This window comes from Salinicola corii, assembly GCF_008298015.1.
Classification (GTDB): domain Bacteria; phylum Pseudomonadota; class Gammaproteobacteria; order Pseudomonadales; family Halomonadaceae; genus Salinicola; species Salinicola corii.
The window spans coordinates 164,715-219,405 of sequence record NZ_VTPX01000008.1 but is presented as its reverse complement, the minus strand read 5'-3'; the positions used below and the strand labels follow the sequence as shown (position 1 = coordinate 219,405).

The following is a 54,691-nucleotide window of genomic DNA, read 5'->3' as shown; positions in this document are numbered from 1 at the left end:
GATGGAATGAGTTGCCTGCATCAACATGATGGCAGCTCTCTCTTCGGCGCAGAGATGGTGATAGCAATGAGTCATGACAACACCTTAGCTAACAGTTCGGGTGTTGCACTTGGTTATCGAGACCGCCCACCCTAGACACCCAAATCCGTCAGACCGAGGCCATCATCGCCAAGCTGCAGCAGGTCAAACAGGGCCTTCTGCACGATCTGCTGACCCGAGGCATCGACGAAAGCGGCCAGCTTCGCCCGCCCTATGAGCAGGCGCCGGAATTGTATAAAGAGTCGCCTCTGGGGTGGATTCCGAAGGAGTGGGAGCCTGTGACTCTCAAAGAGGTTTATAAAGAGCCTTCAAAAAATGGGCTTTATAAGCCTGCGGCCTATCACGGAAGAGGCCCGCTTATGGTTCAAATGGGGAATATATTCTCAGGTGATTCGATTGATTATAAAGGGGCGTCGAAAGTAGACGTTTCAAGAATAGAATTAGAATCTTATGGCTTGTGTATAGGTGATCTTTTGTTTGCACGTAGGTCTCTGGTGATGGAAGGGGCTGGTAAAGTATGTTTTGTTGATATGGTTCCTAGTCCGGCAACGTTCGAATCTTCAATAATAAGAGTAAGAGTGCAGGAAGCCGAGTTAATTCCGGAGTTTGTTGCAATATTCCTGCAAAGCAATATTAGTTTTAAAGATAGAAGAAAATTCATAAGGCAAGTCGCGGTGTCAGGTGTTTCAAGTTCTGATGTCGGAGATTTTTCCTGTATCAAACCCGAGATTGACGAGCAAAGATTGATAGTGGAAAAGGTGCGTTCTATTCGGAAAAGAATTAAGGAAGAAAAGAGGCGAGTCAAAAAGCTCAAAAAACAAAAAGCCGGTCTGATGGACGATCTGCTCACCGGCCGGGTTCGCGTCAACGAGCTGATCGAACAACAGCAGCAGGCCAGCTAACCAGAACAAGGAGAGGCCGGATGTGGCCGGAGTGGCAACTGAGCGAACAGCCGTTGATCGCGCAGCTCGAGGCGATGGGCTGGACCTATATCAAGGGCAGCCTGGACGACCCGACGGCGACCGGTCGTGAGAGTTTTGCCGAGGTGGTGCAGCGCGAGGTGCTGCGCGAGCGGATTGGGGCGATCAACACCCGCGCGCTATCTGACGGCAGCCGCACCGAGTGGCTGGACGATGAGCGGATCAGTACGGCGGTGTCGGCGCTGACGCGCATCTCCGCGCCGGGGCTGATCGAGGCCAATCGGATGGCCACCGAGTTGCTCACCGAAGGCATCGTGGTCGATGGCTTGGCGGATTGGGATGGCGGCCGTTCGCGCTCGATCCGCTATATCGATTGGGACACCCCGGCCAACAACCAGTTTACGGTCGTCAACCAGTACAAGGTGAAGTGCCCGCCGGGGCATGACACCGCCAAGCAGCACATCGTCCCCGACCTGGTACTGCTGGTGAACGGCATCCCGCTGGTGGTGATCGAGTGCAAGAGCCCGAACCTGGCCGAGCCGATGGCAGAGGCCATCGATCAGTTGCGCCGCTACAGCGACCAGCGCTTTGCCAGCGGTGAGGCGGGCGACCACGAAGGTGCCCCGGCGCTGTTCAACACCAATCAGCTCTTGGTCGCCACCTGCTTCGATGACTGCCGGGTGGGCACCATCGGCGCGGGCGCCAGTCACTACCTGCCGTGGAAAACGGTGGCCAGTGCGGAGAATCCGCGTCAGCGGGAGTTGGACGTGGCCAAGGCGCTCGCTGTGACTGCGCTCTCGCCCCAGCAGCGCACCGTGGCGGGGATGCTGGCCCCTGTGACTCTGCTGGATATCGTGCGCCACTTCACGCTGTTCATGAGCAGCGGCGGGCAGACCCTCAAGCGGGTGTGCCGCTACCAGCAGTATCGCGGCGTGGTGAAGGCGGTCGACCGGCTCAAGCACGGCAAAACGCGAATCGAAGATGGCGAGCACGACCGGCGCGGCGGCATCATCTGGCACACCCAGGGCTCGGGCAAGTCGCTGACGATGATGTTTCTGGTGCGCCGCATGCGCACCGATCCGGCGCTGCGCCGCTTCAAGATCGTCATCGTCACCGACCGCACCGATCTGCAGAAGCAGCTCGCCGCCACCGCCGCCCTGAGCGGCGATCTGGTGCATGTGGCCAACAACGCCGCCACGCTGAAGAAGATTCTGCGTCAGGAAGGGCCGGGGCTGGTGTTCGCGATGATCCAGAAGTACCGCGACGCCGAGGGCAAGGCCAATGCCAGCGACTTCGAGCAGCTCAACACCAGCCAGGACATTCTGGTGATGGTGGATGAAGCCCACCGCACCCAAGCGGGCGATCTGCACGCCAACCTGCAGGCGGGCTTGCCCAACTGTGCGCGCATCGGCTTTACCGGCACGCCGATCATCATGGGCGAGAAGAAGCGCACCCACGATATTTTCGGCGAATTCATCGACAAGTACACCATCCGTGAATCCGAAGCGGATGGCGCCACGGTGCCAGTGCTTTACGAAGGGCGCACGGCCCAGGGTGCGGTGAAGGATGGCAGCAGCCTCGATGAGCTGTTCGAGGATTTCTTTGCCGAGCGCAGCGACGACGAACTGGAGGCGATCAAACGCAAGTACGCCACCAAAGGCAACGTGCTGGAGGCGACGAAGCTCATCGAAGAGAAGGCGCGGGACATGCTGCGCCACTACGTCACCCATATTCTGCCCAACGGCTTCAAGGCGCAGGTGGTGGGCTATAGCCGTCTGGCGGCGGTGCGCTACAAGGTGGCGTTCGAAAAGGCGCGGGACGAGCTATTGGAGGCCGCCGACCGGCTTAGCCCAGAGATAAAAGCGCTGGATGATGAGGCATTGGCGCGCAAGTCGCCCAAGCTGCAAGCATTGGTGCAGACATGGCGATACCGCGAACTGCTGGCGAAGCTTGAGTTCGCGACGATCGTCTCCGGTAGCAATAACGACGGCAGCGAGTGGCAGGAGCACACCGACCGCGCCCGTCAGGACGAAGCCATCGCGCGCTTCAAGAAACCCTTGCTACCGAAGGAAGGGCAGACGGCCAATACCGATCCGCTGGCGTTTCTGATCGTCAAATCGATGCTGCTGACCGGCTTCGATGCGCCCATCGAGGGCGTGATGTATCTCGACCGCTCGATCCGCGAAGCCGAGCTGTTGCAGACCATCGCTCGCGTCAACCGTACCGGCTTCGGCAAGTCGGTGGGTATCGTGGTGGACTATTTCGGCGTCGCCAATCACCTCAAGGCAGCGTTGGAGGCCTATAGCGACGAGGATGTCGATGGTGCGCTGCGCAGCCTGAAGGATGAGATTCCGGCGCTGCGCGACCGCCACCTGCGGGCGGTGGATGTATTGCGTTCGCGCGGTATCGAGAATCTGAACGATATCGAAACCTGCGTCCAGGCGCTGGATAGCGAGCGGGTGCGCCAGGAGTTCGGCGTTAAGGTGAAGGCTTTCATGCAGAGCCTCGACACCGTGCTGCCGCGCCCGGAGGCGCTGCCGTTCACCAAAGATGCCAAGGCACTGGCGATGATCTACGCCCAGGCGCGACGCCGTTACCGGGACAGCACGGTGCTGGGCAAGGATGTTGGCGCCAAGGTGCGCCGGCTGATCGACGAACATGTGATCTCGCTGGGCGTCGACCCGAAGATCGCGCCGGTAGCTCTGACCGATGCGCAGTTCGGCCAGCAACTTCATCAAGTGCGTGAGCAGGCGGCCCATTACGGCGTCGACAACGCCGAGGATGGCGAGAAAGCGAAGAAAGCCGTGGCGTCGGAAATGGAGCACGCCATTCGCAGCCACGTCACCGAAAAGCTGGACGAAGACCCGGTGTACTACGCCAAGTTGAGCGAGCGGCTCAAGGACATTCTGGAAGGCTTGGCCGGCCAGTGGGATGCCATGATTGCCGCCCTGCAGACGATCATCGATGAGGTCAATAGCGGCAGCACGCGCCACGAGGAAGGCCTGCCCGATGTGCCCGAGAGCTACCTGCCTTTTTACCGCATGCTGCGCGAGGCCAAATGCGGAGGGGCGCAGCCCGATCTCGCCACCCAGTCGGACCTGATCCAGCTCACCGAGCACCTGGTGGCGCACATCAGCCATGAAGTGAAAACGCCGAGCTTCTGGGAGCCGCACCGTCGGCCGATGCAGGAGGCCCTGGAGCAGGCGCTGTTTGAACTTATTTTGGACAGGGATCTGCTGGCGTTCGATCAGATCGAACCGCTGGTCGACAAGCTGCGCGACCTGGCTAAGGCCAATAGCTATAAGCTGGAGCAGTCATGACGCTCGAGGTGGATGACCTGACCATTACCGTGCGCGAAAGCCCGCGGCGCAAGACGCTGCGCTTGACCGTCGAGCGCGATCAGTCGCTGGTGCTGAGCGCACCGCCAGGCGTCGGGATGCCGACGCTGGAAGCCTTCGTGCGCCGCAAGCAGGCGTGGGTCTACCAGAAGCTGGCCGAAAAGGCGCTGATGCAGAAGCAGATCCGTCAGAAGAGCTACGTTCAGGGCGAAGGGTTTCTGTATCTCGGCCGTCATCATCGGCTGAATCTGGTCGATGAGCAGGAGGCCGCGCTCCAGTGGCACCACGGGCGCTTTCATCTGCGCCGGGACGCGCGGCCGGATGCCCGGCATCACTTCATCCGATGGTACAGCGAGCGCGGCAAACAGTGGCTCTGGCAGCGCGTGCGGATGTTTGCCGCGCGGCTGGAGGTCGAGCCCGCCGGTATCCGAGTGCAGGATCTGGGCTATCGCTGGGGCTCCTGCGGCAAGGGCGACATGCTCTATTTTCACTGGAAAACCATGCTGCTGCCCGCCCGCATCGCCGAGTACGTGGTGGTACACGAGTTGGTTCACCTGCACGAGCCCAACCACTCCGAGATGTTCTGGTCGCGGCTGGAGCGCGCCATGCCAGATTACGAGAGTCGAAAGCAGTGGCTGGCGGAGCACGGCATGGATGTCGAGGGGATATGAACGAAGAGGGCTAGCCGAAGCGAGAAGAATCGGCAGGTTAGTGAGATCCGATATCGATTTCCCGCAGCCAGATAGCGAAAAACCCCGGTGCACTCACCGAGGTCATAACGCCGACCGGGCACTCCCAGTCCACTTGTCTTGAATTCTCGGCATCGGCAGCCGATCAGTCAACGCCGTTGGTCGTCCTCCTCCGGCACTGCCCCATACCTTCCCGGTATGCACCACCACGTAACGGCATTGGGCAGGCGACCCGGCGTGGCGTTACCTTACGCCCAGCGGCGCCGCCACCCCGGCGTCCAGGCCGTTCGAACCCCCTGACTGAAGACGATACCCACCATGATGGCGACCCCGGATCTCGGCACTGACGCCGACGCGATCCCCACCCGTGAAGAGAAGGACCTGCTGGGCGTGATGCCCGTGCCCCGGAACGCCTATTACGGCATCCAGACCCAGCGCGCGGTGGAGAACTTCCACCTCAGCGGCGTGCCCCTGGCGCACTACCCCAAGCTGGTGATCGCGCTGGCCATGGTCAAGCAGGCCGCGGCGGAGGCCAATCACGAGCTGGGCTACCTGGACGCCACCCGGCTGGGGGCGATCCGCTACGGTTGTCAGGTGCTGATCGCGGGCGAGCACCACGATCAGTTCGTGGTTGACATGATCCAGGGCGGGGCGGGTACCTCGACCAACATGAACGCCAACGAGGTGATCGCCAACCTGGCACTCGAACATCTCGGCCATGCCAAGGGCGACTACGCGCACCTGCACCCCAACAACCACGTCAACATGGCGCAGTCGACCAACGACGCCTATCCGACGGCGATTCGCCTCGGCCTGCTGCTCGGCCACGATGACCTGCTGACCAGCCTGGCACGCCTGCGCGATGCGATGGCCGACAAGGGCACGGCCTTCGCCGACGTGCTCAAGATGGGCCGCACCCAGTTGCAGGACGCGGTGCCGATGACGCTGGGCCAGGAGTTCAACGCCTTCGCCACTACCCTGGGCGAGGATCTGGGTCACCTGGAGGCGCAGATTCCGCGCCTGCTGTGCGAGGTCAACCTGGGCGGCACCGCCATCGGCACCGGGATCAACTCCGACCCGCGCTACCAGCGTCTGGCGGTGGAGCGCCTCGGCGCCATCAGCGGCCAGCCGCTGGTACCGGCCCAGGATCTGATCGAGGCCACCTCCGACATGGGGGCGTTCGTGCTCTTCTCCGGCATGCTCAAGCGCCTGGCGGTGAAACTCTCCAAGATCTGCAACGACCTTCGCCTGCTCTCCAGCGGCCCGCGCGCCGGTTTCAACGAGATCAACCTGCCGCCGCGCCAGCCCGGCAGCTCGATCATGCCCGGCAAGGTCAACCCGGTGATCCCAGAGGCGGTCAACCAGGTGGCGTTCGAGGTGATCGGCAACGACCTGGCGCTGACCATGGCCGCCGAGGGCGGGCAGCTCCAGCTCAACGTGATGGAGCCGCTGATCGCCTACAAGCTGTTCGACTCCATCCGCCTGCTGACCCGCGCCATGCACATGCTGCGCGAACACTGCATCGATGGCATCACCGCCAACGAGGCGCACTGCCGCGAGATGGTGGAGCGCTCGATCGGGCTGGTCACCGCGCTCAACCCGCACATCGGCTATGACAACGCCACGCGCATCGCCAAGCAGGCGCTGGCGAGCGGACGCGGCGTGCTGGAGCTGGTGCTGGAGGAGAACCTGCTGGATGCCACCGAGCTCGCCGATATCCTGCGCCCGGAGAATATGATTGCGCCCAGGCTTGCGCCGCTGCGGATCTAACGTCGAAGCCCTTGGTCTTTGACGTAGACCGAGGCGGTGCCCCATGGCACCGCCTCCTTGTTGACTCAATCTAGCCAGACGACTTTTCAACGCGATCCGAATGGCAAGCCGTTGATAGCGATCAAATCGTCGACATAGCAGGTATGGCTATCCGACGAGGGCTAGACTCACCCCCGGTATCGACTCCAAACCGCCCCCTTTCTTTGTCGTGAGGACCGGGATCTTTCTTCTGCACCGCTTCGGTGGCGCGATCGGGTCGATAATGAACCGGGACAAGAATCCGTCCGATGGGTGCGATTTTCGTTTCAGAGCGTAACTCTGCATCGCTTTTCGGGTGTAACATTCATTCTTCTTATGAATTAAATTAATGCTGGATTCTGTTCTTCAAGTTTATAAAATTCCCGGCGTTTCAGGGATTGAGCGGTGTCCACAGGTGGCGAGCATTCGGGACGGTAAGAAGGGATGCTTATGATGGTCGTCGTGGATGGGTCCGGCTGGCGACAGCCGGCATTACCGTTTCCGATGTCTCGATGCCGATCAGCAGAGATGCCATTCTGGACGCTTTGCTTCACCTGCCCTCTGGCCGTTCAGTGAGTTTTTTGGGTTTGGCACCGTTATTTGTGGCGTATTGCCAGTTCTTCCACCACAGTCATTCTGATTTCAGGATGAAGACTCGTCCGTGCAACGCGGTCGTGGGACGCCAAGAGAGCTTGGAGTCGATTCTCGGGGTGGGTCGGGGTTTGAAGGGGCCAACTGGCGGCGACCCATAATTACATTAAGTTACCTATCCGTATTTTGGCTTACCACAGATCATTTTACCTAATCATGCTTTGGGGTATTCTTCGTCTGTCCATCGGATGGACACTCGCAAGGACCTGGGACAGGGATCTGTCTGACGCCATGGACGTACGGATCGCGAGGGCCGTATAAGAGAGCATCTTTGGCACTGCTACTGAGGGCCCTCGCGCTTGCGCTTTGGCCCTCTTTTAATTCCCGCCTTCCAGCCATGCCGCCGGTACTTCGTCTCCTCTTGTCGTGGAGGTCGATGGCCGATGTGCGTCGCGCCAATGCCAGGCGGCGCTGGGGCTGGTCGCTCCGATTCCGACGCGTGCCGTCCCCCCATCTTCTGATATTGCGATACTCATACACGATGACAGATCGGGGGCGGAGTCTTCGGGAACCTTGAGCTGATCTGTCATGGAGCCGAATCGATTCTGCTGCCTGGTGTCCGGATTATCGATGGCCTTGCCGATTGACTCTCCTGCACTGTGGCCAATGCGGTTAGTGTCGGGGAAATGTCAGAAAGCGGCCTTGCCGATCGAGGCGCCGCCGTCGATGAAGAGCGTCTGTCCAGTGATGAAGCTGGCCTCTTCCGAGAGGAAGAACTCGATACCGGCAGCGATCTCCTCGGGCTTGCCGAAGCGACCCATGGGAACGCCGGAGAGATAGCGTCGTTCGCCATCGCTGCCAGGTGGATTGTTGACGCGGAAGAGTTCGATTTCGGTTGGGCCGGGGGCGATGGCATTGACGGTGATACCGGTGTCGTCGAGTTCGAGCGCCGTGGCGGGTTGGGGGCCTATCTGGTGCCATACGGAGCCTGGAATGGTGCGCAATCCTCAAGACAACCGTTCCACCAGGAAATCAATCAGGACGCGGACTCGCTTCGGGAGAATGGCCGTCGCCGGCCTTAGAAGCGATATCCCACCGGTTCGCAGTTCCCTAAGAGATAACGCGGGCTCAATCGGAACAGTGCATCCAGCTTGTCGTCCGCGCCCGCTGGCCTCGGCCAAGGAATTGCTGAGCTTGCTTATGCTTGCTCGGATTTCTTTTTCCTCAGTGGAGCTGTGAATTTCATGCCTGGGTTGGCGAGCCGCTCTGCCGGCCCCACCCAGGCATAGGCCAGCAAGCAGGGGTCGAGATCACCGGTAGTGATGCGGTGCTCGTCGCCGGGGCGATTGAGGACCAGTGAGCCTGGGGCGTGGACAGCGTTGTCGTTCTCCGACCAGGCACCGGCGATAGAGATATAGCTTTCTTCGATGTCCTTATGGCTATGCTGCGGATAGGTGGTATTGGGCGCGAAAAGCACGAATCCTAGAATCAAGTGGTCGCTCTCGATGGGCCCGTTGGGTCCGAGCACCTCGGTGTAGGCATAGCGCTTGCTGAGGGATTTGGAGATCTTCGAATAACCCAGTTCCCAGGTGAGCTCGTCTCTCACGCGCTCCAGTGACTGGCTCAAGCTATGCAGCGAGTCGCGGGCACCGAGATCCAGCGCCCGATCAAGATACGCCACCACTGGCTGATGCTGGACGTCGCGAACGATCAGCGCCGGATTCGTTTCGATGATCGCCGAGGTGGCGTGTCGGACGCGTCGGCGATGCGCTCTGATGGCCTTGCTGCCCCCCGCCGACCCTTGCCGATAGAGCAAGTCGAACTCGCGGATGAGATAGAGCCAGTTGGGGGCGTCGTGCAGTCTTTCGTTCATTTGTCCTCTATTCCGCTCTTGCCATCGTTAGTGCCCATCGGGCAGTCAGCCATTGACGTCCACCACGAGCCGGCCGCGCACCGTCCCTGCCAGAAGTCGTTCGGCCGCCTCCAAGGTCTCGCTCAAGCGGATGTCGCGTGAGATTTCGTCGAGCAGGGCGAGGTCGATGTCATCGGCCAGCCGCGCCCAGGCGTGCCGGCGCTCCTCGGCAGGGCGGGTGACGCTGTTGATGCCGAGCAGGCTGACGCCACGCAGAATGAAGGGGGCCACGGTCGCGGGGAAATCCATGCCCTGGGCAAGGCCGCAGGCGGCGACCAGGCCGTCGGGGCAGGTGCGGGCGCAGACGTTGGCCAGGGTATGGCTGCCCACCGAGTCGATGGCGGCAAACCACTGCGCCTTGGCCAGGGGCTTTCCGGGGCCTGACAGTTCGCTGCGATCGATGATCTCGGCGGCACCCAGCCGCTCGAGAAAGGTCGACTCCTGAGGGCGGCCGGTCGCCGCGACGACGCGGTAGCCGCGTGCCGCCAGCAGGGCGATGGCGTAGCTGCCAACGCCCCCGTTGGCACCGGTCACCAGTACCTCGCCGCGATCCGGCGTCAGGCCGTGGCGCTCCAGCGCGAGCAGGCTCAACATGGCGGTATAGCCGGCGGTGCCGATGGCCATCGCCTGATGCGTGTTCAGCGAAGGAGGCAGCCGGGTGAGCCAGTCGCCGTCGACGCGAGCGTACTGGGCCAGGCCGCCCCAGTGCGCCTCGCCGATGCCCCAGCCGTTGAGCAGGACGCGATCGCCGGCTGTCCACTCGGGATGCTCGCTGTGCTCGACGACTCCGGCAAGGTCGATGCCCGGCACCATGGGGAAGCGGCGCACGACGGCCCCTTTGCCGGTGATCGCCAGCGCGTCCTTATAGTTGAGCGTGCTCCATTCGACACGCACCAGGACGTCGCCAGGGGGCAGTGATTCGGGGGCGAGCTGCGTCAGCGCGGCGTGGCTCCGCTGATCGGCTTTGGTCTGCTGCACGACAATGGCGTTGAACACGTGAACCTCCTGAGCATTGAACGGTGATTCGGAGAGGGCGTTTGACTTTGGTGAGCTCGATCTCAACGGGGCAATCGAGCGAAGAACTCCCGGCTGAAGATCACCAGGGGGGTCGGCTCGCACTTCAGGCGAGCTCGCTGAACGGCGCCTTCCCAGCCGATCCAGAAGAAAGCGGCGAGGGTGTCGCAATCCGTATCGGCGGCCAGTGCGCCCTGCGTCTGGGCCAGTCGCAGGCAGTCGGCGACCCGGCGTTGCCAGTCCTGGAGGATGGCTTCCAGCCGCTCGTCGAATCCAGCGGGTAACAGCGTGACCTCCTGGCCCAGATTTCCCACCAGGCAGCCTCGCCGGTAGTGGTGGCGCGCCATGCCTTCCTGGGCGTCCTGGGTGAACCGGCGGAGCCGTTCGAGGGGCGGCAATTCGGAAGAGAGCAGCCAGCGGTCGAGCTTGCGCGCGAAATAATCGGCATATCGTGACAGCACGGCGTGACCAAACGCTTCCTTGCTATCGAAGTAGTGATAGAACGACCCCTTTGGCACGCCGACCCGTTTCAGCACGCCATCGATCCCGGTCGAGACGAATCCCTGCTCGGTGAGCACTTCGACGCCACACCGAATCAGGGCGTCCCGAGTGTCCGGGTTGGTGCGCGCCACCTTCGGTGGGCGGCCGCGGCGTTTGCTGGGGGGCGTTGGCGTCTGCATGGAGTCCAATTTAGACCGGTCGTCTCTAAATATCAAAATCGGATCGTCATCGACACGAGCGTCTCGACGTACTTCTGGCGGTAGGTGAGCGTCATTGCCGGATCGATGCCCACCAGCGGTACGCCGAGGCGCGACAGCACGCGGTCGTTGATCGTCTCGATCGAGGTTGGATTGACTTCCGCCACCAGCGCCTTAGTGTCAGCTCGGCGCTGGCCGGGTCTAGGCGTGTCATCATCGCCAAATGCAGTGTTCGAGAAGAACCCACCAAGATCCCAGCCGATACGGTATTTCGATCGCAAGACCGTGTCAGATCGGCTGGTACTGAGCAGGAGCCAAGTGAGTCGTGCTTTATCGACAAGATTTTGTTGGATGTTTCCCGAATATCGCCTGGTAACGCTCAGCGTAAATTGGCCAGGCTTCAGGGTTGAGCAAGCGCGGCGGGAATTCACCATCCAGCGTTTCGATCAGTTGCCGTGTTGCCCAGGTCGCAATATTGCGCCGTGCCTCGTGCGTGACGCCGGCGGTGTGATACGTCGCCATGACATTGGGCATGGCCAGCAATGGATGGTCCAGAGGCGGGGGTTCAACGTCCCACACATCGATACCGGCCCCACCGATATGTCCGCTTTGAAGTGCCTCGGCCAGCGCCGCTTCCGAGTGAATTCCGCCGCGTGCCGTGGTAACGAAGAGCGCGCCGGATTTCATGGCGGCAAAGGCGGAAGCGTCAAACATCCCAAGCGTGTCGGTCTTCCTCGGGCAGTGCAGCGATACGATGTCCGACTCGGCCAGCAGCGCCGATAGGGCCACCGGGCGGGCGCCTCTCTCTCGAATCGTATCCGCATCCAGGAACGGATCGTAGGCGATCACCTCCATGCCGAAAGCTGTGGCCAGCGCGGCGACGCGCTTGCCGATATGGCCGATGCCCACGAGTCCGACTGTCTTGCCTTGGAGCTCGCGCCCCATGAGATCCTCGCGGGAGAAGGTGCCGCCCTGCCTCAGGCGGTGGTCATTCTCCGCGAGTCGCTTGTTGACTCCCAACATCATGCCCAAGGTGTGTTCGGCCACCGATTGGGCGTTGGCGCCGGATTGATTCATCACGAGGACGCCGGCGCGGCTGCAGGCCTCGATATCGACCGTGTCATAGCCGGATCCCGAGGTGGAGACACAGAGGAGATTGGGCGTTCTGGCGAGCAGGGCCTCGTTGGCGAACCAGGCCGGAGGCGTTTCATCCTTGGCCGAAGAGATCTGGTAGGCGTGTGCCATCTGCAGCACCTCTGCACAGTCGTCGAGGCGGCTGGCAGCGGGAAGCGTGGTCAGCGTGATATCGGGTCGGGTCTCGTAAATAGCCTGCATCGATTCGTCGTACCAGACATCGAGTCGGAAGACCGACTTGTCGAGAGACCGTTGCCGCGACGTTGTCTCTAGTGGTGTCGGCGCACTGTGTTGATGATTCAATTTTCAGTCCTCGCTTCCTGAAGATGATTCTCTCGATCGGTGTGATGGTCTCGATGTGGCGAATTTTCTGGACTGTCGTGATGACCTGGGTCGTTGTCATTCGACAAGCGGCGCTCCGCCATCGAGGTCAGCGCGACCAGGTGATCCCGGCGCAACTGATTCAGTCGGGTGATCCCCAGTAGTGCCATGTCACGCCGGATCTCGGCCGTCATGAGTTCGATGGCGTGCGCGACGCCCCGCTCGCCGCCGACGGCGGCGGCATAGGCGAACGGTCGCCCGATGAATACGAAGCGCGCCCCGAGCGCCAGGGCTTTCAGCACGTCCGTGCCGCGACGGAACCCGCTGTCGATCATGACCGGCAGGTCTCCCACTGCCGCGATGACGTCGGCCAGCGCATGTAACGGCGAGACCGCGCCATCCAGCTGCCGACCGCCGTGGTTGGAAACGATGAGCGCGTCGACCCCGAGTGCCCGGGCTCTTTTCGCATCGGTGGGATGCAGGACACTCTTGAGTACCAGCCGGCCCCGCCAGATGTTGCGAATGAATACCAGGTCGTCCCAGTTCAAATGGCCCCGGTCGGAAATGTCTCGGTTGACGTGGGGGGAGAAAATAGGGGCTCCGCGGGAAGCGTAGTTGTTCTCGAAGTGCGGCATCCCGTGGTGATGGAGCGTTCTCAGGAAGGTGTTGAACAGCCATCCGGGATGTGAAATGCCATCCCAGGCCAGTCTGGCCGACGGCTTCATGGGGGAGGAGAAGCCGGCTCGGCGGTTGTTGTCCGGGTTCGTGGCAACCGGCGTGTCCAGGGTAATCACCAGCGTGGTGAACCCCGCTGCCTGGACGCGCGCCACCAGCGACCGAATGGCCTCGCGCCCGGCCGGTAGATAGGCCTGGAACCAGGTCGCGTCTCCCCGGTCGGCGAGGGTTTCCATGCGAATCAGCGATGAGCCGCTCATGATCATCGGGATGCCCGCCGATGCTGCGGCATCAGCGAGGACGATGTCAGCCCGGTAGGCCCACAGTGCGCCGAGTCCCATCGGTGCGATACCGAACGGTGACGACATCGGCAGGTCGAAGAGGGTCGTGGCCTGGCTCACTTGGGAGACATCCACCAGCACGCGTGGCATGAAGCCATAATCGCCAAAGGCATGCCGGTTGGCTCTGGACGATTGACCATCTTCTGCGGCATTGGCGATGTAGGAAAAGACGGAGTGGGGCAGATAGCGGCGAGCGACTGACTCAAAGTCGTGCAGGTTGTGAATACGGGCCAGCCGGCGACGGATTACCGCCGATCGGGCGTCAGCGAGAAGGGGGCGGATCGAGATCGGCATCGAGCGTTCCATCAGTCAGTCTAGCGGGGCCGGCGTTCAAGGGGATTGGGTCTTCGCGCGATACCCTCATCCCGCGACGCGCCGGTCATTGACTCGCCAGGCTTTACTTCAAACCCAGGCGATCGAGGGTGCCGCGTAGATTCAGTAGATCGAGCGTGCTGGCTCCCTGCTCCAGTTCACGGCGGAACGCCTCTTCCTTCTCTTCGCGCGCCTGGGAGGCCCTGATGACGTCATCGAGCTCCTCGGCCGCCACTACCACTACGCCATCCCGATCGCCGACCACGAAGTCGCCGGCACGTATCGCCACGCCGCCGCACTGGATCGTTTCTTTGACCCTGCCCGATTGATGCTTGTGCGTTCCCTTGATCGAGAGCCCGCGGCAGAACACCGGAAAGCGGGATTCGATGATGGTATCGGCGTCGCGTACCATACCGTCGATGATCAGGCCGCGGATGCCCGCCAGCGTGGCCGCCAGCGTCAGAATATCCCCCCATGGCCCTCCTTCGGTGAAGCCCTTGGCATCGACGACCAGCACGTCACCCGGCCTTGCCTTGGAGATGGCGTAGTGAATCAGCAGATTGTCACCGGGCGAGCAGTCCACGGTCAGCGCTCTTCCAGCCATTCTCAGCGTTGGATCCAGCGGCTTGATGCCGGAATCCATGGCGCCTCGCTGGCCTTGAGCTTCATGAATCGTTGCGCTGCCCAGGGTCTTCAGCGTGTCCATGACGGTCTGTGAAGTCATTGGTTGGTCCTTCTCTGATGAGGAGCTCGTCCGGTGCGCAAGGTCTCGTCGGCGCAGGACATCGTGTAGAACAATAAAAAAACAATATTGATATCCTGTCTATCGATTCTTCCTTTTTCTCATGCGAGACAAAAGTATAATGATCCATAAATTGGTTTTTATTCATCCGCTTGTGAACATTTAACGATTTCCGAATGGGGAGGTTGAAATCACCGCTTGAGCCGATGAGGCGCCTGTGATTCGATAATTTTGTTTTTTATTAGAACAATAATCGAGAGTCGAGCGATATCCGTCGTCTTCGACATCCATCCGAGCACAGGTCGCCAAGCCATCACGCCCGTCGAGGCGATGGCGGCGAAAAAGGAGAGGCCCATGAAGCCTGGCATGAAGACAAGAACCGTTGCGATCGCCGCCATCATGTTGATGCCGTTGTCGGCCATGGCCGACTATCCCGAGCGCGCCGTGCAGATGATCATCGGCTATTCCGCTGGAGGCGGTACGGATATCGCCGCGCGGACACTGGTGCCCTATATCGAGAGGGAATTGGGCACCGACATCACTGTCATCAACCGCCCCGGCGCCGGTGGCGAGGTCGGCTTCACGGCACTGGCCAACGCCGAGCCCGACGGTTACACCATCGGCTTCATCAATACGCCCAACGTGCTGACCATCCCGATCGAACGTGAAACACGCTACGAACTTTCCGATTTCCAGCCGGTGGCCAGCGTTGTCGATGATCCCGATGGCTTCAACGTGGGGCCGGATAGCGAATTCGCCTCGCTCGAGGATCTGGTCGCCTACGCGAAGGAACACCCCGGCGAGATCACCTACGGCACGACCGGGGTCGGTTCGGACGATCACCTGGCCGCGCTGGCGCTGGAGCGCCTGGCGGGAATCGAGATGACCCACGTGCCCTTTCCCGGCGCTGCCGACGTACGTCAGGCATTGATGGGCGGGCACATCGAGATGGGAATATTCAACATTGGCGAAGCGGCGGCGGACGTGAAGGCCGGGCGCATCAAGATGCTGGCCCAGGCCGCAAGCCAGCGTTCGAAGGAATTACCCGATGTGCCGACGACTGCCGAAGCCGGTTACGAGCTGACTATTGGCTCGAACCGCGGCATCGCCGTTCCTGCTGGGGTCCCGGACGAAATCGTCCAGAAACTCTCCAGTGCCATCGAAGCGGCCATGAACAACGAGGACTTCCAGAAGGCAGCCGTGCAGCAGTCGTTACCACTCGACTACCAGGATCCGACCACCTACCAGCAAACACTTCAGGACCTGCAGGCACGTTTTCAGGCGCTTTGGGATGAATCTCCCTGGAGTCAGTGATAGGACGAGCCAGCCCTTGGTGGCTGGCTCGCCACTTTTTATCCGCCGCATTTGAGAGGAGCGCGATTATGCGTCAGGCAGTGGTAGAGACGGGAGTGGCACTCGCTGGCGCGGTACTCAGCGTCTTCGGGCTTATCCATGCGCTGGGGTTCACGCGAGATTCCGCCTATTTGCCCACCGTCGTGATGGGACTTCTGACCCTCCTGCTAGTGGTCTGGGCCGTGAGATCTGCGCTTACCCTGCGTCATGAAGGTGGCGATTCGATTCGACTCGCGCCGGGCCATGTCAGAAGATTCTTCACCTTGCTGGCAACTTCCATCGTCATGATCGTTGCTGCACCCAGGCTGGGGTTCGCCACTACGTTCCTGCTGTTTGTGCCGCTGAGTGGAATGCTCCTCGGCTATCGCAAAGGCAAGTGGTTGGTGGTAACGGCAATCATTTTCTCGCTACTGATCTATCTGATCTTTCAGGTGGTGCTGGATAGACCGCTACCTCCCGAAATGGCGCTGCGCGTTTTCACGGGGATATGACTCATGTGGGATTCCATTCTTTCCGCCCTCCCGTTGCTATTTTCACCCGCTGTCCTGCTCGCCATGGCCGGTGGTGCGACCATCGGCGTGCTCATCGGTGCGCTGCCTGGGCTTTCGGCGACGATGGGTATCGCCGTGCTGATTCCGCTGACGTTCACCATGGATCCGCTGGTTGCGCTCGGCATGATGGCGGGTATCTACAATGGCGCCATGTACGGCGGCGCCATTCCCGCCATTCTCTTGCGTATTCCGGGGACGCCTGCCGGTATCGCCACGGTTTTCGACGGCCACCCCATGGCGCAAAAGGGCCAGGGGCTGGAGGCGATGAAGATCGCGTTGACGTCTTCGGCGATCGGCGGCTCGGTCAGTGCCCTGGCGCTGCTCTTTCTGAGTCCGCCCCTGGCCGCGATGGCGTTGAAGTTTGGCCCGGTGGAGGTTTTCTGGCTGGCGATCTTCGGGCTGGCGGCCATCTCAGTACTGCTGAGCGATGCGCCCATCAAGGGGCTCATCAGTGCCTGTCTCGGTCTCGTCATCGGTATGGTCGGGATCGACTCGATGACCGGTAACGAGCGTTTCACGTTCAATGTCATGGATCTCATGGGCGGCATCGACATCTTGGTGCTGCTCACCGGGCTCTACGCCATTCCGCCGGCGCTGACGCTGGCGCAGGAAGCCATGCTGCTGAGCAGGAACAGCATCGGCAGTGGCGGCAAGACGCGAAGCGGCATCGGCTGGAGACGATTGATGCCGACCTGGTGTCGGGCATCGGTCATCGGCGTGATCGTAGGCATCATTCCCGGCACGGGTGGGAATATCGCAGCCATGCTCTCATGGAACGAGGCGCGACGTGTGGCGAAGGACAAGTCGCGGTTCGGCAAGGGAGCGCCCGAAGGCGTGGCAGCGGCGGAGTGCGCCAACAACGCTGACAACGCGGCTTCCCTGATTCCAGCGCTGACCTTGGGGATTCCGGGCAGCAGCGTTTCTGCGGTCATCCTGGGCGGCTTGCTGGTTCACGGCATGCTCCCGGGGCCGGACCTGTTCACGCGTTCCGCTCCCGTCACCTACGGTTTTATCCTGGCCATGCTGGTGACCTCGATCATGCTGTTCGTGATCGGACGACTCGGCGCGAGACTGTTCATCAATGTGATGTACATGCCGCCGCTGCTCCTGGCGCCGATCATCATCGCCTTGACTACCATCGGGGTCTACGCGATTAACAACAGCCTGTTCGATGTGTGGCTCATGCTGACGTTCGGGGTCATGGGGTGGGGCATGGAGCGGCTGAAAATTCCGCTGGCGCCTGCGGTGCTGGCCGTCATTCTGGGGCCGGTGGCGGAGTCGAGCCTGCGTCGGGCGATGCTCATCGGCCGGCACGAGGTGAGCTATCTCTTCTCCAGTACCATTGCCATCGTGATGGTGACGATCATTGTGCTGACCGTTCTGGTACCGGTCATTCGGCGGCTGCTGACCCACTACCGAGGGCGGCCGTCGAAACTGGCGATGGCGAGCGACCCTGAGCGGGCCCGTCAACGGTTTGAGCCTTGAGCGTCAGTGATCTGGGATAGGTTGGTCTAGCGCGCCTTTGGTGAACTCGAGGCGCGCTATGTCTTATCCGCTTTTTCCCCAAGGATCCCCTTTCGATTGGGCCGATTGCCTGGCCATGAAGACGCAATAGGCCATGCGCAGGTGCACGCGCATGAGGTCTTCGGCGTAACTCTCCTCCCGCTTCTCGATCGCATCGATGATATCCCTGTGTTGCTGCATCGAGCGCTGCATCTCTGCGTCGGAGTAGAGGTAGTAAGAGCCTACCGTGATCGGTGAATCGACCAGCATCCTGACCATCTGCTTGAGCTGCGCAGAGCCCGATGCCGTCATCAGGATCTGATGGAATTTCTGATTTTCCGCCTGGATACTGAACAGGTACTTGTCGGGCTGGTCCCGATAGAGCCCTTCGATCACGTCGGCATGACGATGCAATTGCGCGATCTGCTCCGCCGTCGCACGGCTGGCGGCCAGCCTGGCTGCGCGTGATTCCAGCAGGATGCGTAGCTCGTAGATGTCGACGATATCGTCCTGCTGCCAGGGCGAAACGAATGAGCCGCGACCCTTCTCGTGATAGATCAGGCCGTCGTCCACGAGGCGCTGAATGGCTGCTCGAACCGGCGTCCGGCTGACCGCAAGCGTCTCGGCTAGATGGGCTTCCTTGATCTGCATGTCCGAAGATAACTCTCCCGACATGATTTTTCTTCTGAGTGTCGTGTAGACCCGATCTGTGAGCTTTGTCATGGCTTGAATACGATCACGCTAGACCGTCATGACGGTCGTCCGGAACCCTAGGCTGATGTCGATACCCTGCCAGCATCGCATCGGTGACAGGTAGTGTCATGTGGTGGGGTGATGGATCGTCCTCCGATGGATGGACATCTCACTCCAGGTTCTGAATCTGCTCCCGCATCTGCTCGATCAGCACCTTCAGTTCCACCGCGCAGCGGGTGGTGTCGGCGACGATGGCCTTGGAGGAGAGGGTGTTGGCTTCCCGGTTGAGTTCCTGCATCAGGAAGTCGAGGCGCCGTCCGACCGGCCCTTTCTGCTTCAACTGACGTTCCACTTCGGTGACGTGGGTTTCCAGTCGGTCGAGCTCTTCGGCGACGTCTGCCTTGTGGGCCATCATCACCATTTCCGCTTCCAGCCGCTGCGGGTCGAGTTCGGTCTTGGCGCTTTCCAGCCGCTCCAGTAGCTGCGCGCGCTGGCGCTCGAGAATCAATGGCAGGTGCTCGCGCACGGTCGCCACCTGTTCGCGGATGCCACTCAGACGCTCGCGAATCAGTTCCGCCAGGCGCTCGCCTTCGCGGGCGCGGCCGGCATCCAGATCCTCGAGCGCCGCGTCGAACAGCGCGAGTCCGGCGGCTTTGACCTGATCGATATCCAGGCGCTGGGTGGCCATCACGCCGGGGTGGGCGAGTAGCTCCAGCGCGTTGGGCATCGGCGCTTCCGGGAGCTGGGCGCGGATCTGCTCCAGCGCCTGGGAGAGTGCGGCGAGCTGATCGGCGTTGATCCCGGGGGCGGCGCTATCCTCGGCGGGGTCGAAACGCAGCGAGCACTCCACCTTACCGCGGGCGAGGCGCTGGCGCATGGCATCGCGAAAGTGCGGTTCGAGATCGCGCAGGGTATCGGGGAGGCGGAAGTGGGGCTCCAGGTAGCGCTGATTCACCGAGCGCAGTTCGAGCTGCAGGCTGCCCCAGTCGGCATCACGGGTCTGGCGTGAGAAGGCGGTCATGCTGTGGGGCATGGGAGTTCCTTGAATCGTCGAGCTGATCGATCGAGTGTAACCCATCCGTGAAGCCATAGGCCGCCGCTCGCCAGCGGTGAATGTACAGCCGAGCCGTGTAGAATGGCCGGCCTGCTGTGAAGCGTCGAAGGCGTGGCGCTTCTGTCATTGATGTTTTGGATCGAGAGGCTTTCATGCGCCCGAGTGGACGACAACCCGATCAGCCCCGCGAGGTCACGCTGACCCGCGGTTTTACCCGTCACGCCGAAGGCTCGGTGCTGGTGAGCTTCGGGGATACCCAGGTGCTGTGCAACGCCAGCGTCGAAGCCGGTGTGCCGCGCTGGTTGCGCGGCAAGAACCAGGGCTGGGTGACCGCCGAGTACGGCATGCTGCCGCGGGCGACCCACACCCGCGGCGGCCGTGAGGCGGCGCGAGGCAAGCAGGGTGGGCGTACGCTGGAGATCCAGCGCCTGATCGGCCGCAGCTTGCGCGCGGCGGTGGACCTGAAGAAGCTCGGCGAGTTCACCATCACGGTGGATTGCGACGTGCTGCAGGCCGATGGCGGCACGCGTACGGCATCGATCACCGGGGCCTGCGTGGCGCTGATCGAGGCGCTGCAGTACATGCAGCGCAAGAAGATGATCAAGACCGACCCGTTCCGTCAGCTGGTCAGCTCGATCTCGGTGGGTGTCTACAAGGGCACGCCAGTACTCGATCTGGATTACCCGGAAGACAGCGCCGCCGACACCGACATGAATGTGGTGATGACCGAAGACGGCAAGCTCATCGAGGTGCAGGGCACGGCGGAAGCCGAAGCGTTCTCCCGCGCCGAGCTCAATAACATGCTCGACCTGGCCGAGAGTGGCTGCCAGGCCCTGTTTGCCAAGCAGCATGAAGCGCTGGGCATTCGCCGCTGATTCGCTGCCGTGATGGCGGCCGCCATGGCCGCCATCACGGGTGTCCCCGTCGTCTTCATTCTCTCCATCCCTTCTCCCTTCTCCCTTCTCACCGTCGTTCCCGCAAGCTCGCGTTCGGCTGCAGGGCTGATCACGTCGACTAGACTAAAGCCCAAAGCCATCGGGCCAGGGCGGTGATGCCCAAGCCGTGGTCCACCGTCCATGTCATGGAGACAACTGTGGCCGAATTTACCATCGCGGATCTCATCATCGAGACGCTGGACCGCGCCGGCGTGCGTAACATCTGGGGCCTGCCGGGCGACTCGCTCAACGGTCTGACCGAAAGCCTGCGTCGCCAGGAGCGGATTCGCTGGCGCGGCGTGCGTCACGAGGAGGTGGCGGCACTCGCCGCCAGCGCCGAAGCCGATGCCACCAAGCGGTTATCCGTCTGCGCCGGCTCCTGCGGTCCGGGCAACCTCCACCTGATCAACGGCCTGTACGAGGCCCAGCGCGCCAACGTGCCGATGCTGGCGATCGCCGCGCAGATCCCTTCCAGCGAGATTGGCCTGGGCTACTTCCAGGAGACCCACCCCGAGAACCTGTTCCGCGAGTGCAGCGACTACTGCGAGCTGGTGTCGTCGCCGGCGCAGATGCCGCGGGTGCTGGAAACCGCCATGAACGTGGCGATCACCCAGCGCAGCGTGGCGGTGGTCGTGATACCGGGGGATATCGCGCTGCAGCCGGCACCGGTCAAGGCCTCGAACTGGTCCGAGCCCGTGCGTGCCGTACCGGTGCCGCCGGAGCCGGCGCTCGACGAACTGGCCGAGCTGATCAACGGCGAGCAGCGCGTGGCGATCCTTGGCGGCTACGGCTGCGACGGTTATCACGATCAGGTCGTCGCCCTGGCCGAGCGGCTGAAGGCACCGGTGATCCATGCGCTGCGCGGCAAGCAGTCGCTGGAGTACGACAATCCCTATGATGTCGGCATGACCGGGCTGATCGGTTTCAGCTCCGGCTATCACGCGCTCAAGGATTGCGACTTCCTGCTGATGCTGGGAACCAACTTTCCCTATCGCGACTTCTTCCCCGAGCACGGCAGGATCGTCCAGATCGACGAGCGTGGCCCGCATCTGGGCCGGCGCAGCCCGTTGCTGAAGGGACTGGTGGGCGATATCGGCGCTACCCTCGAGGCGCTGCTGCCGCGCCTGGCCGAGAAGAGCGATCGCCGCTTTCTCGACGACGCCCAGAAGGATTACCGCAAGGCGCGCCAGGGGCTCGACGATCTCGCCGCGCCGCGAGACAGCGGCGAGCCGTTGCATCCGCAATACCTGACCGCGCGGATCAGCGAGCTGGCGGACAACGACACCGTATTCACCTGCGACGTGGGCACGCCGACGGTGTGGGCGGCACGTTATCTGGCCATGAATGGCCAGCGGCGGCTGACCGGTTCGTTCATGCACGGCTCGATGGCCACGGCGGTCCCCCAGGCGATGGGGTGGCAGGCGGCGTTCCCGCAACGCCAGGTGGTGGCGCTGGCCGGCGATGGCGGCGTCAGCATGCTGATGGGCGATCTGATCACGCTGGTCGAGCACCAGCTACCGGTGAAGATCGTGGTCTACAACAACGAGACGCTGGGCTTCGTGGCGATGGAGATGAAGGCGGCGGGCTTCGTCGATGAAGTCACCAACCTGCCGGCGGCGGATTTTGCCAAGGTCGCCGAGTCGCTGGGCATGTTCAGCGTGCGCGTCGAGTCCTCGGATGCCATCGACGATGCCCTGCGTCTGGCGTTGGCGCATGACGGCCCGGCGCTGGTCGACGTGCGCACCGCCAAGCAGGAGCTGTCGATTCCGCCGCGCATCCAGGCCGAGCAGGCCAAGGGCTTCAGTCTCTATACCGTGCGCGCGGTGATGAGCGGTCGCGGTGACGAGGTGGTCGACCTGGCCAAGACCAACTGGCCGTGGCGGCGCAAGAAGTAGACGACGACAACCGCGATGATGCCGTCGCCTGGCCCTCTCGCCGGTGGGCGACGGTGATCTCCGGTCAGCTCGGGCTGGTGGAAGGGTCGAGCGCCAATAGCCCCGAGGCCAGTTGGCGGAACGCGTCGGTGGCTCTGGCCAGCACGTCGGCATCATCGCTGGCGGCAACCCAGAGCGCGGCGTTGAGTGCTGCGCCATTGACCAGCCGCGCTGCGGCTTCCACGTCCACCGGCTTGACGATCCCTTCCGCGACCAGCGCCTCCAGCGTCGTCATCGTCGCCAGCAGGCAGCGGTTCTGGCTCGGCCACTGGGAGGGATCTCCCAGCACCGCCGGGCCATCCAGCAGCACGATGCGCTGGATCTCCGGATCGCGCGCCAGCTCGATGTAGGCACCGCCCTCCGCCAGCAATCCCTCCCAGGCGTTGGTATGGCGCTGCCCGATCTCGTGGGCGCGAGCGGCCATCTCGTTGTCGAGCCGGTCGACCACGGCAGCGAGCAGACCCCGCTTGTCGCCGAAGTGATGGTAGAGCGCGCCACGGGTCAGGCCGGCGCGGGCCGTGAGCTCATCCATCGAGGCGCCGGCGTAGCCCTTCTCGGCAAAGGCCGCTCGTGCGGCATCGATCAACTTGGCGCGGGTCTCTTCCAGCATCTCGGCGCGACTGCGTCGGGCCATGGTGTCTCCTGTCTTCAAAGCGGACTTTACGGCCCAGAGAGTATCGCAGGGCAAAAATAAATGGCATACGCGGCGTATATTAATTTGACATACACGGCGTATGTGCAATTAATATACGCTCCGTATGTCAATTCCCTGGCGCCCTCGTGCGTCGCACTCTCCCCAAGGAGTCAAACCATGTTGCAAGCTCAGCCTACCCAGTCGCCGCAGCCGGTCTTTCCGGCCAACCGTAGCGCACTCTATGAGAAGCACGGCTACTCGGCCGCGATTCGCTCCGGCGACCTGCTGTTCGTCTCCGGCCAGGTCGGGAGTCTGGAGGACGGCTCGCCGGAACCCGATTTCGAACGCCAGGTCGCGCTAGCGTTCGAGAATCTGAAGGCGGTGTTGGCCGCCGCCGGCTGCGGGCTGGAGGATCTCGTCGACGTCACGACCTTCCATACCGATCCGGAGCATCAGTTCGAGACGGTGCTGGCGGCCAAGTCGCGCCACTTCCCGGCACCGCCCTATCCCAACTGGACCGCCGTGGGCGTGACCTGGCTGGCCGGATTCGATTTCGAGATCAAGGTGGTGGCGCGAATTCCCAGCGATGGCTGATGCCGGCGGCCTTGTAATGAAAAACGCCCCGCGATGACGGGGCGTTCTTCATCTCAGCGGCAGGAAATCGCCGGCGAGGCGCTGGGGTTGTGGTCGAGTCGGGAGATCAGGATTTTTCCTCGATCATCTTTTCGCGTGCCAGGCGTGCCTGCTCTTCCTCGTAGGTGGGAAAGTCGACATAGCCTCGAGCGTCGCCGCCGTAGAAGGTATCCGGGTCGAACTGGGCCAGCGGCCAGTCGTTCTGCAGACGCTCGACCAGGTCCGGGTTGGAGGTGAAGTAGCGACCGAATACCGGCAGATCGATGACACCACCATCGACCAGCTTCTGCGCTTCCGCCTTGTCGAGATTGCCGGCAAACAGCAGCGTGCCGCGGTAGGCGTCGCGGAACTGACGCAGGAACTCTCGCGGTAGGCCCTCCTGCCCCTGGGCGCCCTGGTCCATCAGGTGGACGTAGGCCAGATCGCGTTTGCTCAGCTCGGCGGCAAGATAGAGATAGGTCCCCTCGATATCGTCGTAACTCGGCATATCGAACAGGGTGCCGTAAGGCGTCAGGCGCACGCCGACACGATTTGCGCCGATCAGCGCGATCGAGGCGTCGATCGCCTCGAGCAGCAGCCGACAACGGTTCTCGCGCGAACCGCCGTAGTCATCGGTGCGGTCGTTGAGGCCGGCGTTGATGAACTGCTCGAGCAGATAGCCGTTAGCACCGTGCAGTTCGACGCCGTCGAAGCCGGCATTACGTGCATTCAGTGCCGCCTGGGCGAAGTCATTGACGAGCCGGCGGCACTCTTCGGTGGTGGCCGCGCGCGGCGTCGTCGCCGCCAGCATGTCGGGCTGACCGTCTTCGTTGTAGCCGAACGCCATGCCGCCCTGCTTGGCGCTGCTGCTGACCGGCGCGGCGCCATTCAACTGGATCGAGGTATGCGACACGCGACCGACGTGCCAGGTCTGACAGAAGATCACGCCGCCGCGTTCGTGCACGGCCTGGGTCGCTTTCTTCCAGCCGGCGATCTGGTCGGGACCGTAGATGCCCGGGTTGAACAGGTAGCCTTGGCCCTCGCGGGAGATCGGGCTGCCTTCGGAGATGATCAGCCCGGCGCTGGCGCGCTGGCGGTAGTAGAGCGCGCCCATCTCGTCGGGGATGTCGCCCTTGGCGCGGGCGCGGGTCATCGGGGCCATAACGATACGGTTGTTAAGGCGCGTACCGGCAAGATCGAACGGTTCGAATAGCGATGTCATATCGTGAACTCCTTTTTTATGCCGACATTCGGCCGCGGTGATGGCCGGCCAAACGCAGAGCGAGCCCGAAAGGGCTCGCTCGAATAGACCAAAGTCTAGGAAACGATTAGCCGACCAACAATGAAGCCTGACGACCGGGTCGATAGAGGAAACCTATCGCGGGCCGGGCCGAATCGCCGGCCGGTTTACACCACCGAGGTCATGCCGCCATCGACGAACACGTTCTGCCCGGAGACGAAGTCGGACGCCCCGGAGCAGAGGTAGACCAGCGTGCCCACCAGCTCCTCGACCTGGCCCCAGCGCTGCGCCGGCGTGCGCTTCTCGATCCAGGCGTTGAAATCGGCGTCCTGCCACAGCGCCTGGTTCATGTCGGTCTGGAAGTAGCCGGGCGAGAGGCAGTTAACCTGGATGCCGTAGCGCGCCAGGTCCGCCGCCATGCCCTGGGTCAGCAGCGCCACGCCGCCCTTGGAGGCGGCGTAGGGGACGATGGTCTCGCGGGCCAGCTTCGACTGCACCGAGCCGATGTTGACGATCTTGCCGCTGCCGCGTTCCGACATCGCCGGACTCACCGCCTTCGAGACATAGAAGGCGCTGGAGAGGTTGGTGGCGACGACGGCATCCCAGTCGGCGGGGTCGAAGTCGTTGAACGGGCCGCGTTTCTGCAGGCCGGCGTTGTTGACCAGGATGTCCGGCACGCCGAGACGTTCGATCAGCGGGTCGATGGCCGCTTTCACGGCACCGGCGTCGGTGACATCGAAGGCCACGGCGTCGACCTTTGCCCCGGTTTCAGCAGCCAGGGTCCGCGCGGCTTCCTCGGCCGCCTCCTGGCGGCGACCGTGAACGATCATATGGGCGCCCTGCTGGGCCAGACCGCGGGCCAGCGCATGGCCCAGTCCGCGGGTGGAGCCGGTGACCAGCGCCAGCCGGTCTTGAATGTCGAAAAGGTTTTTCATGGTTCTCCCTGAAAGCGTCGGGAATTCAGAAAATCAGGTAGACGATGCAGGCGAGCGCGAAGCCGACCACCGACTCCAGCGCCTGCTGCACGGTCCAGGTCATCAACGTGGTCTTGACGTCCATGCCCAGCAGGCGCCCCACCAGCCAGAACCCGGAGTCGTTGACGTGGCCGGCGAACACCGAGCCGGCGGCGGTGGCGAGGGTGATCGCGACCACCTGCATGGCGGAGAAATCGCCGCTGGCGACGGCGGGCGCCATCAGGCCGGCGGCGGTGACCAGCGCCACCGTGGCGGAGCCCTGGGCCAGGCGCATCACCACCGCGACCAGGTAGGCGGCGACGATCACCGGCATGCCCAGATCGCTCATCGAGTCGGAGAGCGCGTCGCCGATGCCGGAAGCCTGCAGCACCCCGCCGAACATGCCCCCGGCGCCGGTGATCAGGATCACCGAGCAGATCGGCCCCAGCGAGGAGTCGACGATCTTCTCCAGTGCGCTGCCGCCTTCGCCGCGGCGGCTGCCCAGCACGTAGATCGCCACCAGCACCGAGATCAGCAGCGCGATCGGCGTCTCGCCCAGCGAGGAGAGGAACTGGAACCAAGTGGCTTCGCTGTCGGCCACGCCGGCGGCGCGGGCGAAATCGAGCCCGGTATTGAGGAAGATCAGCGCCAGCGGCAGCAGCAGCAGCGCGATGACCGTGCCGACGCTGGGCGGATTCTCGATCTTGTCGTCGTCACGGCCGCCGAACAGGCTGACTTCCAGCTTGAAGTCGAAGCGGCTGGCGGCGAAGCGCCCCCACAGGTAACCCGAGAGATACCACATCGGGAAGGCGATGAGGATCCCCACCAGCAGCACCAGGCCGAGATTGGCGCCGTAGAGCTCAGTGGCGGTGACCGGGCCGGGATGTGGCGGCACGAATACGTGCATTACCGAAAACGCCACCGCCGCCGGCAGGGCGTAGAGCAGCACCGGACCGCCGAGGCGTTTCGCCACCGCGAAGATGATCGGCAGCATCACGATCAGCCCGGCATCGAAGAAGATCGGGAAACCCATGATCAGCGAGGCGATACCCAGCGCGAACGGTGCGCGGGCCTCGCCGAACAGCGACACCATCCGCTCGGCCAGCACCTGGGCGCCGCCGGAGTGCTCCACCAGCTTGCCGAGCATGGCGCCGAAGCCGACCAGCAGCGCCACCGAGCCCAGCGTGCCGGCGAAGCTGTCGGTCATGGTATCGACGATGGCGCCGGCCGGAATACCGGTGGCGAAGGCGGTCAGCAGGCTGACCAGCACCAGCGTCGGAAAGGCGTGTAGATGAAAGCGGATGATCAATACCAGTAGCAGCGCGATCGCTGCGGCGGCGATGCCGAGCAGCGGCCCTGCCGTCAGAGTCTGCGTCCAGTCGTCCATGAGGCTCTCCCGAAAGTGGTCGTTGCGGTCCCACCGTTGCACGAAGTGATGTGTCTAAAAATACGACGTTGGTTTTGTTGCTCCATTGCTCAGCTCTGTTTCAGGCTCCGAAAAGTGTTGATTTTCGTAAAAGAATCGCGCTGCTAAGCGCGATATCGGACCTCGTTCGTCAGATTCGTTGTTTTTTTACAACGTAATGCCGCAATGCTCGTAGGATTTGAACATTTGTCAGGTGCGACCAACACTTGAAAGGTCACCCTCATCGTCGGACAGCCCATCATGTATCGCCAATGTTTTTATTTTCTGACCGCTGCGTTGATCGCGGCCACCCTCGTCATCGGCATTTTCTGGCCGCCTCTGCTCTGGTCGCTGCTCCTGTGGATACCGTTGGCACTCGTCGGCTGGCGGGATCTGCGCTCGCCCCACAACGTGCTCTATAACTATCCGCTGATCGGGCATCTTCGCTATCTGCTCGAATTCGTGCGCCCGGAGCTGCGCCAGTATTTCTTCGAATCCGAGACCAGCGGCCGCCCGTTCTCCCGCGAGCAGCGCAACCTGATCAATGCGCGTGCCGACGGCAGCGGAGATACGTCGCCCTTTGGCACCATCCGCGATGTCGATGCGCCCGGCTACAACGTCTCCTACCACTCGATCCAGCCCGGCAAGGTACCGGAGGAGGCGCGCTGGATCACCATCGGCGGGCCCCAGTGCACCCGGCCCTATCGCTCATCGCGGCTGAACATCTCGGCGATGAGTTTCGGCTCGCTTTCCGGCAACGCCGTCGAGGCGATGAACCTGGGCGCGAAGCAGGGCGGGTTCGCCCACGATACCGGCGAAGGGGCGATCAGCCCCTACCATGAAAAACATGGCGGCGATCTGATCTGGGAGCTGGGCACGGCCTACTTCGGCTGCCGCCAGAAGAATGGCCGCTTCGATGCCGAGACGTTTCGGGAGAAGGCGCGAAGCGAGCAGGTCAAGATGGTCGAGATCAAGATCTCCCAGGGCGCCAAGCCCTCCCATGGCGGGCTGCTGCCGGGCGCCAAGGTCAATCGGGAGATCGCCAGCACGCGCCAGATCGAGGCCGGCCAGGACTGCGCCTCCCCCTCGTCGCACCCGGAGTTCTCCAACCCGCGCGAGCTGATGGCGTTCGTCGCACACCTGCGTGAACTGAGCGACGGCAAGCCTGTCGGAATCAAGCTCTGCCTGGGCAAGCACAGCGAATTCCTGAGTCTCTGCAAGGGAATGATCGAGACCGGCACGCTGGTCGACTTCATCGTCATCGACGGTGCCGAGGGCGGCACCGGGGCGGCGCCGCAGGAGTTTTCGGACAGCCTCGGCGTATTCATCGACGAGGCGCTGCCCTTCGTCGACAACGCCCTGCGCGGCGCCGGGCTGCGTGACAAGATCCGCCTCGTCGCCAGCGGCAAGGTCGCCCTGGGCTACGACATGGTGGTCAAGGCCGCGCTCGGCGCCGATATGTGCAACGCCGCGCGCCCGTTCATGTTCGCGGTCGGCTGTATCCAGGCCCGACGTTGCCACACCAACAAGTGCCCCACCGGGGTGGCGACCCAGGACCCCAAGCGAGCGCGCGCGATCGACGTGCCGGAGAAGGCGGAGCGGGTGGCGCGCTACCACCGCGCCACCCTGGATGGCTTTGCCGCGATCACCGGTGCCATGGGGCTCTCGCATTTCGACGAGCTGACCCCGGACCATATTCGCCACCGCAGCGGCTACGCGCCGGCTCGGGGCTACGGCGATTTCGAGCTGCCGAGGCTCGACGAGGGCCAACTGCTGGGTGAGGAGATTCCCCCGCCATGGCGCGAGCACTGGCAAGCGGCAGCCGTCGACCGCTTCTAACCGGATCGGGGCGCCGGCCCCGGCCCCGGCTCGCACCGGCAGCGCCACGTGCTAACCTCGATGGCAGTCACTCTGTTATCGCATTCTGTCATCGAGGCAACGCATGCATTCTTTTCCTGCCTACCGCTATCAATCCGCCACTTCCGATCCCGCTTCCGGTGGGGCTGGCGGCGGCGATCGCGCCCTCGTCGATCACACGGACACCGACCACGCAGACTCTGACCACACAGACAATGACCCTCATCGCTGGCTGGAAGCGGTGGACAGTTCCGAGGCGCTGGCCTGGGTCGCGGATCAGAACCGGCGGACGCTGGAGCGCTTCGAAGACGCCGAGTTCGAGACGTTGCAAGCGGGTTTGCGCGAGATCCTCGACGCCGATGACCGCATTCCGTTCGTGGTCAAGCGGGGGGAGCACTACTACAACTTCTGGCAGGATGCCGAGCACCCGCGCGGCTTGTGGCGGCGGACCACATGGGAGTCTTACCGCCAGGCCCGGCCAGCGTGGGAAGTGCTGATCGACGTCGACGCCCTCAACGCCGCCGAGGGCGAGAACTGGGTCTGGCATGGCGCCAGTTGCCTGGAGCCGGAGACGCCGGAAGCCCCCTGGGAGCGGGCGCTGGTATCGCTCTCTCGCGGTGGTGCGGATGCCGACGTGACCCGCGAGTTTGACCTGATCGACAAGCGCTGGGTCGACGATGACGGCGAGGCCGGTTTCGAGCGCCCCGAGGCCAAAGGCGGCATGAGCTGGATCGATCGTGACACGGTATTCGTCTATACCGATTTCGGTGCCGACTCCTTGACCAGCTCCGGCTACCCGCGCTACGTCAAGCGCTGGCGCCGGGGCCAGCCCATGGCCGACGCGACCACGCTGTTCGAGGCGGGCAAACGGGAACTGATGGCCATCGGCTTCCGCGACCGTACCCGCGGTTTCGAGCGCGATTTCATCCATCATGCGCTGGCGTTCTACGAGCAGCGTCTGATCGAGCTGCTGCCCGATGGCGAGGCGTTCCCCATCGAAGTGCCGCTCTCGGCCCAGGCGGTGGTGCACCGGGACTGGTTGCTGGTCCACCTGCGCGACGACTGGACGCTGGGGAGCGAGAGCGAGACCGCCGTGAGCTACCCCAGCGGCGCGCTGCTGGCGATCGACTACCCGGCGTTCAAGCGGGGCGATCGCGGTTTCACGGTGCTGTTCACGCCGGATGCCCACCGCTCGCTGGAGGGCTTCGAATGGACGCGGCACTACCTGGTGCTGGATGTCCTCGAGGACGTCAAGCACCGGCTTCAGGTGCTGACGCCGGGCCAGGGCGACGCCTGGGCGCCACAGCCGATCCCGGGCTTGCCGGACGCCGGTGAGATCGGCGTCGCGGCCGTGGATGACGAGGAGAGCGATGAGCTCTTCGTCATCACCACCGACTATCTCACGCCCACCACGCTCTCGCGGATGGATCTGGCGCAATGCGATCCGGCGTCGTCGGACGAGCGGCTGGAGACGATCAAGCGCGCGCCGAGCTTCTTCGAATCGCAGGGGATGCGGGTCACCCAGCGCTTTGCCGTTAGTCAGGACGGTACCCGGATCCCCTATTTCCTGGTGCTGCCGGAGGGCGCAACGAGTGGCCATGGCGATAGGCCGGCCCAGCCGCTGCCGACGCTGCTCTACGGCTACGGCGGCTTCGAGATATCACTGACCCCGCACTACATCGCCGGGGCCGGGCGCAGCTGGCTTTCGCGCGGCGGCGCCTATGTGGTCGCCAACATCCGGGGCGGCGGCGAGTATGGCCCGCGCTGGCACCGTGCCGCGCTCAAGGGCGAACGCCACAAGGCGTTCGAGGATTTCGCCGCGGTGGCGGAAGACCTGGTCGCCGCCGGCATTACCACCCCGGAACGGCTCGGCATCCAGGGCGGCTCCAACGGCGGCCTGCTGGTGGGCAACATGATCACCCGCTACCCGGACCATTTCGCCGCGGCGGTGTGCGAAGTGCCGCTGCTCGACATGCGCCGCTATCACCAGCTGTTGGCCGGCGCGTCGTGGATGGCGGAGTACGGCGATCCGGACAGCGCCGACTGGGACGATTTCCTCAAGGACTATTCGCCCTACCACAATCTGCGCGAGGGCGTGGACTACCCTGCGGTGCTGTTCACCACCTCGACGCGGGACGACCGCGTCCACCCCGGCCACGCCCGCAAGATGATGGCGAAGATGGCGGCGATGGGTGCAGGTGACGTCTACTATTTCGAGAACACCGAGGGCGGCCACGGCGGCGCGGCGGACAACGCCCAGCGCGCCAGGTTGAGCGCGCTGGCGTGGCGGTTCCTGTGGGATCGGTTGGGCGGCGCCAGATAAAACGGTCGGGCTCGGGATCATGATCTCTTTTGGTGACGCAGCGCGCGCTGCGTCATACTGCGACCCATTCAATCTCTCTTTGGGAAGACCTCTCCGATGAGTCAGAAAGCGGTGAAGCTCGGCGTGGTGATGGACCCCATCGCCGACATTACTTACAAGAAGGACACCACCCTGGCGCTGCTGTGGGCGGCGGAGGCGATGGGCTGGTCGCTCTACTATCTCGAGCAGGAGGATCTCTACCTCTACGAGGGGCGAGCCATGGGTAGCACGCGCCCGCTCAAGGTGCATCGAGATCCGCTGCACTGGTTCGACCTCGGCGAGCGCGAGGCGATGCCGCTGGGTGAGCTGGACGTGATCCTGATGCGCAAGGACCCACCGGTGGATGGCCACTTCCTCAACGCCGTGCACCTGCTGGCGTTCGCCGAGCGCGAGGGCACGCTGGTGGTCAACCCGACCCGGGCGCTGTTCGAGTGCAACGAGAAGCTGTTCGCCCAGCAGTTCGCCCACTGCATCCCGCCGACGGTGGTGTCGTGCCGCGACGCGGTGCTGCGCGCCTTCCAGGCCGAGCATGGCGACACCATCTTCAAGCCGCTGGATGGCATGGGCGGCACCGGCATCTTCCATATCGGCCCCGAGGGCCGCAATCTCGGCGCGGTGATCGAGCAGCTCACCGAGCGCGGCCAGCGCCAGATCATGGCCCAGCGCTATCTGCCGGAGATCAAGGAGGGCGACACCCGGATCCTGCTGGTCGACGGCGAACCGGTGCCCTACGGCCTGGCGCGCATCCCCAGTGCCGGCGAGACCCGCGGCAACCTGGCCGCCGGCGGGCGCGGCGTCTCCCGCGAGCTGACCGATCGCGACTACTGGCTGGTGGAGCAGGTGCAGCCGATGATTCGCGACAAGGGGTTGCTGTTCGTCGGTCTCGACGTGATCGGCGACTACATCACCGAGATCAACGTCACCAGCCCCACCTGCGTGCGCGAGATCGACGACCAGCGCGGCACCGATATCGCCGGGCTGCTGATGACCGCGATCGCCGGACGGCTGAAGGGTCGGGGCTGAGAGCCTGGCGGGGCAGAGGTGTTACAATGAGCCCATTTCCCCTATGACCGGCGCTCGCGGCTCGAGCGCCGGATCGCTGCGCGATGTCCGATGGAGTCCTATGCCAACGATCAGGCCAACATCCATGCCTACGCCGATGCAGAGCCTCAAGCACTACTTCCTGATGGCGATGCCGCACCTGGAAGATCCCAACTTTGCCGGGACGCTGACCTATCTCTGCGATCACGATGACGACGGCACTCTGGGCGTCATCGTCAACCGGCCCTCCGAGCTGACCCTGGATGGGCTGTTCGAACAGCTCGACATCGAGTCCGAGCCCGGCCCGCACAACGACGTACTGGTCTACAACGGCGGGCCGACCTATCGCGATCGCGGTTTCATCCTGCATCGCGGCAACGCCAGCGACTGGGACTCCAGCATTCAGGTCGCCGAGGGTCTGGCGCTGACCACATCGATGGACATGCTGCAGGCGATCGCCCAGCGGCGCGGCCCGGAGCACTATCTGGTCACGCTGGGCTGCGCGGGGTGGAAATCCGGCCAGCTCGAGGACGAGCTCAAGCAGAACACTTGGCTGATCGCCGAGGGTGACGCCGCGATCCTGTTCGATCGCCCGCCGGAGCAGCGCCTGAGCGCCGCCGCCGGTATCCTCGGCGTCGATCTCAACCTGATGACCCGCGACGCCGGGCACGCCTGATGGCATCGGTAACCGGCGACCGGATCGGTCAGCGTCTGGTGATGGCGTTCGACTACGGTACCCGACGCATCGGCGTCTCGGTCGGTAACGAGATGCTGCGCTCCGCCAGTGGCCTGGAGCCGCTGCCCGCCCGCGACGGCATTCCCGACTGGGTCGTCGTCGAGAAGCTCCTGAAGGAGTGGCAGCCGGACCTGCTGGTGGTGGGGCTGCCGATCCACGACGACGGCAGCGAGTCCGACATGAGCGTGCGGGCGCGCAAGTTCGGCAATCGGCTCCACGGCCGCTTCGGCAAGCCGGTGGAGATGTTCGACGAGCGCGGTACCACCCGCGCCGCCAAGCAGATCGCCAGGGAGCAGGGCCACAAGGGCAACTACCGCGATCGTGGCGTCGACGGCATCGCCGCCCAGCTGATTCTCGAAAACTGGTTCAACCGCGAGTCGCTCCCGTCCGGTATCCCCGGCGTACGGTGACCATCGCCTGAGGAAGAGAATGGATGTCTGATGATGTCGGTGCCCGCCTGCGGGCTCTGAGAACCCTACGCGGCATTTCCCAGCGGGAGCTGGCCAAGCGCTGCGGTGTCACGCATTCGAGCCTGTCGCTGATCGAGCAGGGCAAGGTCAGCCCCTCCGTCAGTTCGCTGAAGAAGATCCTCGATGCCATCCCCATGAGCGTGGGGGATTTCTTCACCATGGACCTGGAGAACCGCAACCAGGTCTTCTACGGCGCCGACGAGCTGACGGACGTCGGCAGCGGTGACGTGATCTACAAGCTGGTGGGCGCCAACCGCGATTCGCGGGCATTGTCGTTCATGATCGAGACCTACCCGGCCGGCAGCGATACCGGGCGCGAGATGATTGCGCACCAGGGCGAGGAAGCCGGCGTGATTCTCGACGGCGAGATCGAGATCACCATCGGTGCCCAGACACGGCTGCTGGTGGCAGGCGAGGCGTACTACTTCAATACCAACATACCGCACCGCTTCCGCAATTCCGGCAAGTCGGCCTGCCGTCTGGTCAGCTGCGCCACTCCCGCCAAGACGTTCTGATCGCTCGTGGCAGCCTGCCACGAGCGGCTCGGTTCATGACGGCTTCACGGCGATAGCGACATCCAGACACTCTTGAGCTCGGAGTACTCCTCCAGCGAGTGGTGCGACTTGTCGCGCCCGTTGCCGGACTGCTTGACGCCGCCGAAGGGTACGGTCTGGTCGCCGCCGGCCCAGTTGTTGACGAAGACCTGGCCGGAGTGAAGGCGTCGCGTGACCCGCATGATGCGATCGATGTCCTGGCTCCAGAAGCCGGCCGCCAATCCATAGTCACTGTTGTTGGCCATCGCGATCGCCTCCTCCTCGGTATCGAAGCCGAATACCGAAAGCACCGGGCCGAAGATCTCCTCCCGGCCGATGACCATGTCGTCGGTGACACCGTCAAAGACGGTGGGGCCGATGAATAGGCCCGGCCCGTCGAGCGACGTGCCTCCCATGCGCAGCCGCGCCCCTTCTTCCACGCCCTGGCGGATATAGTCCAGCACCCGCTCGTACTGGGTGCGGTCGACGATGGCGCCCATGAAGCTGCTGGGGTCCAGCGGATCGCCCGGCTGCATCGATTCGGCGGCCGCGAGCAGCTTGTCGACGAAGGCATCGCGCACGCTGTTTTCCACCAGCAGGCGTGACCCGGCGATGCAGACCTCGCCCTGGTTGTAGAAGATCGCCTCGGCGGCATGGCGGGCCACCCGGTCCAGATCCTTGCAGTCGGCGAAGACGATGTTCGGGCTCTTGCCGCCGCACTCGAGGTACACCCGCTTCAGGTTGGATTGTCCCGCGTACTGCAGCAACTGCTTGCCGACGCCGGTCGAGCCGGTGAAGGCGAGGCAGTTGACCTCCATGGAGAGTGCCAAGGCCTTGCCGACGGTGTGGCCGAACCCCGGCAGCACCTGGAAGACGCCCCTCGGCAGGCCCGCCTCTCGCGCCAGCGAGGCCAGGTACAGAGCGGAGAGCGGTGACTTCTCGGAGGGCTTGAGAATGACGCTGTTACCCGCGGCGAGGGCAGGGCCGATCTTCCAGGCCGTCATCATCAGCGGAAAATTCCACGGCACGATGGCGGCGACGATCCCCAGCGGTTCGCGCAGCACCAGCGCAAGGGTATCGTCACCGGTCGGCGCCACTTCGCCGTAGAGCTTGTCGATCGACTCGGCCTGGTGGCGGATGCAGCCGATGGCGCCGCTGACATCGCTCTGGGCGCTGTTGATCGGCTTGCCCATGTCCAGCGTGTCGAGCAGGGCCAGCGTATCGCGATGGCTCTCCATCAGCGTGGCCAGGCGCAGCATGACGAGCTTGCGCCCGGTAGGCGCCAGCCGGGCCCAGTCACCGCGCTCGAACGCCGCGCGGGCCACGGTCACGGCCTTGTCGGCGTCGGCGGCATCGCAGCTCGCCACGTCGGCCAGGGTGTCTCCCGTTGCGGGATTGACCGTGGCGAAGGTCTCGCCGCTTGCGGCCGCCACGAACTCATCGTCGATGAAGGCGCGTATCTCGAGATTGGCGGTAAGGGCGGCGGCTTTGGCCTGCCAGTCGGCCAGCGTTGGCGTCAGGCTCATGTGAATGTCTCCTTCGTTGCCGAAATGGTGGCCCCTCGGGCCTGCAGCCGGCGTGCCGTTTCGGCCAGCGCGGCTGCTGGCGGGTTCGTCGTCTTGAAGAAGCTGTTGTAGTAGGGCAGCTGCTGCAACTGCCGGGTAGCGGCATCGACCAGCTCCTGGCGGCCGTAGCCCAGGTTGACGCACCACAGCCCCGCCATCGCATCCAGGATCTGCCGGCCTTCGTCGTCCTCGATATAGACGCCGTGGGCACCGGTGATGAGGCGACTGCCTTCGTTACCCAGTGCCTTGAAGTCGGTGAAAGGGTGCAGGTAGTGATCGCGGTCGAGCGCCTTGAGTCTTGCCGCGTCTGACGGTGTCATTGGCGTGGTTCTCATCGTGAAAGCATCTCTAGCGTGCGTTCAGGTGGCATCGCCACGGCAGGCGCTGGCAAACCCCTCGAAGATAGCGGCGTAGAGAGGATGCTCTCTCGGCTGCCACTCGGGGTGCCATTGCACCGCCAGGGTGAAGTTCGGCGCATCGATCACCGACACCGCCTCGATGAGGCCATCCGGGGCAACCGCCTCGACGCGCAGGCCTTCACCCAGACGATCGATGCCTTGTTGATGCAGCGAGTTGACGCTGGCTCGGGGTTCCTGGAAGAGCGCTGCCAGCCGACCGCCGGGTCGAATGTCGAGCGAGTGGGTCGGCGAGTACTGTTCCGACCTGTCGCCCTCCGGCTCGCGATGATCGAGTTTGCCTTCCACTTTCTGGACAGCCTGATAGAGGGTCCCGCCGAACGCGACGTTGAACTCCTGGAAGCCACGACAGATGCCGAGCAAGGGTAGGCAACGCTCGAGCGCCAGGGGAATCCATGTCATTGCCGCCGAATCACGGTCACGATCTTCTCGCGTATTCTCGGCAATGCGGTTGGCACCGTAGCGATCCGGTAGGACGTTGGTGTAGCTCCCCGTCAGCACCAGACCGTCGAGGCGGTCCAGCAGCGCCCCGGCGGCACACGTCTCCACGTCCTCCCATACCGGGAGCATGACCGGCTCCAGCCCATAGTCGCGGAGGGTACGCACGTACTTGTCGGTGACCATGTGGGCGGGGTGGCCCTCCACGATGCGGCGGCAGGCAATGACGCCAACCAGAGGTCGAATGGCCATGTAGCCTCCTGTGTTATGGCGGGTGTTATGTTTTGCTCAACATACCGGGGTTGATATTTCTTGCCAAGCCAAAGTGGCCATGATGACAGTAAGTCGAGATTAAATATCTGTTTATAAAAAGATTTATTGTTGTTTCTTTCTGCTTTTTCATTTCTTTCATCAGTCATTTGGCGTAAATAATTTGACAACAATCGGCCTCGACGAAAAGATATCGACGATCAAGACAAACGTTCACAGGTGACATCATGTCCACCCTTGCCGCCGACGAGGCGCGTGATTTTCTCGCCCTCCACCCCGAAATAGACAGCATCGACTTGCTGTTGAGCGATCTCAACGGGGTCATGCGAGGTAAGCGTATACCCCGCGGCAATCTCGAAAAGGTCTATCGGGATGGCGTCAGCCTGCCTGGATCGGTCTTTGCGCTCGATATCACCGGAAACACGGTGGAGGAGACCGGGCTCGGCCTCGAGACCGGTGATGGCGACCAAATCTGTCGGTCCATTCCCGGCACCCTCATGCCCACGCCTTGGCTACGCGGGGGAAAGCAGGCGCAGCTGCTGATGGATATGCGTGACGATGAGGGCGGCCCCTTCTTTGCCGATCCGCGTAACGTGCTCGCCCGTCAGATCCGACGCCTGGCGGAGCTCGGATGCAGGGCGGTCGTGGCTCTCGAGCTCGAATTCTACCTGATCGACCGCTCTCGCGATGACCTTGGCATGGCTCAGCCGCCGCGGTCGCCAGCCACCGGTGAACGTGCCACCGAAAGCCAGCTCTACTCGATCAGCGAGCTCGACGAGTACGCCGATTTCCTGGAAGACATTCAGGCGGCGGCGGAAGTTCAGCGATTGCCGCTGGATACCGCGCTCAAGGAGTGCGCACCGGGTCAGTTCGAGATCAATCTCATCCACACCGATGATGTGCTGCATGCCTGCGACAGTGCCGTCCTGCTCAAGCGCCTGATCAAGGGCGTGGCGCTCCGACACGGCTTCGAGGCCACGTTCATGGCCAAGCCTTACGGCGGTCAGGCCGGCAACGGCATGCACGTGCACATGAGCCTGCTCGACGAGTCGGGCCGAAACGTCTTTGCCGCCGAGGACGAGAATCCGCTGGGGACCGACACCCTGCGGCATGCGATCGGCGGGCTCATGACCATGATGCCGGCATCGATGGCGCTGTTCGCGCCCAATCTCAACTCTTTCCGGCGCTTTCAGCCGGGCCTTTACGTGCCCATGACGCCCACCTGGGGTTACGACAACCGTTCGGTGGCGCTGCGCATTCCCTCCGGCAACAACGCGGCGCGCCGGATCGAGCACCGGGTCGCCGGTGCCGATGCCAATCCTTATCTGGTGCTCGCGACGCTGCTGGCCTCCGTGATCCATGGCATCACCCAGCAGGTCTCTCCGGGGGAAGCCGTCACCGGCAACGCTTACGAGCAGTTCGCGCCGACATTGACCAACAGCTGGTCACAATCGCTGGACGTGCTCGAAGCCTCGGACGTGCTGAACGCCGCGCTCGGCGCCGATTTCCTGAAGGTGTTCCTCGCCAATCGCCGCTCCGAACGCGAGGCGGCAATGCAGGCGGTCAGTCGGCTCGAGTACGACTGGTATCTGCGTCACGTCTGATCGCGACCGCTTTTTTCACTGCTACAGGGCCTCGAGATGATAATCACGACTTTCCCGGGTGTTTCCGTTCCCGTCGAGTCTTGCAGGGGGCGTTGTCGTCTCGAGATCGATCTTCGCGTGGTCTCTGGCGCTGCCTTCATATCCCGAGCTTGTCGCGAGTCTCGTAGTACCAGGCGCCCATTGCCGACAGCGGCACACGCAGTAGCCTGCCGCCCGGAAAGGGCAGGTGGGGCAAGCCGGCGAAGGCATCGAACCGCTCGTCGCGCCCGGTCATCACCTCGCTGATCAGACGGCCAGCGAGATGCGTGCAGGTGACACCGTGCCCGGAATAGCCCTGGGCGTAATAGACGTTGTCGTTGATGACGCCGAACTGCGGCAGCCGATTCAGTGTCATCAGGAAGTTGCCGCTCCAGGCATAGTCGACCCTGACGTCCTTGAGCTGCGGGAATGTCTTGAGCATCTTGGGACGAATGACCGCTTCGATATTGGCTGGGCCGGCGTTGCCGTAGTTGACTCCGCCGCCGTAGATCAGCCGGTTGTCGCGCGTCAGGCGATAGTAGTCGAGCAGATAGTTGCAGTCCTCGACGGCGATGTCATTGGGCAGCAATGTGCGAGCGAGATCTTCCCCGAGGGGTTCGGTAGCGATGATCTGGGTACCGCAGGGCATGGACTTGCCTTCGAGTGCCGGCATGACGCCGCTCATGTAGGCATTGCCGGCCATGACGACGCGATCGGCATGAACCCGGCCATCCGCCGTTTTCACGGTTACCGTCTGGCCATGAACGAGACTGACCACGGGGCTGTGTTCGAAAATCTTGCCACCGAGCGATTCGAAGGCCGCAGCTTCCCCCAGCACCAGATTGAGCGGATGGAGGTGGCCGCCCGAGTGGTCGACCAGTGCGCCGGTGTAGCGGTCGCTGCCGATTTCACGCCGGTAGGCTTTACCTTCCAGCAGCTCGAGCTGGTCGTGGCCGTAACGCCGCCATAGCGCCTGGTGTGCCTTGAGGCCCTGGAGCTGTCGGGCGTTGCAGGCGGCGAAGAGGTTGCGCTCGCGGAGATCGCACTCGATGTCGTAGCTCGCGATGCGTTCACGAATGATGCGGTTGCCTTCGAACGCCATGTCGCCCAGTGCGCGAGCCGTCTCGGCGCCGTACTTGTCCTCGATCACGTCCATGTCGCGGCTGTAGCTGTTGACGATCTGTCCGCCATTGCGTCCGGAGGCGCCATAACCGACGCGAGCCGCTTCCAGTACGACGACGTCGAGCCCTTTTTCGGCCAGATGCAGTGCCGATGACAGGCCGGTGAAACCCGCTCCCACCACGCATACGTCGCAGCTGACATCGGCCGACAGCGCCGGGCGCGCCGGCGCGGCGTTGGCCGAGGCCGCGTACCAGGAGGCGGCGTGCTCGAGGGGTGGCGGGTGCTTTGCGTCGGAAGGCGCGGACATCATGAGCTCCATGAATGAAAGGACGAATTGGGATGGGGAGGATGAAGGCCGATCAGCGAGATCGGGCTTCCGACCATAACTGCTGCAGCAGCTGCAACTGCTCGCCGTCGACGGAGGGCGTCAGCGACAGCCGGGAGCGGGTGTCGGCATCGGGCATCACCGGTGGCTCGCGAAGTTCGGCGGACAGCATCGGTTGTGCCGCGGCGTTGGGCGAGGTGTACAGGTTGTAATTGGAAAGCTGGGCGGCGACGTCGGGGCGCAGCAGGTATTCGATGAAGCGGCGTGCGTTGTCCGGATGCGGTGCCCGGGCCGGGATGGCCATCACGTCCACCCAGCGCTGCGAGCCTTCCCTGGGCACGAAAAAGCCGATGTTGCCGTAGAGCTCCGGGTCTTCGCTCTGCTTGCCGGCCAGGTCGCCGTTGTAGGCAATGCCGGCGTGGATCACGCCGCTGGCGATCTGTTCGATGGTCGCGGTGGCGTCGACGAAGCCGACGAAATTGTCTCGCTCACGGGTGGCGACCACCAGCTTGGCGGCCTCGACCCAAGGGGCCTGGCCGACGCAATCGAACCCTTCGCCGAGATAGGCGCAGAGGGTCGAGAAGGTGAACTGGGCATCGCCCTTGAGCAGCGCAAAGGGGTAGTCGGCGTTGACGGCGGGATCGTACAGCAGTCCCCAGCTAGGTTCCGGGTCGGGGAAGGTGTCGGTGTTGTAGACGATGCCCGTCACACCCCACTGATACGGCACGGTGTAGATGTCCTCCGGGTCGTAGGCCGGGTGGCGGAAATCCGACATGATATTGTCGATGCCCCGCAGCGCTTGGCCTTGCTGCGATTGACCTTCCGGGACGAGTGGCTGGATCAGCTTCGCCCCGATGAGACGCGGCACGAAGTAGTCCGAGGGGATGACGATATCGTACTGGGCGTCGCCGCCGGCGTTCAGCTTGGCCAGCATCTCGGCGTTGGAATTGTAGTAGTTCTGAACCACGTCGATGCCGGTTTCGGCCTCGAAGTCGGCGATGATCCCGGGATCCATGTAGTCGGTCCAGTTGAACAGGTTCAACTGTTTTTCCTGATCGTCAGCCATGGCGCCGCTGCCCATCATGCCGGCTGCGATCGCGATCACCCAGCTCGCGTATTTCATGATATTCCCCTGATGTCCTGAAGACTTAGGTTCCCTCACCGCACTTCTCGCCTGGCGCTGTTCACACGCGCAGCAGCAGGTGCTCGCGCTCCCACGAACTGATCACGCGGAAGTAGGCGCGGTGCTCGGCCCGTTTGACCGCGAGATAGCTGTTGGTGAAACGTTTCCCGAGGATGTCGGCCAGTTCGGGACATTCCCGCAGCCTGTCCAGGGCCGGGCTGATGTCGTCCGGCAGCTTGTTGCCACTGGACCAGGCCGAGCCGACCATCGGCGGGCGCGGTTCCAACTGGCCGACCATGCCGAGATAGCCGCAGGCCAGCGAGGCCGCCAGTACCAGGTAGGGGTTGGCGTCGGCGCCGCCGAGGCGGTTCTCGACCCGGGTGGCGGCGGGCGAGGAGACCGGCACGCGCAAACCCACGGTGCGGTTGTCCATTCCCCAGTCGACGTTGACCGGCGCGGAACCGCTCGCCTCGTGGCGCATCAGCCGGCGGTAGGAGTTGACGTTGGGGGCCAGCAGCGGCATCGCTGCGGGCAGGTACCGTTGAAGACCACCGATGAAATGGTGGAACAGGGTGCTGGTGTGGCCCTCTTCACCGGCGAACAGGTTGTTGCCCTGGGCGTCGACCAGACTCTGGTGAATGTGCATCGAGCTGCCCGGCTCGTTGGCCATCGGCTTGGCCATGAACGTGGCGTACATGCCGTGGCGCAGCGCGGTTTCCCGCAGCACACGCTTGAACATGACCACCTGATCGGCCAGCGCCAGCGGATTGCCGTGCTGGAAGTTGACCTCCATCTGGCCAGCGCCCTCTTCATGGATCAGCGTGTCCAGGTCGAGATGCATCGCCTCGCAGTAGTCGTACATCTCTTCGAACAGCGGATCGAACTCGTTGACCGCATCGATGGAGAACGACTGACGGCTGCTCTCCTGGCGTCCGGTACGACCGATCGGCGGCTCCAGCGGGTAGTCGGAGTCGGTATTGGTCTTGACCAGGTAGAACTCGACCTCGGGGGCGACCACCGGGCGCCAGCCGCGCTGTTCGTAGAGTTCCAGAACGCGCTTGAGTACGTGGCGGGGCGAAAGATCGACCGGCTCGCCGGTGAGGTAGTAGCAGTCGTGAATGATCTGCGCGGTGGGGTCTTCGGCCCAGGGCACCAGGAAGGCGGCGTTGGGGTCGGGCACCAGCTCCATGTCCCGCTCGGCGGGATTCCAGAAGCGGATGTCCTCGTCGTCGGGATAACCGCCGGTGACGGTCTGGATGAAGATCGAGTCCGGCAATCTTGGCAGCCCGCCATCGAGGTACTTGCTGGCGGGCATGATCTTGCCCTTGAGGATGCCGGTGAGATCGGTAACCAGGCATTCGACCTCGGTGATGCCGTGCTGATGGAACCAGTCTTTGAGCGCTGGTGTTTCCTGACGGTGACCCATGTGAGCGTTCCGTGTGGTGATGGGTTGCCCGGACGTGGCCAGCGGCCGTGCCGAGCAGTGAGATCGGGAAGCGGCGCCTCTACCGAGCCTGCACTTCCGACCACAGTTGCTGAAAGGTCTGCAGTTTTTCGCCCTCGAGGCTCGGGGTGAAACGCAGCACTTTCATCTCTTCGTCGGTGGGCTGGGCCGGCGGTTGCCTCAACGCCTCTTCCAGATAGGGCTCGGCGGCGGCGTTGGGGCTGGCGTAGTAGTTGTAGTTGGAGAGTTGGGCGCCAATCTTGGCGTCGAGGATGAAGTTGATGAACTTGTGGGCCAGATCCGGGTGCGGGGCGCCGGAGGGAATCATCATGGAGTCCACCCACATTTCGGCGCCTTCGTCGGGAATCGCGAACGCCAGGTGCTCGAAGGCTTCTGGATCCTCTCCCTTGAAGTAGAGATAGTCACCGTTGTAGGACATGCCCACGTGGGTCACACCTCGGGCCAGTTGCTGTAGCGCCGGGGTGCCGTCGGTGAAGCCGGAGAAGTTGTCGCGGCTCTTGGTCTCGATCATCAGCTTGGCGGCGTCGCGCCAGCTGTCCAGCGTGTCACAGTCATAGGGCTTGCCCAGCGCGCCGCAAGCGGCGCCGATAGCCACCTGGCCGTCGCCCATGATGGCGAATGGATAGTCGGGATTGACCTTCGGGTCGAACATCAGCGACCAGCTGTTGGGGGCGTCCGGGAAGGTTTCGGTGTTGTAGACCATGCCCGTCGTGCCCCACTGGTAGGGCGCGGAGTATTCGGAACCCGGGTCGAAGCTCGGGTCCTGGAACTGCGCCTTGACGTTGGCAAGGTTGGGAATCTTCGAGTGATCGAGCTTCTGGACCAGGCCCGTTTTGATCAAGCGCGGCACGTAGTAGTTGGAGGGGACGATAATGTCGTACTGGGACGCGCCGCCGGCGTTGAGTTTGGCGAACATCTCCGGCAGCGAGTTGTAGTAGTTCTGTACTACCTCAACGTCGTACTTCTGCTCGAACGCCGTGATGATCTCCGGGTCCATGTACTCGGTCCAGTTGAACAGATAGAGCTTCTCTTCCGCGGCCTGCGCGCCGGTTCCCAATAGCAGGCTGCAGAAGGCAACGGCGGCGGCCGTCTTGGTGTGCTTCGACATGGGCTTTTTTCCTTGTTGTCTCTTCAGTGTTTACCCGTGCGCGGGCTCTTTGGTCAGGATTGACGTTTGCGGTTGAACAACAGGCTGATCGCGGCGGCCATCGCTACCGCGCCGATCATCAGCGTGGCGATGGCATTGATCTCGGGCGACACGCCCTTCTTGATCGCGCCCCAGATATAGATCGGCAGCGTGGCGCTCTCCGGCCCCGCCGTGAAGAAGCTGATCACGAAGTCGTCCACCGACAGCGTGAAGGAGAGAAAGAAGGCGGATATCAGCGCCGGCTTGATGGTCGGTAGCATGAAGTGGACGACGCGTTTGGCCGGCGTGGCATAGAGATCCTTGGCCGCTTCGAACAGCGTCGGGTCGAGTCCGACGAAACGTGAATAGACGATCAGCGCGACGAACGGAATCTGGAAGGTCACATGGGCGATGACCATGGTTCCGAGCCCCGGCTGGAGCAGCCCGGTCAACCGATGGAACTGGACGAAAAAGGCCATCTCGGAGATGCCGAAAACGATGTCCGGCAGCACGATGGGCAGATAAATCAGCACGATCAGCCAACCGAGCTTGCGATGGCGGTGACGATACATGCCGTAGCCGATCAGGCAGCCGATGACGAGCGCTATGACCGAGGAACAGAGCGCCAGGATCAGGGTATTGCCGAAGGCGGCCATGATCTGCTCGTTACCGAGCAGTTGGTGATACCAGCGCAGCGACAGACCGGTCATGCTGGCGGCGCTGTTGGAGGCATTGAAGGAGAACAGTACCACCACGGCCAGCGGCAGGTAGAGGAAGATCAGTGTCAGCCACCAGAACGCCGTCAGGGCTCGTCTCAAAGAGCTACGCTTGAGCGTGCGCTTTCTCATATCACCACCTCCTCGCCGCCACCCAGGCGCTTGCCGATGCGCCGCATCGCGAACAGCCCGATGAAGGTCGCGATCAGCATCAGGATCGCGCCGGCCGCGCCCAGCGGCCAGTTCGAGCCGCCGGAGAACTGGGTCGCCACCAGGTTGCCGAGCATCATCGCCTTGCCGCCGCCGAGAAGCTCCGGAATCACGTACATGCCGAACGCGGGGATTGCCACCAGCACCACGCCCGCGAGCAGCCCCGGCAGTGTCTGCGGGAAGACGGCGTTCCAGAATGCCCGTACCGGCTTGGCGTAGAGATCCTGCGCCGCCTCGACCTGGGCGGTGTCGAGCTTCTCGAAGGCGGCGTAGAGCGGCAGCACCATGAACGGCAGGAAGTTGTAGACGAGACCCAGTGTCACCGCGAAGTTGGACGGGTAGAGCCCCATGTTGGGCGAGATCAGACCCAGTATCTCGGCGAGGTTGGAGAGCGGCGTACCCGGTGCCAGCAGATTCATCCAGCCGAAGGTGCGAATCACCTGATTGGTCCAGGACGGCACTACCACCAGCAGCAGCATGATCGGTCGCCACCGCGCCCGGCAGGTGGTGATGTAATAGGCGATGGGATAGGCGACCAGCACCACCAGTCCGGTGGCGACGATAGTCTGCCACAGCGAGCGCAGCAGGGTGTAGAGATTGCCCGGGCTCCAGCCCAGAAAGCCGACGCCCGCCAGCTGCTCGAACGAATTCAGCGACAGCGGCAACTGCGGCAGTCCGTAGGGGCCATTGGTCATGAACGCCACGGCCATCAGATAGACGCTCGGCAGCACCAGGAAGACGATGATCCAGGCTGCGCCCGGGGTTACCGTAAACAGCAGGTGGCGGGTTTCGCTGACCACCGCATGGCGTCGCGAGGCCGTCTGGGATGTCTGCAGCATGTCGCTTCTCCTCAGGCCGCGACGCGGACCAGATCTTCCGGACAGATACCGATCGTCACCCGGTCGCCGACGTCGTGTATGCGCTGGCCGAGATTGCCGGCCACTGCCGTCAAGGGGTGGCCATTGACGGTCAGGCGGTATTCGATGCGGCTGCCGCGGTAGAGTCGCTCTTCGACCGTGCCCTCGAGACGGTTGTAGTCCGCGGGAACGTCGCCGCCCAGTTCCAGCGTCTCGGGGCGGATCAGCAGCCATCCGTCAGGGGTGTCGCGTTGCTCGGCGGGGTCCAACTGCAGCCGTCCCAGCCCGGTGTCCACCCAGTTGTCCTCGCTGGCGGTGATGGCGAACAGGTTGTCGTGCCCCATGAAGCGGGCGACGAAGGCGTTGGCCGGATGCTCGTAGACCTCGCTGGGGGTGCCCACCTGCTGGATGATGCCGCTGTCGAGCACCGCGATGCGATCCGACATCACCATGGCCTCGTCCTGGTCGTGGGTGACGAACACGAAGGTCATGCCCAGGCGCTTCTGCAGGCGTTGCAGCTCGACCTGCAACTGGCCGCGCAGGCCGGCATCCAGGGCCGACAGCGGTTCGTCCAACAGCAGCACGTCGGGCTCGCAGACCAGCGCCCGGGCCAGGGCGATGCGCTGCTTCTGGCCTCCCGATAGCTGGTCGACGCGGCGTTCGACCAACGGGCCGAGCTTGATGAATTCGGCCACCTCCGCCACCTTGCGGTTGCGCTCGGCGGCCGGTTCGCCACGCATGCGCAGGCCGAACGCCAGGTTGTCGCGCACGGAGAGATGCGGGAATAGCGCGTAGGACTGGAACACCGTGTTGACGCTGCGCCGATGCGGCGGCATGTCGATGACGTCCTTGCCGCCGATCGTCAGTTGGCCGTCATCGGCCTCTTCCAGTCCGGCGAGGATGCGCAGCAACGTCGTCTTGCCGCACCCGGACGGCCCCAGCAGGGTGAAGAATTCGCCGGCCTTGATGTCCAGGTCGACGCCCGCCAGCGCGATGGAATCGCGTCCGAATTGCTTGCGTAACCCCTGCATCCTGATCGAGGACGCGCCGCGCCTGTCTCTCGACGCCGTATCTGCCACTTCCGCTCGATCGGCGGTGTTCACGGTGTTCGTCAAATCGGTCATTGGGCAGTCCTCGTCATTCTCGACGCTCGTCACAGCCGGTCGCGGAGCTTGTAGAAATGGGTCGCCAGTACCAGCAGGGGAGTCCGTAGCCACCGCCCCCCGGGAAATGTCCGGTGGGGCATGGCGGAAAAGAGGTCGAAGCGCTCGCTTTGCCCGGCAATGGTCTCGGCCAGCAGCTTGCCGGCCAGCCCCGCCAACGCCATCCCGTGGCCGGAGTAGCCCTGGGCATAAAAGACATTGGGCGCCAGCCGGCCGAAGTCCGGCGCGCGATTCATCGTGATGGCCACGTCTCCCCCCCAGCGATATTCGATATCGATCTCCTTCAACACCGGGAACAGGCGCCGTATCTTGGCGTCGGTGCGCGCCTCCAGACCTTGCGGCGGGCGGCCGTCGTAACTCACCTCCCCGCCGTAGATCAGGCGCCGGTCTCTCGACAGGCGATAGTAGTCGAGTACGAAGTTGGCATCCGACAAGGCGTCGTTTCTCGGGAGCACCTGAGCGGCCTGCTGCTCGGTCATGGGCGCGGTGGCGATCATGTAGTTGGCCGCTTTCATGATGCGCCCGCTCATTTCGGGCACCAGCCTGTCCCCGTAGGCGTTGGTGGCGATCACGACGTGATCGGCAGTGACGCGGCCGCGTTCGGTGACGACGTTGGCCTGCTGGCCGTGCTGGATATCGACCACGGGGCTGAACTGATGAAGGGTCGCTCCGGCACGTTGAGCGGCCCGGGCCAGACCGAGCGTGTAGTTGAGCGGATGCAGGTGGCCCGCTTCGCGCTCCCAGAGCGCCGCCGGGTAGGCATCGGTGACGACGTGTTCGCGCAGTGCGTCGCCTTCCCGCCACTCGAGCCCGTGATAGTCGAAGTCGCGGGCCATTCGCTCCTGCGACTCCCTGAGCTCGACGACATGGCGAGGTTTGACCGCCGCGTGAAGGTAGCCCCAGGACAGGTCGCAGGGGATCCGGTGATGCTCGACGAGGTGGGCGGTCAGTCTTACGGCTTCACGGCTCATTTCCCAGATATCGCGGGCGGCCGACAGACCCAGGGCCTTTTCGACGGTGCCTATATCGGTGCCCAGGCCTGGCAGTATCTGCCCACCGCTGCGGCCGGAGGCCCCATGGCCCACGTCCAGTGCTTCGAGCAGGATGACCCGATATCCCCGCTGGGCCAGGTGCAGCGCAGTGGAACAGCCGGTGACGCCTGCGCCGATCACGCAGACATCGGCGCGATGATCGCCCTCCAGCGGGAGCGCTGGCTCGAGCTCGACGGCGATGGAGTCCCGATACCAGGAAGAGGTTGTCGCCGACGACGAATAAACTGTCATAGGGTGTCCGTCTTGGGTTGCGCGCTGCGCTTGTAGTTGTTGATTCTGTCATGTCGAAGAGTGACGCGACCCGCTCAGTGTGTCACCAGTTTCGTGGTGGATGTCAACTATTTAATAACACTATTCTTGGCCGGAAGACACGGGTTTCGGCAGGACGCGCAGCCTCTTTTTGCTGGGCTCTATTACGCCCGGGGACAGGGTTAAAACACGATTTTTCGCCTTTTAATGCCCGTTTTTTCACGTTTTTGCAACTGACTTTGGAACCGGCCTACCCCCTCCGACAGCGAGGGGGGGAATCAAAAAATATCAGTGGAGTAGTGGAATAATCGACAACTGGCCTTGAGTCAGGCAGCCGACGAAGGGCATCGGCTGCCGCGGCGTGATCGGCAGGAGCGAGATCGTGTCGCAACGCCGTCAAACCGACGGATGATCGAGTTCCGGGAGGTTGATGATGATTCAAGAGCCCGCTTTCAGACTCTCCTCGCCGATGCCGTAGGTGTTCGGCACGAACCAGCCCACGTCGCGCAGATCCCTCTCCACCTGATCCTCTACCTGCAACAGGTGGGCAAAGATTGCCATGCGCATCGGAATGCCGTTGTCGGTCTGGCGAAAGATCGCCAGGCGCGGATCGCCGTTGAGGTCGGTGCTGAGGTCGTTGGCGCCGGGGCGGCTGTCCCGCGGCAGCGGATGCATGACGATGGTGGTCGGCGAGCAGCGGCGATCGAGGAAGCCGCGATCGACGACGAAATCCGAGGTCAGCTCGGCGAAGCTTTCCGACATCTCCGCGGTGAAGCGCTCGCGCTGGATGCGGGTGGCGTAGATCACGTCGACGTCGTCGAACGACTCGGCCAGGTTGGGCCGCGTCTCGATGCGGTGGCCGCGAGAAGCCACCAGATCGACCAGATGTTGGGGCATCTCCAGCCCCGGCGGCGACACCAGGGTGATGCGCAGCGGGTCGTAGAGCGACAGCAGCTTGATCAGCGAGTGCACCGTGCGGCCGTACTTGAGATCCCCGGTCAGCAGCAGATGCGCCCCCGCCAGCGGCTTGCCCAGCCGCGCGAACTCCTTGGTGATGGTGTAGACGTCCAGCAGCGCCTGGCTCGGGTGCTCGCCCGGGCCGTCACCGCCGTTGATCACCGGCACCTGGGTCGCCTCGGCGAATTCCGCCACCGAGCCCTGCTCCGGGTGGCGCATGACGATGGCGTCGACGTAGCCGCCCATCACCCGGCTGGTGTCGTAGAGCGATTCGCCCTTGGCCATCGACGAGAAGGTGAAGCCGGTGGTGTCGCAGACACTGCCGCCGAGGCGGCAGAAGGCGGCGTTGAAGCTGATCCGGGTTCGGGTGCTGGCCTCGAAGAACAGGTTGCCGAGCACTGCGCCTTCGAGCACGCGGGTCACCTTGCGCCGCTGGGCGATCGGCTCCATGCGTTCGGCGATGCGGATCAGGTGGTCGACGGCATCGCGGGAGAGCGAATCGACGGAGAGCAGGTGCGAAGGCATCGGGAAACCTCTTTGGCGGGCAAGTGTGACAGCGCATGCGGCGGCGATAGTGTAGCGCCGCTGGCGGTTCGCTTCACGTTCGGAAAGGCGCGATGCCCCCGGTTCCGCCGCGAGGGGCGGCAAGGCGGGGGGTGACGATGGCGGCGGGCTTGATATTAACCTGGGTTAATGATTGACACCGAGGTTTGGAAGAATCCTGCCAAGCTCTCTATGCTGGGGAGGCGTCGCGGTGATTCATGGGAGGATGCCGCGACGGTCGGGCGCATTTCATTCGATTCGTTCAGGAGGGAGCCGGAATGTCAGAATCGCATTTTCCACCACAGCATCAGACCCATCAGCCGGGTGACGAGCACGACATGCGCCCCGAGCCGGAGTTCATTCGCGACGACTATCGCGGTACTGACAAGCTCGAGGGCAAGGTGGCGATCATCACTGGCGGTGACAGTGGCATCGGTCGCGCCGTCGCGGTCCACTACGCCCGCGAGGGCGCCGATTGCGCCGTGGTCTACCTCGACGAGGACCGCGACGCCGAAGACACCCAGGCGCTGATCGAAGCCGAGGGCCGGCGCTGCCTGTTGCTCAAGGGCGACGTCGCCGACTCCGCATTCTGTCGCGACGTGGTCGAGCGCACACGGCGGGAGCTGGGCGGCCTCAATATCCTGGTCAACAATGCCGCCGAGCAGCACGACTGGGACGACGTGACCGAGATCACCGACGAACAGCTGCAGCGCACCTTCGCCACCAATATCTTCAGCCACTTCTATCTGGTGCGCGAGGCGGTGCCGCATCTGAGCGCCGGCGATACTATCATTGCCACGTCGTCCGTCAACGCCTTCAAGGGCAACGATACCCTGATCGATTATTCAGCAACCAAGGGCGCGATCCAGGGATTCGTGCGCTCGCTGGCGCAATCGCTGGTGGATCGCGAGATCCGCGTCAACGCGGTGGCGCCGGGGCCGGTGTGGACGCCGCTGATTCCGGCCAGTTTCGACGACGACAAGGTCGAGGGCTTCGGTGGGCAGGTGCCGATGAAGCGTGCCGGGCAGCCCAGCGAGATGGGGCCGGCCTACATCTATCTGGCCAGCAAGGAGTCTTCCTACATGACCGGACAGACTATCCATCTCAATGGCGGAGTGATCCTGAATACCTGAGAGGGTGTCTACAAAATGCCTGCGCTCGGCAATACGGCGTTGAAATCGACCTCAAAATGCTCATTTACTACATGTAAACTCCGCTTTTTCGACCGATTTCGCCTTGTCTTGCCTTCGCTCGTCGAATTTGTAAACACCCTCTGAGGAAACACTGCACAAATGTCTGCGCAGGCGAATCGGCTTCGTTGCGCGGTGCTGGAGCACCAGCCCGGTCGAATCCTCACATATACCCCAATATGCTCCGGTTGCTGCGCTCCGTGCGCCTTGCGACGGAATGCCGCCCACTTCATCCTGCTCGACAATTTATTCAGCGTTTCCAAACGAAACATGCCTGCGCTGGGGGCGTTTCGGGCCCAACGCCTACGCTGGCGGTTCGGTGGGGGGCTTGCCGCCGATCTTGGCGGTGATCTCGCGGGCGGTCTCCGCGACCAGGGCGGCGAGTTCGGGCAGGCGGGAATCGTCGATCCGGGCCACCGGGCCGGAGACCGATATCGCCGCCAGCGGCAGGCCGCTCTCGTCATGCAGGGTGGCCGCGACGCAGTTGAGGCCGATGGCATGCTCTTCGCGATCGACGGCGTAGCCCTGTCGACGGATCTCGACCAGCTGGTCGCGTAGCGTATCGACGTCGGTCAGCGTATTGGGCGTTTCGCCCTCCAGCACGCGGCCGGCGACGATCTGCTCGAACTCCTGGGGCGGCATCCACGCCAGCAGCGCCTTGCCGACACCGGAAGCGTGCAGTGGCGCCCGCGAGCCGAGCCGGGTGATCATGCGCATCATCTGCTTCGATTCGCTCTGGGCCAGGTAGACCACCATGCCGTCGTCGCGGATGCCGAGATTGGCGGTTTCGCCACTGGTGGCGGTGAGCCGACGCAGGAAGGGGCGCGCGGTGGCGACGAAATCCCTCGCTTCGAGAAAACTGTTGCCGATGCGGAAGGTCTTGACGTCGATCTTCCACAGTCCGCTCTCGACGTCCTGGGTGATGAAGCCCTGCTGGAACAGGGCCTGCAGCAGGCGGTGGGTGGTCGAGGGGGCCAGGCCGACGTCCTCGGCGACGTCGGACAGGGCCAGCCCGTCCGGAGTCGCCGCCAGCATCTCGAGGATGTTCAGGCCCCGCACCAGCGACTGACTGTGCCCGCCGCTGCTCTTGGCGCCGCCCGCGGGCCGGCCGACGGCTCTGCGTTTGGATTCCGCTGCCCGATTGTGCTGCTGGTCATCCGCCTGATCCCGCCGCGGATCAGTCGTCCCTTGCCGCTGTTGTGCACTCGCCCGATGCCGCTCTTCGTCCGTCACCCGTCGCCGCTCTCGTGTCCGCCCATATCAGGCGCTCAGGATAACCGCTCGATCCCGTGGTGTCTGTGCGCTATCGGCTACGACTTTCGGTCGCGCGCTGTTCCAGCCGCAGTCGCGCAATCCGGTGGATCTGCTCGATGGCGGTCCGGCGCTCCTGTTCCCGGATATGGCCCAGGCGAGTCTCGAAAGCTGCCAGAATCGCGTAGCGGTCGAGTCCGCGCACGGCGATGACGAACGGGAAGTCGAACCGATCGCGGTAGGCCTGGTTGAGCCGCTCGAAACGCGCGAACTCCTCCGGGGTGCACTGGTCCAGTCCGGCGCCGGCCTGTTCCGAGCGGGAGTCGTCGGTCAGCTCGCCGCCGATCGCTGCCTTGCCGGCCAGGTCGGGATGGGCCCGGATCAGCGCCAGCTGGGCCTCGGCCGAGGCCGCGTCGACCTGCTCGCGCAGCCGCTCGGCTAGCCCGGCGGGTGTGTCCTGTGCTGCGTCGAGACCCAGCTCCCAGGCCTGCGCCGCAATCCATGGCGAGTGTTCGTAGATATCGCCATAGCGATCGATGAATGCGTCGCGCGCCAGTTGGCTGGGCCTGGGCGTGAGAAGTCGCGTTGTCATGAGGCCTCCGATTGACCTTTGTATACAAACCAACTTGAATGAGGCTAACGCTTCGTACGCCCGGCAATCCACCGATTTCGGGCGATCCCCCATCCGACCGAGGTCATCATGAGCGATACAGCCAAAGGCTATCTGACCACCCACGTGCTGGACACGGCGCGCGGTCGCCCTGCCGGCGATCTGCGCATCGAACTCCATCGGCTGGAGGGCGGGACTCGCCTGCGCCTGGCCGATGTGAAGACCAATGCCGACGGACGCTGCGATGCACCGCTGCTCGAGGGCGACGACTTCACCGCCGGCGTCTACGAGTTGCTGTTTTACGCTGGTGACTATTTGGGCGCGGATCAGCAATTCTCTGGACGTTTTCTCGACCGGATTCCGTTGCAGTTCATCGTCGACTCTCCCGACGAGCATTATCACGTGCCGTTGTTGTTATCGCCGTACAGCTACTCGACGTACCGGGGTAGCTGATGACCACGACCCTGATCCATAACGCCGAACTGGTGGCGACGTTCGACGATGCCGAGCGCGAGCTGCGCGATGCCAGCATTCTCGTCAGCGACGACCGCATCGTCGCGATCGGCTCGGCGCAGGAGGTCGCGGCCGAGCTCGAGGCGCCGGCCGACAGGGTCATCGATGCCAGCGGCCAGGTGCTGCTGCCGGGGCTGGTCAACACGCACCATCACTTCTACCAGACCCTGACGCGCAACCTGCCGGCGGGGCAGAACGCCGAGCTGTTCGACTGGCTGGTGACCCACTATCCGATCTGGGCGCGACTCGACCCGGAATCGCTCCACGCCAGCAGCCAGATCGCTGCGGCGGAGCTGCTGCTCTCTGGCTGCACCACGGCGGCGGATCACACCTACCTGTGGCCCAACGGCGCACGTATCGACGACCAGATCGCGGCGGTCTCCGAGCTCGGCCTGCGCTTCCATGCCTCGCGGGGCTCGATGTCGGTGGGCGAGTCCCAGGGTGGGCTGCCGCCGGACAGCGTGGTCGAAACCGAACAGGCAATCCTCGACGATACCCAGCGCGCCATCGAGCGCTATCACGACGCCGCCGAGCGGGCGATGACCCGTATCGTGGTGGCGCCCTGCTCGCCGTTCTCGGTTTCCCGCGAATTGATGGTCGCAAGCGCCGAGCTGGCCCGTCACTACGGGGTGCATCTGCATACCCACCTGGCCGAAACCCGCGACGAGGAAGCCTACTGTCGCGAGCGCTTCGGCTGCACGCCGGTGGAGTACGCCGAGCAGGTCGGCTGGGTCGGCAGCGATGTCTGGTTCGCCCACATGGTGCACCCGCATGCCGACGAGATCGCGCGCCTCGGCGGCCACTACTGCGGCGCGTCGCACTGTCCCAGCTCCAACATGCGTCTCGGTTCCGGCATCGCGCCGGTGATGGCGATGCACCGGGCCGGCATGCGAGTCGGCCTCGGCGTCGATGGCAGCGCCTCCAACGACGGCTCGCACCTGCTGGCGGAGGCGCGCCAGGCGATGCTGCTGGGCCGGCTCCAGGGCGACATGGGCGAATTCACCGCGCGCCGGATGCTGTGGTTCGCCACCCGTGGCGGCGCTGCGGTGCTGGGCCGGGACGATATCGGCCAGCTCGCGGTGGGCAAGGCCGCCGATATCATCGGCTTCCGGCTGGACTCGCTGGCCCTGGCCGGTGGCGCGCTGCACGACCCGCTGGCATCGCTGGTGTTCTGCCAGCCGCCCCAGGTCGAGCTGTCGATCGTCAACGGTGTGCGCCGTGTCGAAAGCGGCCAGCTGCTCGGCCACGATCTCGATGCCATGGTGGCGAGGCACAACGCCAGCGCCAGGCGGCTGATCGCGGGCTGAGCATCCGCGCCCGGGCGGCTGTCATCTGGCGACGGGCCGTATACAATCGATGACAACGTGAATTATCGATGCGACCGGCGCTGGGTGGAGCGAACGACAATGGCAAAAAGCGCGAACGCAGCGAGCAATACGAGTACGAGCAAGTCTGCCGAGGCGAAACGTGGTCGCGGGGCGGGCAAGGCGGGTGACGGCGCCGAGCGCCATGCAACGATCTATCAGCA

Annotated in this window: 49 protein-coding genes and 1 pseudogene (1 of these 50 running past the window's edge); 21 read left to right on the top strand and 29 right to left on the bottom strand. The window is 63.5% G+C overall.

Annotation, left to right across the window (positions count from 1 at the left end):
- Positions 1 to 317 precede the first annotated feature (317 nt).
- The 4 genes from F0A16_RS15025 to F0A16_RS15010 all read left to right on the top strand — a co-directional run bounded on the left by F0A16_RS15025 (position 318) and on the right by F0A16_RS15010 (position 6,756).
- Positions 318 to 941, top strand: a complete 624-nt coding sequence (locus F0A16_RS15025; RefSeq protein WP_149436208.1) for a restriction endonuclease subunit S — start codon at positions 318 to 320, stop codon at positions 939 to 941.
- 20 nt (positions 942 to 961) lie between these two features.
- On the top strand, positions 962 to 4,279 hold the full coding sequence (locus F0A16_RS15020) for a type I restriction endonuclease subunit R (RefSeq protein WP_149436207.1): 3,318 nt from the start codon (positions 962 to 964) through the stop codon (positions 4,277 to 4,279).
- A complete protein-coding gene (locus F0A16_RS15015) occupies positions 4,276 to 4,968 on the top strand; it encodes a M48 family metallopeptidase (protein WP_149436206.1) in 693 nt (230 codons plus the stop codon). The genes F0A16_RS15020 and F0A16_RS15015 overlap by 4 nt, the downstream gene beginning before the upstream one ends.
- Before the next feature lie 336 nt (positions 4,969 to 5,304).
- Positions 5,305 to 6,756: an aspartate ammonia-lyase gene (locus F0A16_RS15010; RefSeq protein ID WP_239023848.1), complete on the top strand. Its 1,452-nt coding sequence runs from the start codon at positions 5,305 to 5,307 to the stop codon at positions 6,754 to 6,756.
- 1,298 nt (positions 6,757 to 8,054) lie between these two features.
- Here the strand turns inward: F0A16_RS15010 and F0A16_RS15005 are convergent.
- The 9 genes from F0A16_RS15005 to F0A16_RS21775 all read right to left on the bottom strand — a co-directional run bounded on the left by F0A16_RS15005 (position 8,055) and on the right by F0A16_RS21775 (position 14,936).
- Positions 8,055 to 8,369, bottom strand: a complete 315-nt coding sequence (locus tag F0A16_RS15005) for an SDR family oxidoreductase (protein ID WP_223119801.1) — start codon at positions 8,367 to 8,369, stop codon at positions 8,055 to 8,057.
- A 194-nt stretch (positions 8,370 to 8,563) separates the two neighbouring features.
- Entirely contained in the window at positions 8,564 to 9,238 is a 675-nt protein-coding gene (locus F0A16_RS15000; protein WP_149436205.1) for a dimethylsulfonioproprionate lyase family protein, read from the bottom strand.
- Between the two features lie 45 nt (positions 9,239 to 9,283).
- The gene (gene acuI, locus F0A16_RS14995; protein WP_149436204.1) at positions 9,284 to 10,273 is read right to left on the bottom strand and encodes an acrylyl-CoA reductase (NADPH); all 990 of its coding nucleotides are present in this window, start codon (positions 10,271 to 10,273) and stop codon (positions 9,284 to 9,286) included.
- 62 nt (positions 10,274 to 10,335) lie between these two features.
- Positions 10,336 to 10,971 carry an acrylate utilization transcriptional regulator AcuR gene (gene acuR, locus F0A16_RS14990; RefSeq protein ID WP_149436203.1) on the bottom strand — a complete coding sequence of 212 codons (636 nt, stop codon included), beginning with the start codon at positions 10,969 to 10,971 and terminating at the stop codon, positions 10,336 to 10,338.
- A gap of 32 nt (positions 10,972 to 11,003) precedes the next feature.
- A complete protein-coding gene (locus F0A16_RS14985; RefSeq protein WP_149436202.1) occupies positions 11,004 to 11,270 on the bottom strand; it encodes a hypothetical protein in 267 nt (88 codons plus the stop codon).
- A 49-nt stretch (positions 11,271 to 11,319) separates the two neighbouring features.
- Entirely contained in the window at positions 11,320 to 12,324 is a 1,005-nt protein-coding gene (locus tag F0A16_RS14980; protein ID WP_149436223.1) for a hydroxyacid dehydrogenase, read from the bottom strand.
- Between the two features lie 98 nt (positions 12,325 to 12,422).
- Complete coding sequence (locus F0A16_RS14975; protein ID WP_149436201.1) at positions 12,423 to 13,754, bottom strand: alpha-hydroxy acid oxidase; 1,332 nt, start codon at positions 13,752 to 13,754, stop codon at positions 12,423 to 12,425.
- A 103-nt stretch (positions 13,755 to 13,857) separates the two neighbouring features.
- The gene (locus F0A16_RS14970) at positions 13,858 to 14,496 is read right to left on the bottom strand and encodes a 4-carboxy-4-hydroxy-2-oxoadipate aldolase/oxaloacetate decarboxylase (protein ID WP_149436200.1); all 639 of its coding nucleotides are present in this window, start codon (positions 14,494 to 14,496) and stop codon (positions 13,858 to 13,860) included.
- A gap of 209 nt (positions 14,497 to 14,705) precedes the next feature.
- Entirely contained in the window at positions 14,706 to 14,936 is a 231-nt protein-coding gene (locus tag F0A16_RS21775; protein ID WP_187776032.1) for a hypothetical protein, read from the bottom strand.
- Between F0A16_RS21775 and F0A16_RS14965 the strand changes: the two genes are divergently transcribed.
- The 3 genes from F0A16_RS14965 (at position 14,914) to F0A16_RS14955 (ending at position 17,903) form a co-directional block, all read left to right on the top strand.
- A complete protein-coding gene (locus F0A16_RS14965; RefSeq protein ID WP_239023846.1) occupies positions 14,914 to 15,828 on the top strand; it encodes a tripartite tricarboxylate transporter substrate binding protein in 915 nt (304 codons plus the stop codon). The two genes, F0A16_RS21775 and F0A16_RS14965, sit on opposite strands and share 23 nt — an antisense overlap.
- 68 nt (positions 15,829 to 15,896) lie before the next feature.
- Complete coding sequence (locus F0A16_RS14960; protein WP_149436198.1) at positions 15,897 to 16,358, top strand: tripartite tricarboxylate transporter TctB family protein; 462 nt, start codon at positions 15,897 to 15,899, stop codon at positions 16,356 to 16,358.
- Positions 16,359 to 16,361: 3 nt separating this feature from the next.
- A complete protein-coding gene (locus F0A16_RS14955) occupies positions 16,362 to 17,903 on the top strand; it encodes a tripartite tricarboxylate transporter permease (protein ID WP_149436197.1) in 1,542 nt (513 codons plus the stop codon).
- Positions 17,904 to 17,966: 63 nt separating this feature from the next.
- Here the strand turns inward: F0A16_RS14955 and F0A16_RS14950 are convergent, their stop codons facing one another.
- Entirely contained in the window at positions 17,967 to 18,644 is a 678-nt protein-coding gene (locus F0A16_RS14950) for a GntR family transcriptional regulator (RefSeq protein ID WP_149436196.1), read from the bottom strand.
- 139 nt (positions 18,645 to 18,783) lie between these two features.
- Positions 18,784 to 19,647, bottom strand: coding sequence for a YicC/YloC family endoribonuclease (locus tag F0A16_RS14945; RefSeq protein ID WP_149436195.1), 864 nt, complete (start codon positions 19,645 to 19,647; stop codon positions 18,784 to 18,786).
- A gap of 173 nt (positions 19,648 to 19,820) precedes the next feature.
- On the opposite strand from F0A16_RS14945, the gene rph reads away from it, so the two are divergent.
- Both rph and poxB read left to right on the top strand, forming a co-directional pair.
- Positions 19,821 to 20,543, top strand: a complete 723-nt coding sequence (gene rph, locus F0A16_RS14940; RefSeq protein ID WP_110707233.1) for a ribonuclease PH — start codon at positions 19,821 to 19,823, stop codon at positions 20,541 to 20,543.
- Positions 20,544 to 20,761: 218 nt separating this feature from the next.
- Positions 20,762 to 22,498 carry a ubiquinone-dependent pyruvate dehydrogenase gene (gene poxB / locus F0A16_RS14935; RefSeq protein ID WP_149436194.1) on the top strand — a complete coding sequence of 579 codons (1,737 nt, stop codon included), beginning with the start codon at positions 20,762 to 20,764 and terminating at the stop codon, positions 22,496 to 22,498.
- 64 nt (positions 22,499 to 22,562) lie between these two features.
- Here the strand turns inward: poxB and F0A16_RS14930 are convergent, their stop codons facing one another.
- A complete protein-coding gene (locus F0A16_RS14930) occupies positions 22,563 to 23,171 on the bottom strand; it encodes a TetR/AcrR family transcriptional regulator (protein ID WP_149436193.1) in 609 nt (202 codons plus the stop codon).
- 177 nt (positions 23,172 to 23,348) lie between these two features.
- On the opposite strand from F0A16_RS14930, the gene F0A16_RS14925 reads away from it, so the two are divergent.
- Positions 23,349 to 23,765: a RidA family protein gene (locus F0A16_RS14925; RefSeq protein WP_149436192.1), complete on the top strand. Its 417-nt coding sequence runs from the start codon at positions 23,349 to 23,351 to the stop codon at positions 23,763 to 23,765.
- 106 nt (positions 23,766 to 23,871) lie between these two features.
- Here the strand turns inward: F0A16_RS14925 and F0A16_RS14920 are convergent, their stop codons facing one another.
- The 3 genes from F0A16_RS14920 to F0A16_RS14910 all read right to left on the bottom strand — a co-directional run bounded on the left by F0A16_RS14920 (position 23,872) and on the right by F0A16_RS14910 (position 27,363).
- On the bottom strand, positions 23,872 to 25,005 hold the full coding sequence (locus tag F0A16_RS14920; RefSeq protein ID WP_149436191.1) for an alkene reductase: 1,134 nt from the start codon (positions 25,003 to 25,005) through the stop codon (positions 23,872 to 23,874).
- A 185-nt stretch (positions 25,006 to 25,190) separates the two neighbouring features.
- Entirely contained in the window at positions 25,191 to 25,958 is a 768-nt protein-coding gene (locus tag F0A16_RS14915; protein ID WP_149436190.1) for an SDR family oxidoreductase, read from the bottom strand.
- Positions 25,959 to 25,983: 25 nt separating this feature from the next.
- Entirely contained in the window at positions 25,984 to 27,363 is a 1,380-nt protein-coding gene (locus tag F0A16_RS14910) for a GntP family permease (protein ID WP_149436189.1), read from the bottom strand.
- 279 nt (positions 27,364 to 27,642) lie between these two features.
- Here F0A16_RS14910 and F0A16_RS14905 point away from each other — a divergent pair, with 279 nt between their 5' ends.
- From F0A16_RS14905 to F0A16_RS14880, 6 genes are all read left to right on the top strand, one after another.
- Complete coding sequence (locus F0A16_RS14905) at positions 27,643 to 29,220, top strand: FMN-binding glutamate synthase family protein (RefSeq protein ID WP_149436188.1); 1,578 nt, start codon at positions 27,643 to 27,645, stop codon at positions 29,218 to 29,220.
- Positions 29,221 to 29,323: 103 nt separating this feature from the next.
- On the top strand, positions 29,324 to 31,561 hold the full coding sequence (locus tag F0A16_RS14900; RefSeq protein ID WP_149436187.1) for a prolyl oligopeptidase family serine peptidase: 2,238 nt from the start codon (positions 29,324 to 29,326) through the stop codon (positions 31,559 to 31,561).
- Between the two features lie 96 nt (positions 31,562 to 31,657).
- Positions 31,658 to 32,623 carry a glutathione synthase gene (gene gshB / locus F0A16_RS14895; protein WP_149436186.1) on the top strand — a complete coding sequence of 322 codons (966 nt, stop codon included), beginning with the start codon at positions 31,658 to 31,660 and terminating at the stop codon, positions 32,621 to 32,623.
- A gap of 136 nt (positions 32,624 to 32,759) precedes the next feature.
- The gene (locus F0A16_RS14890; RefSeq protein WP_149436222.1) at positions 32,760 to 33,317 is read left to right on the top strand and encodes a YqgE/AlgH family protein; all 558 of its coding nucleotides are present in this window, start codon (positions 32,760 to 32,762) and stop codon (positions 33,315 to 33,317) included.
- Complete coding sequence (gene ruvX, locus F0A16_RS14885) at positions 33,317 to 33,787, top strand: Holliday junction resolvase RuvX (RefSeq protein WP_149436185.1); 471 nt, start codon at positions 33,317 to 33,319, stop codon at positions 33,785 to 33,787. The genes F0A16_RS14890 and ruvX overlap by 1 nt, the downstream gene beginning before the upstream one ends.
- A 23-nt stretch (positions 33,788 to 33,810) precedes the next feature.
- The gene (locus tag F0A16_RS14880) at positions 33,811 to 34,362 is read left to right on the top strand and encodes a cupin domain-containing protein (protein ID WP_149436184.1); all 552 of its coding nucleotides are present in this window, start codon (positions 33,811 to 33,813) and stop codon (positions 34,360 to 34,362) included.
- A gap of 44 nt (positions 34,363 to 34,406) precedes the next feature.
- On the opposite strand, the gene F0A16_RS14875 is transcribed toward F0A16_RS14880, so the two are convergent.
- The 3 genes and pseudogenes from F0A16_RS14875 to F0A16_RS14865 all read right to left on the bottom strand — a co-directional run bounded on the left by F0A16_RS14875 (position 34,407) and on the right by F0A16_RS14865 (position 37,051).
- Positions 34,407 to 35,906 carry an aldehyde dehydrogenase gene (locus tag F0A16_RS14875; RefSeq protein ID WP_149436183.1) on the bottom strand — a complete coding sequence of 500 codons (1,500 nt, stop codon included), beginning with the start codon at positions 35,904 to 35,906 and terminating at the stop codon, positions 34,407 to 34,409.
- A gap of 62 nt (positions 35,907 to 35,968) precedes the next feature.
- Positions 35,969 to 36,265 (bottom strand): annotated as a pseudogene (locus F0A16_RS14870) (aminotransferase class III-fold pyridoxal phosphate-dependent enzyme); the annotation flags it as partial.
- A 39-nt stretch (positions 36,266 to 36,304) separates the two neighbouring features.
- Complete coding sequence (locus F0A16_RS14865; protein WP_149436181.1) at positions 36,305 to 37,051, bottom strand: gamma-glutamyl-gamma-aminobutyrate hydrolase family protein; 747 nt, start codon at positions 37,049 to 37,051, stop codon at positions 36,305 to 36,307.
- Between the two features lie 245 nt (positions 37,052 to 37,296).
- Between F0A16_RS14865 and F0A16_RS14860 the strand changes: the two genes are divergently transcribed.
- Positions 37,297 to 38,673, top strand: coding sequence for a glutamine synthetase family protein (locus F0A16_RS14860; protein ID WP_149436180.1), 1,377 nt, complete (start codon positions 37,297 to 37,299; stop codon positions 38,671 to 38,673).
- Positions 38,674 to 38,809: 136 nt separating this feature from the next.
- Here F0A16_RS14860 and F0A16_RS14855 read toward each other — a convergent pair whose 3' ends face one another.
- The 9 genes from F0A16_RS14855 to F0A16_RS14815 form a co-directional block, all read right to left on the bottom strand.
- Positions 38,810 to 40,120: an NAD(P)/FAD-dependent oxidoreductase gene (locus F0A16_RS14855; protein WP_149436179.1), complete on the bottom strand. Its 1,311-nt coding sequence runs from the start codon at positions 40,118 to 40,120 to the stop codon at positions 38,810 to 38,812.
- Between the two features lie 52 nt (positions 40,121 to 40,172).
- Complete coding sequence (locus F0A16_RS14850; RefSeq protein WP_149436178.1) at positions 40,173 to 41,261, bottom strand: ABC transporter substrate-binding protein; 1,089 nt, start codon at positions 41,259 to 41,261, stop codon at positions 40,173 to 40,175.
- Positions 41,262 to 41,322: 61 nt separating this feature from the next.
- On the bottom strand, positions 41,323 to 42,687 hold the full coding sequence (locus F0A16_RS14845; protein WP_149436177.1) for a glutamine synthetase family protein: 1,365 nt from the start codon (positions 42,685 to 42,687) through the stop codon (positions 41,323 to 41,325).
- Between the two features lie 79 nt (positions 42,688 to 42,766).
- Positions 42,767 to 43,834, bottom strand: coding sequence for an ABC transporter substrate-binding protein (locus F0A16_RS14840; RefSeq protein ID WP_149436176.1), 1,068 nt, complete (start codon positions 43,832 to 43,834; stop codon positions 42,767 to 42,769).
- A gap of 53 nt (positions 43,835 to 43,887) precedes the next feature.
- Entirely contained in the window at positions 43,888 to 44,700 is an 813-nt protein-coding gene (locus tag F0A16_RS14835) for an ABC transporter permease (protein ID WP_149436175.1), read from the bottom strand.
- Positions 44,697 to 45,617, bottom strand: coding sequence for an ABC transporter permease (locus tag F0A16_RS14830; RefSeq protein WP_149436174.1), 921 nt, complete (start codon positions 45,615 to 45,617; stop codon positions 44,697 to 44,699). The genes F0A16_RS14835 and F0A16_RS14830 overlap by 4 nt, the downstream gene beginning before the upstream one ends.
- Before the next feature lie 11 nt (positions 45,618 to 45,628).
- Positions 45,629 to 46,759, bottom strand: a complete 1,131-nt coding sequence (locus tag F0A16_RS14825; RefSeq protein WP_149436173.1) for an ABC transporter ATP-binding protein — start codon at positions 46,757 to 46,759, stop codon at positions 45,629 to 45,631.
- A gap of 29 nt (positions 46,760 to 46,788) precedes the next feature.
- Positions 46,789 to 48,081, bottom strand: a complete 1,293-nt coding sequence (locus F0A16_RS14820; protein WP_149436172.1) for an NAD(P)/FAD-dependent oxidoreductase — start codon at positions 48,079 to 48,081, stop codon at positions 46,789 to 46,791.
- A gap of 456 nt (positions 48,082 to 48,537) precedes the next feature.
- Entirely contained in the window at positions 48,538 to 49,704 is a 1,167-nt protein-coding gene (locus F0A16_RS14815; protein WP_149436171.1) for an aspartate carbamoyltransferase, read from the bottom strand.
- Positions 49,705 to 49,877: 173 nt separating this feature from the next.
- Between F0A16_RS14815 and F0A16_RS14810 the strand changes: the two genes are divergently transcribed.
- Complete coding sequence (locus tag F0A16_RS14810; RefSeq protein WP_149436170.1) at positions 49,878 to 50,732, top strand: SDR family oxidoreductase; 855 nt, start codon at positions 49,878 to 49,880, stop codon at positions 50,730 to 50,732.
- A gap of 360 nt (positions 50,733 to 51,092) precedes the next feature.
- On the opposite strand, the gene F0A16_RS14805 is transcribed toward F0A16_RS14810, so the two are convergent.
- Both F0A16_RS14805 and uraD read right to left on the bottom strand, forming a co-directional pair.
- Positions 51,093 to 52,022 carry an IclR family transcriptional regulator gene (locus F0A16_RS14805; protein WP_149436169.1) on the bottom strand — a complete coding sequence of 310 codons (930 nt, stop codon included), beginning with the start codon at positions 52,020 to 52,022 and terminating at the stop codon, positions 51,093 to 51,095.
- A 70-nt stretch (positions 52,023 to 52,092) separates the two neighbouring features.
- Positions 52,093 to 52,632, bottom strand: coding sequence for a 2-oxo-4-hydroxy-4-carboxy-5-ureidoimidazoline decarboxylase (gene uraD / locus F0A16_RS14800; RefSeq protein WP_149436168.1), 540 nt, complete (start codon positions 52,630 to 52,632; stop codon positions 52,093 to 52,095).
- 108 nt (positions 52,633 to 52,740) lie between these two features.
- On the opposite strand from uraD, the gene uraH reads away from it, so the two are divergent.
- From uraH to F0A16_RS14785, 3 genes are all read left to right on the top strand, one after another.
- Positions 52,741 to 53,103, top strand: a complete 363-nt coding sequence (gene uraH, locus F0A16_RS14795; protein ID WP_149436167.1) for a hydroxyisourate hydrolase — start codon at positions 52,741 to 52,743, stop codon at positions 53,101 to 53,103.
- On the top strand, positions 53,103 to 54,470 hold the full coding sequence (locus F0A16_RS14790) for an 8-oxoguanine deaminase (RefSeq protein WP_149436166.1): 1,368 nt from the start codon (positions 53,103 to 53,105) through the stop codon (positions 54,468 to 54,470). Before uraH ends, F0A16_RS14790 begins: the two co-directional genes overlap by 1 nt.
- Positions 54,471 to 54,569: 99 nt before the next feature.
- Positions 54,570 to 54,691 carry the 5' portion of a GntR family transcriptional regulator gene (locus F0A16_RS14785; RefSeq protein WP_149436165.1) on the top strand. It continues 634 nt past the right edge of the window, so only the first 122 of its 756 coding nucleotides appear in the window; the start codon lies at positions 54,570 to 54,572; its stop codon lies beyond the right edge, outside the window.

Coding starts and splice junctions, on each gene's coding strand:
- F0A16_RS15020 (WP_149436207.1), top strand. CDS start 962: ATGTGGCCGGAGTGGCAACTGAGCGAACAGCCGTTGATCGCGCAGCTC.
- F0A16_RS15015 (WP_149436206.1), top strand. CDS start 4,276: ATGACGCTCGAGGTGGATGACCTGACCATTACCGTGCGCGAAAGCCCG.
- F0A16_RS15010 (WP_239023848.1), top strand. CDS start 5,305: ATGATGGCGACCCCGGATCTCGGCACTGACGCCGACGCGATCCCCACC.
- F0A16_RS15000 (WP_149436205.1), bottom strand. CDS start 9,238: ATGAACGAAAGACTGCACGACGCCCCCAACTGGCTCTATCTCATCCGC.
- acuR (WP_149436203.1), bottom strand. CDS start 10,971: ATGCAGACGCCAACGCCCCCCAGCAAACGCCGCGGCCGCCCACCGAAG.
- F0A16_RS14980 (WP_149436223.1), bottom strand. CDS start 12,324: ATGCAGGCTATTTACGAGACCCGACCCGATATCACGCTGACCACGCTT.
- F0A16_RS14975 (WP_149436201.1), bottom strand. CDS start 13,754: ATGCCGATCTCGATCCGCCCCCTTCTCGCTGACGCCCGATCGGCGGTA.
- F0A16_RS14970 (WP_149436200.1), bottom strand. CDS start 14,496: ATGACTTCACAGACCGTCATGGACACGCTGAAGACCCTGGGCAGCGCA.
- F0A16_RS14965 (WP_239023846.1), top strand. CDS start 14,914: ATGTTGATGCCGTTGTCGGCCATGGCCGACTATCCCGAGCGCGCCGTG.
- F0A16_RS21775 (WP_187776032.1), bottom strand. CDS start 14,936: ATGGCCGACAACGGCATCAACATGATGGCGGCGATCGCAACGGTTCTT.
- F0A16_RS14960 (WP_149436198.1), top strand. CDS start 15,897: ATGCGTCAGGCAGTGGTAGAGACGGGAGTGGCACTCGCTGGCGCGGTA.
- F0A16_RS14955 (WP_149436197.1), top strand. CDS start 16,362: ATGTGGGATTCCATTCTTTCCGCCCTCCCGTTGCTATTTTCACCCGCT.
- F0A16_RS14950 (WP_149436196.1), bottom strand. CDS start 18,644: ATGACAAAGCTCACAGATCGGGTCTACACGACACTCAGAAGAAAAATC.
- F0A16_RS14945 (WP_149436195.1), bottom strand. CDS start 19,647: ATGCCCCACAGCATGACCGCCTTCTCACGCCAGACCCGTGATGCCGAC.
- rph (WP_110707233.1), top strand. CDS start 19,821: ATGCGCCCGAGTGGACGACAACCCGATCAGCCCCGCGAGGTCACGCTG.
- F0A16_RS14930 (WP_149436193.1), bottom strand. CDS start 23,171: ATGGCCCGACGCAGTCGCGCCGAGATGCTGGAAGAGACCCGCGCCAAG.
- F0A16_RS14925 (WP_149436192.1), top strand. CDS start 23,349: ATGTTGCAAGCTCAGCCTACCCAGTCGCCGCAGCCGGTCTTTCCGGCC.
- F0A16_RS14920 (WP_149436191.1), bottom strand. CDS start 25,005: ATGACATCGCTATTCGAACCGTTCGATCTTGCCGGTACGCGCCTTAAC.
- F0A16_RS14915 (WP_149436190.1), bottom strand. CDS start 25,958: ATGAAAAACCTTTTCGACATTCAAGACCGGCTGGCGCTGGTCACCGGC.
- F0A16_RS14910 (WP_149436189.1), bottom strand. CDS start 27,363: ATGGACGACTGGACGCAGACTCTGACGGCAGGGCCGCTGCTCGGCATC.
- F0A16_RS14905 (WP_149436188.1), top strand. CDS start 27,643: ATGTATCGCCAATGTTTTTATTTTCTGACCGCTGCGTTGATCGCGGCC.
- F0A16_RS14900 (WP_149436187.1), top strand. CDS start 29,324: ATGCATTCTTTTCCTGCCTACCGCTATCAATCCGCCACTTCCGATCCC.
- gshB (WP_149436186.1), top strand. CDS start 31,658: ATGAGTCAGAAAGCGGTGAAGCTCGGCGTGGTGATGGACCCCATCGCC.
- F0A16_RS14890 (WP_149436222.1), top strand. CDS start 32,760: ATGCAGAGCCTCAAGCACTACTTCCTGATGGCGATGCCGCACCTGGAA.
- ruvX (WP_149436185.1), top strand. CDS start 33,317: ATGGCATCGGTAACCGGCGACCGGATCGGTCAGCGTCTGGTGATGGCG.
- F0A16_RS14880 (WP_149436184.1), top strand. CDS start 33,811: ATGTCTGATGATGTCGGTGCCCGCCTGCGGGCTCTGAGAACCCTACGC.
- F0A16_RS14875 (WP_149436183.1), bottom strand. CDS start 35,906: ATGAGCCTGACGCCAACGCTGGCCGACTGGCAGGCCAAAGCCGCCGCC.
- F0A16_RS14865 (WP_149436181.1), bottom strand. CDS start 37,051: ATGGCCATTCGACCTCTGGTTGGCGTCATTGCCTGCCGCCGCATCGTG.
- F0A16_RS14860 (WP_149436180.1), top strand. CDS start 37,297: ATGTCCACCCTTGCCGCCGACGAGGCGCGTGATTTTCTCGCCCTCCAC.
- F0A16_RS14855 (WP_149436179.1), bottom strand. CDS start 40,120: ATGTCCGCGCCTTCCGACGCAAAGCACCCGCCACCCCTCGAGCACGCC.
- F0A16_RS14850 (WP_149436178.1), bottom strand. CDS start 41,261: ATGAAATACGCGAGCTGGGTGATCGCGATCGCAGCCGGCATGATGGGC.
- F0A16_RS14845 (WP_149436177.1), bottom strand. CDS start 42,687: ATGGGTCACCGTCAGGAAACACCAGCGCTCAAAGACTGGTTCCATCAG.
- F0A16_RS14840 (WP_149436176.1), bottom strand. CDS start 43,834: ATGTCGAAGCACACCAAGACGGCCGCCGCCGTTGCCTTCTGCAGCCTG.
- F0A16_RS14835 (WP_149436175.1), bottom strand. CDS start 44,700: ATGAGAAAGCGCACGCTCAAGCGTAGCTCTTTGAGACGAGCCCTGACG.
- F0A16_RS14830 (WP_149436174.1), bottom strand. CDS start 45,617: ATGCTGCAGACATCCCAGACGGCCTCGCGACGCCATGCGGTGGTCAGC.
- F0A16_RS14825 (WP_149436173.1), bottom strand. CDS start 46,759: ATGACCGATTTGACGAACACCGTGAACACCGCCGATCGAGCGGAAGTG.
- F0A16_RS14820 (WP_149436172.1), bottom strand. CDS start 48,081: ATGACAGTTTATTCGTCGTCGGCGACAACCTCTTCCTGGTATCGGGAC.
- F0A16_RS14810 (WP_149436170.1), top strand. CDS start 49,878: ATGTCAGAATCGCATTTTCCACCACAGCATCAGACCCATCAGCCGGGT.
- uraD (WP_149436168.1), bottom strand. CDS start 52,632: ATGACAACGCGACTTCTCACGCCCAGGCCCAGCCAACTGGCGCGCGAC.
- uraH (WP_149436167.1), top strand. CDS start 52,741: ATGAGCGATACAGCCAAAGGCTATCTGACCACCCACGTGCTGGACACG.
- F0A16_RS14790 (WP_149436166.1), top strand. CDS start 53,103: ATGACCACGACCCTGATCCATAACGCCGAACTGGTGGCGACGTTCGAC.